The sequence below is a fragment of the Moraxella sp. E33BD genome, from assembly GCF_041807865.1.
Taxonomy (GTDB): Bacteria; Pseudomonadota; Gammaproteobacteria; order Pseudomonadales; family Moraxellaceae; genus Moraxella; species Moraxella haemolytica.
On the sequence record NZ_JBGTZD010000002.1, the window covers coordinates 115,343 to 173,013 of the forward strand.

A 57,671-nucleotide genomic window follows, 5' to 3' on the forward strand; every position below is an offset into this window, starting at 1 on the left:
CCACGAGTAGCAATGTTACCAAATAACACCGCCAAACCACCATCTTGACTGTATGCAAATTCTTTACTGCGGATACAGCCACTTTCACGATTGACATCAAGATTTGACCATTCTTTGTTTTGGCTAAATGCTTGTGTGGTGCGAATGCCGGCGGGGGCGGCAATGTAGAGATTCCGAGCATCTACATTGTCAGGGTTCATGATATCCCATTTGTTCAGTGCGTCTTTTAGCGTGGCACTATGCACCGTTGGCACATTCGTGCGTAACAACCCTGCACGGTCAAGCTCGGCTAAAATCGCCATAACACCCCCTGCACGATGCACATCTTCCATGTGGTATTTTTGTGTGGCTGGAGCAACTTTAGATAGGCAGGGTACTTGTCGGCTAAGATGGTCAATATCTGCCATTTTAAAGTTTACGCCTGCTTCGTGTGCTGCTGCCAGTAAGTGCAAAATCGTATTGGTACTACCACCCATAGCAATATCAAGACTCATCGCATTCATAAAGGCATCTTTGGTGGCGATAGAGCGTGGTAAAATGCTGTTATCGCCTTGTTCATAATGGCGTTGAGCGAGCTTGACTATCATTCTGCCAGCTTCCAAGAATAGCTCTTTTCTTTTGGCGTGTGTGGCAAGTAGTGAGCCATTACCTGGCAAGGATAGCCCCAATGCTTCGGTTAAGCAATTCATTGAATTGGCGGTAAACATACCAGAACAAGAGCCACAAGTAGGGCAGGCTGACCGTTCAACGCTCATCACATCTTCATCAGAAATTAAGTCATCGGCAGCGTCAATCATGGCGTCCACAAGGTCAAGTTTACGCACTTTTTTGCCGTCATCGGCGGTGATGGTTTCATGTGTGGTATGCCCATCTGCCAATTCACTTGCCAAGACTTTACCAGCTTCCATCGGGCCGCCAGAAACAAAGATGGTGGGTATGTTCAGACGCAAGGCTGCCATCAGCATACCAGGGGTGATTTTATCGCAGTTGGAGATACACACCAAAGCATCAGCACAATGAGCGTTGACCATATATTCTACACTGTCGGCAATCAAATCACGGCTAGGTAGGGAGTAGAGCATACCACTATGCCCCATCGCAATGCCATCATCAACAGCAATGGTGTTAAATTCTTTAGCAACACCGCCTGCCTTTTCTATTTCACGGGCGACCAGTTGCCCTAAGTCTTTTAGGTGAACATGTCCTGGTACAAACTGGGTGAATGAGTTGGCGATGGCGATGATTGGCTTATTAAAATCATCATCGGTCATGCCTGTGGCACGCCATAAGGCTCTCGCCCCTGCCATATTGCGACCAGATGTAGAAGTTTTTGAACGGTAGGTTGGCATCGTTTATTTTCCTTGTTGGCTTGGACTTGGTCTATAGAAGCACGCCAAGTTAGCTAAGTTTATTTGCTTTATTGTAACATTTTTTTAAGGGTTTGTGAGAGCAAAAAGAGTGTTTCTTTTATATGAAAAAGTATAAAAATGAATTATGATTATAAACAAAGTTGCACAATTTTGGCTAATATTTTTTGGTTAATTTTTGCAGAAAATTGTTTTTTTTGTACCCCTAGCTCTCACAAGGCGTATCTTAGGCTTGGTGAGATGACATAAGAGTGGTCGAAGTTTAACTCCTTGATGGATTATAAAGATTATCTTATAAAAAAAAGATGATAGATGGACGCGTGGACGGATTTGCTTATTTACCAAGGCGGATAAAAATGCTTTGGCGTTGCCTATTTTTTAAGCCTTGACATAAAGTTGTTAGATAAAATCTGGTGGTATTTTTGGCATTTTTCTTGAGAAAACTGGGTGGCTGTCTTGCCTGCAATTTGCAAATTATTGCTAAATCTGTTAAATTTGTAAGCAAGGCTAATTAATACAAACATGATGATTGAACTTGTTTGTATTAATTAACTGTTTTGATTGAAGTAATTTAGATATATTTTTAATTGATAAGGATAAGTATGACGACACCAGAACAACCTAAGTCCAGTGCTATGCCTCAAGTTGAGATAAAGCGACTGGGTATTTTTCCGCAGGTAAATGTGCCTGTATTTTTAATATCAGCATTACTGATTGTTGGTTTTATTATTTTTGGGGCGATGTTTAGTGAGTTGGCGGGTCAAATTTTTGGCAAGGCACAAACGCTCATCACTCGACATTTTGGCTTTATGTTCATTATCTTAATGAATGCAGCCTTAGTATTTTGTGTGTATATATCATTAAGTCGCTATGGCGATATTCGCCTTGGGGCTCAAACAGAAACACCTGAATATAGCTTTGGTTCATGGATTGGAATGCTGTTTTCAGCCGGTATTGGTATTGGGCTACTTTATTGGGGTACGGCTGAGCCTCTGTATCACTTTGTGAAGCCACCTATTGCCGACTCTAGTAGTGCAGAGAGTGCTAAGCAGGCGATGCAGTTGTCGTTTTTGCATTGGGGTTTGCACGCTTGGGCGGTGTACTCAGTGGTGGCGTTGAGTCTTGCTTATTTTCACTATCGGCGCGGCTTACCGCTGTCAATTCGTTCGGTGCTATTTCCATTGATTGGTAAGAATATCTATGGCAAATGGGGGCATGCGGTCGATATTTTGGCGGTGTTTGGTACGATGTTTGGTGTGGTAACCTCGCTCGGTCTTGGTGTGATGCAACTTGAAACAGGACTTGGGCAGATGTTTGGTATTGAACCAAGTCTTGTATTTAAAATCGCCCTAGTAGCAGGCATTACCGCTTGTGCGGCATTTTCTGTGATGGCAGGACTTGATAAGGGGGTGAAACGCCTAAGTGATATCACTATTATTGGTACGCTCATCATGCTTGCCTTTATGATTATAGCAGGTCCAACCCAGTTTATTTTAGATAGCTTTGTGGAGAATATAGGTAACTATGCAGGCAATATCATCACGCTAGGGCTTTGGAATGAAGCCTATATGGATAGCGATTGGCAGGGTGCTTGGACAATCTTTTATTGGGCATGGTGGGTAAGTTGGTCGCCATTTGTGGGTATTTTTATCGCTCGTATTTCTCGTGGTCGTACCATTCGTGAGTTTATTTTTGGTGTTCTATTTGTGCCGATGCTCTTGTTGTTTTTGTGGTTTACGGCCTTTGGTGGCGTGGCGATCAATATGGAGTTGTCTGGAGATTTTGGTTTATCAACGGCAGTGCTTGCTGATTCAGGTAGTGCGATTTTTAAATTTATTGAATATTACCCATTTACGCAAGGCTTGGTGGTAGTAACACTGGTTATGATTGTGCTGTGGTTTGTAACCAGTGCAGACAGTGCCAGTCTTGTGGTGGATATGCTAACTGCAGGTGGTAACACCAACCCACCAAAAATCCAAAGACTGTTTTGGGTAACATCAGAAGGCATCATTGCGGCAATCTTGCTGGCAGCAGGAGGTCTTTCGGCGTTGCAAGCAGCAGCGATTGTGGCAGGACTGCCCTTTGCTCTTGTTATCTTTGTGATGATGTACTGTCTGATTCGTGGACTTGGGCGAGATCGTTTGACCTTATACCGTAATAACCAATGGTATATTACCGAAGAGTCTGCCGAGCATAATAGTGCTAACGAGATGGTGGATGAGCATCTGTTACCAGGACCGCCCCCAACCACAGAAAAAGCAGACTAATAGCAATAAAAAAATCGGACCTAGTTGTCCGATTTTTTATTTTATTTTTTAGTTGCAATCCTAAAAAATTAAACAGTTGTTTGGCTATATTTGTATATGTTGATAGAAATTAAGGAAGGTCGTTAGACCGTTGTGATGACATAGCAGATATGGTAATCTACAATAGTAGAAATTAAGGAAGGTCGTTAGACAACAAAAATTTTTATTTTTCGCTTGACAAATCTACAATAGTAGAAATTAAGGAAGGTCGTTAGACCTTAAAAAATTAACAAATCGTAATAAATATCTACAATAGTAGAAATTAAGGAAGGTCGTTAGACCTTAAAAAATTAACAAATCGTAATAAATATCTACAATAGTAGAAATTAAGGAAGGTCGTTAGACATAAATGGTGTTTCTTTTATGGATTTTATCTACAATAGTAGAAATTAAGGAAGGTCGTTAGACAACCCATATGTAAGGGGAACTGTTATATCTACAATAGTAGAAATTAAGGAAGGTCGTTAGACTAGCAATGATCACTGAAGAGTTAATCTATCTACAATAGTAGAAATTAAGGAAGGTCGTTAGACATCGAGGTGAAAGTAACGGAATTCGTATCTACAATAGTAGAAATTAAGGAAGGTCGTTAGACATGATTGTGATTGGCGACAGCTCAACTATCTACAATAGTAGAAATTAAGGAAGGTCGTTAGACATTGGTATTTGGATTAGCCGATGGCATATCTACAATAGTAGAAATTAAGGAAGGTCGTTAGACGATGAATGGTGGGAAAATGCCGACCATATCTACAATAGTAGAAATTAAGGAAGGTCGTTAGACATTAGAAGCATGAGAAAAAAGAAAAAATCTACAATAGTAGAAATTAAGGAAGGTCGTTAGACTGGCATGGCGACAGACGGCTACATTCGCATCTACAATAGTAGAAATTAAGGAAGGTCGTTAGACCCGTTTTGGGGTATTTTTACTAATTTTTAGCGGATTTTGATTAAAATTTAAACAAATTTCACTCATTTTTACCCTAAAAACTCAAAATTTACAGCAGGAAGACTAAGGTTTGTAAGTTTTTAAATAACATTACAATACTAATAAATCCTGTGTGCGATGAACAGCATTGCCATAACGCAACACTTCTCGTTCTGTAAACCTAAATATTATAACACTGTCTGCTCCACAAAACAAGGGTTCAAACTCGTGTTTGATTCTTTGGGTAACAATATTTAAAATACGCTCGCTATTTTGGATTTCGTACACTGAATATTGCAAACGGTCGCCATATTCCATCAAAAACTTAGCAAATTTCGTTCGCACCTTATTGTTACTGATATCATAACTGACAATAATCATCAAATCTCCTTATCTTCAAATAAATCAAAACTTGGAAAATCATAATCTTGCTTTTCGTCATTGATTTTCATAAACAAGCGATAATAATCACGAATATAAATAAAAATTGCCTGTTTATGAGTGATGATTGCATTCATTAATATGGCATGATATTCTCGGCTGTGCTGGGTTTTTAAATGGTATTGCAGTTTATTTTGGCCAAAATGTTCTGCCTTAAATTGACCCAAATTAAAAGATATTAAAACTTGCCTATCAATAATACAGCGAAATGGCTCTACAAAATCACATACCAGTGATTTTCTTTTAAACCATAATTGGTGCAATACCCCTTGATAAACATCAAAACCAAACAATCTTAAATTACATTCAATATAATTAAAAAGTAGCGTATAACCCATATCCAAAACCACATTAACAGGATCTAGTTTTAATCTAGGTTTTCTGCCTTGCCACTTAAAATGTTTTGCTTGAATAAAATGATATTTAAAAAACAACTTTGCTGAATTACCCTCAATACCCATTAAAAAATCCAATTGGTCAGCGGTTAAGCAGCGTTCTTGATACTGTTTGAGTTCGTTGATTGCCGTTTTTAGTTCATCGCTTTTTTGACGCAGATTCTTTAATAAAACAATGTGTCCATGAATCTTGCTAAATACAAGCTGATTGGCAAGCGTTTGTTTTAATTTGGCAGTCATGAAATATTGCTTTTGGCGTAATAAGAAATTCGCTTCTGCTGCATGACTGATAAACATCATCGGTCGCAAGCGTTCGTTTAATAAAATGAGGGCTATGTTGTATTTTTGGCAGTAATCAATCGTAACACTTGTTAAGGTTAGATGACCAATGCTGACGATTGCGAGCACTTTATTTTTAGATAATCGTGTTAACACTTCACCATTGTCATCTTTAATGACGATATTGCCTTGTGAAATAACCAGATGTTTTAGTTCGGTATTGGTTAATAAAATTACTTGTCGATATTTTAGATCAGCTTGATTGAGCATCTGTCATCCCTGAAGTCATTTTAATGATAACGAAGTTTGGTCGCATAAAGCAGCATAAATACAATATTGGCATTTGTTTGGATTGATATTACTCAAAATGATACTGGGTTCATAATGACGAATCTTGTTTAAATATGCTTTGAACCATTGTGTTGTCTCATCATTAGGTAGAGCAAGTGGATAATGCTTATTGTCATCTTTAGAATAAAAGCCTAAATAATCCACCTTAAATCCCATTTCTATCAAGCAAAAATATTGTGCATAAAGTTGTAATTTATAACCATCATAAATGGTTTTAATCTTTTTCTTGCGTTCAATGAGTTTTTTACTTTGGGTAAAATATTGGTCAATTTTCCCCATTAAACCATACTCTTCTGAATACACAAATATGCCTGTTAAAATATCTTTTTTGGTGCTATAACTGCCGTTATCCACCGTTTCATGGGCTTGTTTGCCAGCGACTTGCGGTGTATCATGATACTGCTCTTCATCTAATCCTTGATAAACATTGTGCAGATAAATAGAATAAGGACAAAAAACAAAGTCGTTTAACTGACTGATATTTAATACATTATGTTCCATAATATCATTTAATTATCCATAAAAATTAGGCTCAATTTTTAAAATTGAGCCTAAAAACTATCTAATGGGTTTGAACAAATTTAAGCCATTCTTGATTGCTAATAGCCAGTTTCAATGAATCCAAATCATCACTTGCTTTAATTTGATTTAATACCCACAAGCCTTTTTTGGCAATATGATACGCACCATTGGCGTCAGCATCATTTGGTAAGCGGTTGTCAGCCTTGCGACTATCAAAAAACTCACCGTTTTTATTTGCTACAGGCGATAAAATAAAATCATCGCCTGTATTGGCGTTGCTATATCGCATAGATACCAGTACTTTTAGATAATAATAAAGACTGCTATACAGATTTTTACTATTATTATTGCAAATCGCATCAATTAAATCATTGCCAGTTTGATAATTGATTTGATGTTTATTAAATAATGCTTTTAGACAATCATTGATATTGATTTTGTCTATAGTTTTTTTAGTATTATTATAAGCATAACGCACATCGCCATGTGAACAAATCACCCAATGGGTTTTTGAGCCATTTGCTTTATCGGTAAAGTTATTATAATCCAATGCAAACTCAAAATAATCTTTGCTAGCGTTATAATAAATGCCATCAAAATTCTTAAAAAATGCTTTGGCTTTGTCTGTATTTTCATAGTTTAGTGGCAATAAATTAACAAAACCTGTAGTAGGGTCAATCTTACTGGTATTCCAAGCAGGCACATAAAACAAAAATCCTGTCTGCTTACCAATATCTTTAATATCTTCAAATTTATTGGTTAATTGCAGTGCATTTCTAATACCGCCTAATTCATTTGGTGGGTTATCTTTTGATACCAAGTAATTGAGTTTTTTAATAAGTGCATTTTCAAAGTTTTGATACACTTGCTTTTCAACCTTAAACCGTCCACGCTTAAAGCCAAAATTCAAATCTTCCAACACAACAATGGCATTGTATTTAAGCATCAGCTGGCTGATATAATGCACCACTTGACTTAAATAACCTTGCTTAATTTCTTTGATATTTTCAATCTCTCCCCAGTTTACACGAGCCTCCAAACGCTCTTTTTCTTTGTTATCCAAAAGAGCATGATAATTGACTGTTAATTTAATGCCGTTATGACCAGTATTAACAATCTCATTTAAAGACTTTTGTTCAACAATTTCACCTTGGCTATTGATGACACTGACATATAATAAATGGCGTTCACCACGGTCAATGCCAATGATATGGATATCTTCGTTACTATTTTTAAGTGTTTGATTGACATTTTTATTAAATTCTTTAAAGCCAGTGCCATGAACACCAAAATTCATCGTAATGGGAATATGTAATAAGAACTTATCCTCCGTATAGCGTTTATCTTTGATGATTGTGTGGGTGGCAATTTTATCCTGATTGGGGTTGTTGGGGTTTTTCATCGTCAGTTTTTCATAAGCAGGGTGCTTTGCCACATCATCAATATTTAATGATGCCTTGCGATAAAAAATCTCCGCTTCGCCATTTAGTTTATAAATCACATTTTGTAGATTTTCTGGGCTAAATAATTCCTTAAAATACAAAGTATGCAAATTCTTATTGCCGTAAGATTTTGCAGAAAAATCTTTATTGTAAATTTGGAATAGGTAGAGTTTTCCTTGTTCTACCAAGTTATCAATATAACTGCTGTCAATATCGGTAAAGAAAACTTTATACCCTTGTGGTTCAACTTCCTTATAAAAATCACTTAAATCTTGATAATTGCTGGTGTCAGAAAATTGAAAGCCAAACTCTCGCCATTCTGAGTGCTTATTGATGCTAGTTTTAAAGAAGTCGATCAGGCGATGACAATCAGATAGATTGAACAGTTCACCTTTTTTGTGTGTACCTTTTTCGTATTTCTCCAAAATGTCCTTAGAGGGCGAATAATAATCAATATTGCTTTTTGCGAAAAATACTTTTGGCAACATCTTGTTTGGACCAGGTAATAGTTTATAAACCATTTTTTGATAAACATCTTGGCTTGTGGCAACTGGGGCTTGGTCAAAGACTTTTTTATGTGATTTATCCAAAATCGCTAGATAATAGTTATCATTTTTTTGTAAAATAATGCCAAAGTTATCCTTTTCTTTATTTAAGTCCCAACCATTGAGTAAGGTGGCGTTATCAAAATTGAGTTTGTATTTTTCTGCAGTAAAGGCTTTTTGTGAAATATAATCACGCACTTTGTTATAAAGTGAGCTAAAATGCTTCAAATCATCATGCAAGGGCGTAAACTCACCATAAAATGTCTTATCCTCATTTAATCTGGTGTCGCTACCGATGGCTAATGGCTTAATAAAATGCACCAAAGCCATCACGCTATCTAAAAATAACTTTAAATTGACAATGTCATGAGATTTTTTGTGTTTATAAAAGTTACGCTCACCAGTAGGATATTCTTTTTCCAAAAATCCTTTGATGGTGCTAAATTTATTGTCAATGTTTTTGATTAAGGACAATTTTTGAGCATCAGCATTGATGGAGCATTGTGATAGATAATCTACTATGCTTACAAACGCAACATCCTCTTGTTTTTGACAATATTGACCTAATGCCTGCTCCAAAGTGGCAATGCTATGCTCGGATTTGATAAATGTTTCTCGTTCTTTATTGAGTTTATTTTTGGCATTATCCGTTTTGGCTTTGGTAAGTTTGTTGTTAAATTCGGTATTGATGGTGTTGGCATAATAATCAGATAATGCCTGATTAATGATATTAAAATTGCCATATAAAATGTGTGAAATATGCGTTAATTGACCATGATGGATGTATATACCATTTGGGTCGTAATCTTTAATATGATTTAATATGGTGTCAATTTTATTAAAATCATCGTGATAAGTACGATAAAAGTCATTAATTGCACTACAAACTTCGTTATCATCTTCAAATCTTGTTGGTAAAAAGGATAGGCTTTGTTTGTCGCTCAATAATTGTTTGTGCAGGGGTTTTAGTTTGGCAACTTTACATTTATTTTGTTGATTATATAGATTGATAAACTCATTAATACCCTGTAATTTTGTGCCATTATCCAAAACTTTACCACCCAATAACGCATTGTAAGCACTAATACCAGATTGGGATAATAGATGATTATAAAACTCAATATTCAATAAATCATCAATACCAAATTCATCAAAATAATCAGTAATTTGATTGTTGATATCAAAAAGCTGTTGATACAGTTTTGGGTGACTATTTTTGATATGATGCAAAATCTGAATATTATCCACAAATCTGGGTAGGTTTTCGTGAATTAAGCGATAAGCAATGGCGGTGTGTTTGGCTTCGTGGCTATATAGGTTTTTTCGGTTTTCATAAAAGCCACTAAAATAAGTACTAAAACCGATAAACTGCTCGATGAGTGCAATTTTTGGCGATTCTTCACCTTCTTTTTGAATGACCCACTTTGTCAAATCGCCTTGCTTTTTTTTACTACCGAACAATTCTTTGGCAAACAAACCTTTGAACCAGGCTTTGGTGGTATTGTCTTTTTCAAACTGCTTGACAATTTGTTTGCGTAATTGCTCTTGTGATTTTTCTAAATCTTTATGTAATTTGTCGTCTTTTTTACTGTTTTTTAGTGCCAGATAAGTATGCTGAAAATCAGACAGCTGTGCTAGATGAGTGTCTGTTAACGCCAACTCAATAAAATCACGATGATAGTCATCTAAAATCGGTTTTATTTTTTGATAACTTTCGGCAAGTGTAGCGTCTTGCTCCAAAAAGTTTTTGGCTTTGATGTGTTCAAGTGTTTTACCAATAGGCTTTAATTCAAAACGCAAGGTTTTGGAAAGAGGGTATTGGCGGGTGAAATTGGTGAATAGCATATGAATTCCTTTTATGTATTGAAGGGGTTGGATCAATCTTGGTGTTTGGCACGGATAATTTTATTATAGTGCGAATTTGATGCCATATCAACTAGTCTGTGTGTAACCACATCTGTTTTATGAGTGTGTTTTTAATACTTGAATAAACTGTCTGTACTCAAAAAGATGAGTGGTTAGTAGTATAAAAAAATCGGACCTAGTTGTCCGATTTTTTATTTTAAGAGTTACTCTTGATGGGTGGGTATGGGCTTTGAAAAACCTTTGGTCAACCATAAAAGATAGACAAATCCCAATAAGCCCCAAGATAGCCCAGCGTATAGCGAGGTGTTTTCGACATTAAGCCACATAATAAAGATGGTGATAAAGCCAAGCGTTGGCACGATGAGATTTAAAAAGACTTGTTTGGGACTGTGCAATCTGCGGTTTTTGAGAGCGTATTCAAAAATGACAGACAGATTGACAAAACTAAATGCCGTCAGTGCCCCAAAGCTGATCAAATGTACCACAAAATCCAAATCCACAAAACCACCCATTAATGCCACCAAACCTGCAATTAAGATATTAAAGACAGGTGTGCGTAATTTTGGATGAATATAACCAAAGACACGGCGACTAATCACACCATCACGACCCATCACATACATCAATCGTGAGACGCCTGCATGAGCTGAAATACCTGAGGCGACAACGGTTATGATGCCAAAAGTCAAGACAATGGATTGAAACAGCGAACCACCCACGAGTAATAAAATTTCGGGCTGAGTCTCGTCAATTTGGGTGAAGTATGTACTTGGATTGCCTGAAAAATAAAGCTGAATGAAGTAAGTACTGACGATAAAAATAAGACCCGTGATGAGCGAGGTTAAAAAAATCGCTTTTGGTAGTTTGTTTTTTGCATCTTTGGTTTCTTCAGCCAGTGTGGATAGAGAGTCAAAACCTGTAAAAGAAAAACACAAGATGGTTGCCCCAGCGATGAGTGGCATAATCTCGGTAGTGGCATTAAAAAATGGTGTCAAACTCCATAACTGGTAAGCATGAGCGGCGTCAATCACGCCATCGGCATTTAGCCCTTGGCTAAGTTTGGTATAGACTAGGTAGGTAAAAAAGGCAATGATGAGCAATTGACCTGCAACAATCCAACTATTAAAGTACGCTACGATTTTTGCTCCAAGTAGATTGACGATTGTCATGATGGAGGTGAATGCCACCACCCAAAACCAAGTGTTTACCTCAGGAAATAACGCACTAAAATAAATGACTGCTAATACGATATTGACCATTGGCATAAGCAGGTAATCTAGCCAGCTAGACCAGCCAACCATGAAGCCTACCGTAGGGTGAATCGCTTTTTGGGCGTAAGTATAGGCAGAGCCTGATGATGGGTAGGCACGAATCATCTGTCCATAACTGAGCGAGGTTAGCAAAATGGCAATGAGTGCTAAGACATAGGACATGGGTGTGTGCTGATGACTGGCTTTTGAAACCATACCGAAAGTATCAAAAAGAGTGGTGGGTTGAATGTATGATAGACCGATGATGATGACATGCCAAATGCCTAAATTGCGACTTAAAGTTACAGGCTTGGTAGCAGTAGAGGTGGAGATGGGTGTATTCAAAGGAAATCCTCCAAAAATTGCCGATCAGTCGCTAACATGGTGCAATCTGACCTAAGGAAAAAAGACACGATTGAGTGTGAACAATTTTTAAAGAGTAAGACAACAAGTCTGTTTTTTAGGCGAGACGGGTTTTTAGTGGGATACTCCAGTGGTTTTTTTGAGAATGATGGTGTGAGTCAGTGATTCTCAAGTGGATTGATGGCTTTGGCCAAGAATTTGGCAAATTATAAGGCAAAACCACCAAATTGTCATTAAAAATTTGGGGTAATATACATGAAAAAAAATAACAAGTTTAGCTATCGTACTTATACGGATATATCAGTCTAACAGGCAATATCAAGCACGGATTTTAATTTATGATTTATCCTAAGTCTGCCCATTTATCCTTATCTTTAAACATACATTCATCAAATACGACACATGAACCACATTTTGGGCTTCTTGCCATGCAAGTGTATCGTCCATGCAATATGAGATAGTGGTGAGCATCCACAAGAAATCGATTCGGAATGCGTTTCATTAGGGCTTTTTCTACAGCAAGTACAGTTTTGCCTGTGGCAAGCCCTGTGCGATTACCCACTCGGAAGATGTGCGTATCAACTGCCATGACAGGCTGACCAAAGGCGGTGTTTAAGACGACATTGGCTGTTTTTCTACCAACCCCTGCCAACGCTTCAAGTTCAGCTCTGGTATGTGGTACTTGTCCATCATGCTTATTGATTAGGTCTTGACAGGTTTTGATGATATTGGCGGCTTTGGAGTTGTATAATCCGATGCTATTGATATACGATTTTAAACCGTCTAGCCCTAATTGCAGTATCGCCTGCGGAGTGTTGGCGACCGGAAATAGTTTGCCTGTGGCGATATTGACGCCTTTATCGGTTGACTGGGCTGAGAGCATGACGGCGATGAGTAGCTCAAATTCGTTGCTATAATTAAGCTCGGTAACTGGCTCTTTGATGTGTTCAGAGAGTTTTTGAAAAAATGCCAAGCGTTTTTCTTCATTCATCGGACGAGATGCAGGCGTATCAGCAGTTTTAGCGATGGATAATTTGTCTTTTTGTGAGCCAGATTTTGCTTGGCTGATGGCTTTGGAAGTGGGTTTCTTTGTGGGTTTGGTTGTCATGGCGATATGCTAGATAAAAAGATTATTATAACATGGCTTATCTTAGTGTGAAAATAGGCACATCTGCCATCATCAACGCAAAGATTGCAAGAAAATCCTTGAAATTTGCTTGGATATCCAGTAATTTGATGGTTGATTAGTCAATGTGTGAATGGGCATAATATCATGATTTATCTACATCATCAGATTTTAGTCAATGGCGTAAACAACCAAGGCATCAGGCAGACGATGCCATCAAAAGCAGACTTGCGTCAATCTCGCCATCAGATATTAAGCCAGTTTTGTGGTCGGCATGGATTGCCTACGCCCAATTATGACAAACAAATAAATGGTAAGCCGATTATTACTAATAATCATTTGGTATTTAATCAGTCGCACCATGATACTGCCTATGTACTAGCGTGGTCGTTGAGTGTTGCTGAGCTTGGCGTGGATGTTGAGAGTGTGTGCCGTCAGGCTAATTTTGAGCAGTTGGCAAGACGGTATTTTCATGCTGATGAATATCGGTATTGGCAAGAGAATGACTGTGATGTGCGACTATGGTTTCGGCTCTGGACGATTAAAGAAGCAGTGATAAAAGCAAATGGCATAGGTATCCGCCTAGCCTTAAGAGAACTAAATGCTAAATTTATCAATAGGCATCAAGGCGAGATTTTTCATGATAAGATGGGTTGTTATCGTTTTGAATGTATTGACATGGGCGATGATGTCATTACCATAGCTTATACTGGCGATGTTTGGCAGGCGTGGACATTAAAATAAAAAGTCTGCATGGTAATAAGAATAAAAATACCGCTCAATAGAGCGGTATTTTGTGAGTATTGCTAAGCAATATCACCCATCAATCTTCATAATTATCAATAGAAGGGCAAGAGCAAATTAAGTTCTTATCGCCATAGACATCGTCCACACGACCAACGGTTGGCCAGAACTTGTGAGCCTTGACATATGGCAATGGGAATGCTCCCACTTCACGGCTATATGGTCTGTCCCAATCGCCTACGATGACATCTTGGGTGTGTGGTGCATTGATCAACGGATTGTTATCGGCTGTCCAACCATCAGCACCTGCTTTCACTTTTAAGGCTTCTTGCTTGATTTGCTTTAATGCACTAATAAAGCGGTCAAGCTCATCTTTGCTCTCAGATTCGGTTGGCTCAATCATCAGTGTGCCTGCCACAGGAAAGCTCATGGTTGGTGCATGAAAACCATAATCCATCAAACGCTTGGCGATATCGGTTTCGGTGATGCCAGTCTCTGCTTTTAATGGGCGAATATCAATAATGCACTCGTGTGCCACCCGTCCATTTTTGCCTGTATAAAGTACGGGGTAGTCATCTTTGAGGCTCTGGGCGATATAGTTGGCGTTCAATAGGGCTTGCTTGGTGGCAGCAAGCAGTCCATCACGCCCCATCATTGTGATATACATCCATGAAATAGGAAGGATGCTTGCCGAGCCATAAGGGGCAGCTGACACAGCCGATTGACCATTTTGGGCGTTAAACACAGGGTTTATGCTGTGACTTGGGATAAATGGTGCAAGGTGTGATTTTAGCCCAATCGGTCCCATGCCAGGACCGCCACCGCCGTGCGGAATGCAAAAGGTCTTGTGTAGATTCATGTGTAGCACATCAGCACCGACATCAGCAGGACGCATGAGTGCCACTTGGGCGTTCATATTAGCACCGTCCATGTACACTTGACCGCCATGCTGATGAATCAAGTCGCAGATATCACGAATACCTTCTTCAAATACACCGTGTGTGGACGGATAGGTAATCATTAATGCCCCTAGCTTATCGCTATGTTGTTCGCATTTGGCGACCAAGTCATCAAAGTCCACATTGCCATTATCATCGGTTGCAACCACGACCACTTGCATGCCCATCATTTGGGCAGTAGCAGGGTTGGTTCCGTGTGCTGAACGGGGAATTAGGCAGATATTACGGTCGTTTTGACCCAAGCTTTGGTGGTAACGGCGAATCGCCAAAAGTCCTGCATACTCGCCAGACGCCCCAGAATTGGGCTGCATTGAAATTTCATCAAAGCCGGTAATCGCCTTTAACTGTGTTTGCAGGCTATCAATCATCGCCACATAGCCTTTGGTGTCGTCCTGTGGGGCGAATGGGTGAACATTGGCAAATTCATTCCAAGTAATCGGCAACATCTCGCTAGTAGCATTTAATTTCATTGTACAAGAACCAAGAGAAATCATTGAGCGGTTCATTGCCAAGTCTTTATCTTCTAGCGATTTTAAATAACGCAGCATCTGATGTTCAGTGTGATAGCTGTTAAAGGTTGGGTGTGTGAGAATGTCATCTGTGCGGTTTAATGCACCAAGCACATTTTCTACCTTATCAAGATTACCAGTTACCCCAAAAATCTCACATAATTCAGCAAATTCTGCTTCATCGGTCAACTCATGAAAAGATACACCTACTAGATCATCTTTATGAAAAAGATTGTAGCCTTTTGATTTTGCTGTTTTGACAAGCTCGCTTGCTTTGTCAGTTTTGATGATGATGGTATCAAAAAACACATCGCTAACAGGCGTAAATTGGCTTTTAACCGCATTATAAAATGCCACTGCCAACGCATGAATACGACTGGCGATACGCTGCAAACCTGTCGCTCCGTGATACACAGCATACATACCTGCTAGATTGGCAAGTAGCACTTGGCTTGTGCAGATGTTTGAGTTGGCTTTTTCACGGCGGATATGCTGTTCACGAGTTTGTAGTGCCATGCGTAGGGCGGTGTTGCCTTGTGCATCTTTTGATACGCCAATAATACGACCAGGGGCAGAGCGTTTGTCTTTGTCTTTAAAGGCAAAATAGGCAGCGTGTGGACCACCAAAGCCCATCGGAATGCCAAAACGCTGAGTACTACCTAGAGCAATATCAGCTCCCATATCAGCAGGTGATTTGAGTAGTACAAGGCTCATGATATCGGCAGCCACGATGGCGTAAGCACCGTTATCTTTGACGGTTTTGATGATGTCGGTCAAATCAGCTACATCACCGTCTTTGCCAACATATTGGAAGTACGCTCCAAAAAAATCGCCCGTCTTAGCAACTTCAAAATCGCCAACCACCACCTCAAAGCCAAAATATTTGGCACGAGTATTGATGACATCAAGTGTTTGTGGATAAGTGCGCGCATCTACAAAAAATTGCTTTGATTTGGACTTGCTACAACGATTCGCCATAGCCATTGCCTCAGCGGCAGCTGTGGCTTCATCAAGCAAACTTGCCCCTGCCAAATCCATACCTGTTAAGTCAATACATACTTGCTGGAAGTTTAATAAAGCCTCTAGGCGACCTTGAGCGATTTCGGCTTGATAGGGGGTGTAGGCAGTGTACCAACCAGGATTTTCTAGTACATTTCTTTGAATAACCGCAGGTAAGCGAGTAGGTGAGTAGCCCTGACCGATGTAGCTTTTGGCAACCACAATGTCGTCTGCCATTGCACGAAGTTTGGCAAGGGCGTTGTGTTCACTCATTGCCACTGGCAAATCAAGAGCTTTACCTAAACGCACCGATTGTGGCACAACAGAGTCCACAAAACTATCCAAATCACTTGCACCGACTTTGGCTAGCATTGCGTCAGTGGCGGATTTATCATTGCCCAGATGACGATGCACAAAGGCATTTTCGTAAAAAAGTTCGGAAAAGTTGTTAAAAGCCATGATATGTCCTTATTTGGTTAAGGTTGGTTAAAATTTAATTAAAAATGGTATTTAAAAATGCAATTTTTAATTAAATTTATTATCAATGTAATAAGGTGGTAAGTATGGTTAATTAAATCTTGTGAATTGTAATTTTAATCATGCTATGCACCAATTTTGGGTGTGAAAACAGTAAATACACATATTTGCAAGCTGTAAAGCCAATAGCGTAAGCTCAAATTGAACTTACGCTATTTTTCTTATAGACTGCTCTCGTACTCGTCTGCACTCATTAGGCTGTCATAATCGGCAGGATTGGCAGGTTTGATTTTAAAGAACCATGCTTTACCATACGGGTCTTCATTAGCAAGCTCTGGGCTGTCCACAAGCTCATCGTTAATCTCAACGATTTCACCGCTAATAGGAGCGTAAACATCACTTGCCGCTTTAACAGATTCAACAACGGCAATCTCTTCGTCAGCCGAGACGGTGCGACCAACTTCTGGTAATTCTACAAATACCACATCGCCAAGCAAATCTTGGGCGTGGTCGGTAATGCCAACAGTGATGATACCGTCATCTTCAAGTTTTAGCCATTCGTGACTGGCAACATATTTTAAATCACTTGGGGTATTGCTCATAAAAGCTCTCCTAGTTAAGGTTAAAAAATTATAATAGGGTGATTGGTTGCTTATTTTTCACATTTTCCTGTAGCATCATTATAGTGTCCACCATAATCTAGGCAAGTATCTTTAGCACCACAACCCGCTAATAGCAAAGCTGTTGCCATAATACATATTTTCACACTCAGGCCTTTTTTAAAAAGATTACCTGTATATTTTAAATCACTTGGGGTATTGCTCATAAAAGCTCTCCTAGTTAAGGTTAAAAAATTATAATAGGGTGATTGGTTGCTTATTTTTCACATTTTCCTGTAGCATCATTATAGTGTCCACCATAATCTAGGCAAGTATCTTTAGCACCACAACCCGCTAATAGCAAAGCTGTTGCCATAATACATATTTTCACACTCAGGCCTTTTTTAAAAAAGATTACCCGTTGCTTGCACAGACTTTGCTAGCGTCATCTCTTGGATTGCTTTTGAGCATAACCTTTTGTGGCTGGCTGATCTTGATTTGTTTGGAATATGACTCATGAAAACTCCTAATTAGGTGTTGCTATTTAATGAATAAGCGATGTTGATGACATCATAATCATTAAGAATGTTAAGTATTGAACCACATAGATAATCATTTTCTATCATATTCTGTGCTTGACAAACTTATATTAGCGATGCCATCATTTTTTATTGTTTAGAGATGCAGTCAATCAAACTGTTTTTTGCCATTTCTAACAAAGGGTAGTTTTAATACTCGTACGCCAAACTCTTTGCCACGCATGATAATTTTGGCGTGCGTGCCATCAAAATCAGCAGGTACACGAGCGATGGCGATGGATTGATTGAGACTTGGGCTAAATACGCCACTGGTGGTAATGCCTTCACCTTTATCGGTAATGACGGTCATTCCTGAACGCATGACGCCTTTTTCTTCTAGTAATAAGCCCACTTGTTTGGCTTTTACACCATCGGCTTTTAGTTTGACTAGTGCTGTTTTGCCAATAAAATCACGGTTTTCGTCTTTTAAATCCACCGTCCATGCCATGCCTGCTTCCAATGGGCTGACTTCATCGGTCATATCATTACCGTATAGATTCATGCCTGCTTCCATACGCAAAGTGTCTCTTGCCCCAAGTCCACATGGAGCAACGCCAGCTTTTACTAGGTCATTAAAAAACTCTACCGATTGATCGGCAGGCATGATAATCTCAACGCCGTCTTCGCCTGTATAACCTGTACGAGCGACAAACCAATCACCACCCAAATCCACCCCAACGAATGGTTTTAGAGCGGTTACTTTATCCGCCCATTCAGGCTTGGTGGCAACTAATTTTTCTATTGCTTTTGGGCCTTGCACGGCAAGCATTGCCAGTTCGTAGCGGGGGGTGATGGTAACGCCAAATTCAGCACCCACCTTATTAAAGTGTGCCGAATCTTTTTCACGAGTAGCACCATTAGATACAATGCGATAGGTGGTTTCGTCCTCGCTTGTGCGATAGACAATTAAGTCATCAATTACGCCACCTTGTTCGTTTAGCATGCCTGAATACAAGGCCTTGCCAACAAAGGAAAGTTTGGCAACATCATTGGCAATTAATTTTTGAAAAAATGCTTTTGCGTTGTCGCCTGCTACATCGGTAACCAACATATGCGAGACATCAAACATGCCCGCATCTGTTCGTACAGCGTTGTGTTCTTCGATTTGAGAGCCATAATTGACGGGTAATTCCCAACCACCAAAATCCACTAATTTGCCATTGTGGGCGGTGTGGGCATGAAATAGGGGGGTGCGTTGTAGAGACATCTGTATTTCCTTAAAAAGTGCCTGAAAAATAATCATTTAAAAAATCATTGTTTCAAAATCATTGCGTTAAATTTAGATTACACCATAGCAAGAGCATTGATTTACCCATCGTGAAGCTAATATTTTAACTATTTTAAGCACCCCATCTGTCCTGTTACCTGAGATTTTCAATCATCAAACCAATGATATTGATTCATTGAGATTTAAAGATTTTCTTCCCTTCGGTAGGTACTAATTCCTATGTACCATTCTCCAGATTTTTTTGATAAAGCTGTGATTTATCTAAATTTTTCAGTCCATTTACCTGAGCGATTATGGGAGTGGTTTACGCCTTCGGTGTTGGTTTTAAATTGATCAAAAATATGGCTTGATCAAATAACAGTTAAAACCAATCTCTCCTGAAAAATTACGCCCTTATTATGAAAAATAATGCTACAATTTACAAGAGAAATTTTTAAATTTTACAAAATAAATGCCAATTATTGAGAAATTTTAAGTTGATAAGAGGAGATGATATGCATTGTGATGTGTATAAATTTGCAAAAAATGAAGATTGGTATGTTTATATCGCCCGACCAGATTATCCCAATGACACCGATGAGCTAAGAGATTGGCTAGGTATTTTACCATCTGAAATTCGCCAAAAATTAGGACTTGGTTCGTTTGTCATGCATTTAGATTTAAATGCTCGTGATAAGTTGGCAAGGGTGGATATTTGTGAGGTTAAAGCAAAACTTGCCGAGCAGGGCTATTATGTCCAACCGCCACCTGCGGACATTTTGGCGACACAAGCCATGGCTAAAGCTAAGGCATTGCAAGATAAGCAATATGATTAAATCAGACTACCAATAAACCTTATAATGATTGACAAGACTATTGGTCGTTTGGTGTTTTATCATTCTTAGCGAATTAACCCAATAAATTTTAGTAGCATTGCTAGATGTGTGCTAAAATACATCAATCTTAGTAAAATTAGATACATTATGGAATGGATTAAAAATCTACCCTTAGATGCCATCAGTGAGAGGTTGGCAGGCTTGATAGTTTGGTGGTCGAATCTGGTCTCGGATATTCCCGATCAGCAGTTGCCATTGATGGTCTATATCGGTGCTTCTATATTGGTGTTGCTACTTTGGCTTGTGGTTGTGCGTATTTTGCCGATTTCAGTGCGTGGGGTTAGTTGGGTATTTGTAGCGGCGGTATTATTTGCACCAAGTGCTGCCACTGGAGATTCTGGGGCGATTGCACCTGCTGTCATCAGATTATTCCACTCTTTGCTCATGAAAGATTTTGCTGGTATTGTTGGTGATTGCCTGCCGATTTTGGCGACATTTGCGGTATTTTTGGTTATTGGATCGATTTGGCAGATGTTGCGTAGTGTGATTGAGGGTAATACCGCCAAAGCAGAGGAATTTGCCCATATCCAAGAGCAAAAACGCCAGTTGCAAGAGCATCATCTTTAACTTTTTTATTTTTGTTATAATAGTGATTGTTGGCTTGAATTCTAAAAAAATCTGTGTATAATATACCGCTTGTGATTTTACCTAATTTCACATCTCCTTGCTACCATCATCAGATGGTGGCTGTTTTAATCCGTAGGGAGTCCATATGAGACATTATGAAGTGGTGCTACTGGTACACCCAGACCAAAGCAACCAAGTTGCCGATATGGTAACTAAATACCGTTCTATTGTAGAAGAAAATGGCGGTGCTAACCACCGTTTAGAAGACTGGGGTCGCCGTCAATTGGCATATCCAATCAACAAAATTCACAAAGCACACTATGTACTTTTGAACATCGAATGTAACGAAGCAACCCTAGCTCAGCTAGAAGAGCTATTCAAATACAATGATGCAATCATTCGTAGCCTAGTTATCCGTCGTGAAAGTGCGATTACTGAGCAATCTCCTTTGGCAAAAGAAGCTGAAGATAAACGCACCCGAAAAGCCAACCGCCGTAACGATGTTCGCACTCAAGAAGTTGAGAGCGAAGCTGACAGCGAATAATTTTAAGGAGATAACTCATGGCACGTTTCTATCGTCGTCGCAAATTCTGCCGTTTTACCGCTGAAGGCATTAGCCACATTGATTACAAAGATGTAGAACTTCTAAAGCAATACATCAGCGAAAATGGCAAAATCGTCCCTAGCCGTATCACTGGTACTTCTAATAAATATCAACGCCAATTGGCTGTTGCTATTAAACAAGCTCGCTATTTGGCTCTATTGCCATACACCGACAACCACAAGTAATTAACGGAGAGAAATCATGCAAGTTATTCTATTACAGCGTGTCGTTAATCTTGGTAAACTTGGCGAGACTGTTGATGTAAAAGCTGGTTACGGTCGTAACTATCTAATTCCACAAGGCAAGGCTTTGCCTGCAAACGAAGCAAACATTGCTAAGTTTGAAGCTCGTCGTGCTGAGCTAGAGGCACAAGAAGCCAAAGAGCTACAAGAAGCTCAAAAGCGTGCTGATGCACTTGCCGATGTTAATGTCATCATGCGTGCTAAATCTGGTGATGAAGGCAAGCTATTTGGTTCTATTGGTACTCGTGATATCGCAGATGCACTAACCAAATCAGGTCTAGAAGTTGACCGTGTTGAAGTAAAACTACCTGAAGGTCCATTCCGTCAAGTAGGTGAGTACAAAGTTACTATCCAGCTTCACCACGATATTTCTGCTGAAATCTTGGTAACCATTTTATCTGAAGATGCACCAGTTGCTGATGAAGATGATGAATAATTATTTTTCTAAATAATTATCTAAAAAAAGAGCCTTTTATGGGCTCTTTTTTAATGTTTAAGCCACACTGAGTAAGCTGATGATATTTTGTTGAAAGTAAGTTTTTGGTAGTAGATTTGTGATGGTCTGTATGGCGAGATATTGTAAATACCTAAAGGTCGGTTAAGTATAAATACTCATTGAGGACTGTTGTGATTGGGCTTGGTATTTAGGGACTTAAAAAACCGCAATTCATTTTAATCTGCGGTTTTTTATTGATGGTGTGCCTAGGTCAGTGGTGTATCTTTTGTAAGAATTGACGAACTCTTGGGTGTGTTGAATGATAAAAAAGCTGTTCTGGTGTGCCTTCTTCTACCACAATGCCGTCATCCATTAAAACAACTTTATCCGCCACATCACGAGCAAAATTGATTTCATGCGTTACCACAACCATGGTCCAGCCGTCATTGGCAAGCTGTTTCATGGTGGCAAGCACATCTTGCACAAGCTCTGGGTCAAGTGCTGATGTTGGCTCATCAAACAGCAATAATTCAGGCTTAATTGCTAAAGCTCGTGCAATGCCCACTCGCTGTTGTTGCCCACCTGATAATTGATAAGGGTATAAGTCCATCTTATCAGTCAAACCCACCTGAGTTAGTAGCTTCTTAGCTTCATCGATGACCTGTGCTTTAGGGCGATTTTGGGCAATTATGGGGGCAAGTGTTAAGTTTTCTAAAGCAGTTTTATGGGGAAATAAATTGTAGGATTGAAAAACCATGCCGGATTTGCGTTGCAGTTTTAGGCGAATGTCTTTTTTGATGGGTTTTGCAAAATTGATAGTAAGTGAGTCATCATCAAAGTGCATTGTGCCGCCATCAGGCATTTCAAGCCCATTTAAACAGCGTAAAAATGTGGTTTTGCCAGAGCCTGATGGTCCTAAGATAACCACTACTTGACCTTTATCAATGGTTAGGTCAATGCCTTTTAGGATATGATTTTCTCCAAAGGTTTTTTGGATATTTTTTATAGTAATCATAATAAAATCAATTATTTAGCAATATGTTTGTCAAAATGCACTTCAAGGCGTGATTGTAATAAACTTAAAATAAAGCAAATTACCCAATAAATAATTGCCGCTTCAATATATACAAGCATAAACTCATAAGTGCGTGCAGCGACATTTTGGGCTTCTTTGAATAGTTCGGTTACCAATACCAAAGATGCCAATGATGTCTCTTTAACTAAACTAATAAAGGTATTAGAGAGTGGCGGTATGGATACACGAAAGGCTTGGGGTAAAATGATGTAACGAAAAGTCTGTGCATAGGTGAGACCAACTGTCGTGCCTGCTTCCCATTGACCTTTAGGGATTGATAAAATAGCTGCTCGCACTGTCTCGGACGCATACGCACCAACATTGAGCGAAAATGCGATAATCGCTGTTGGGAACGGATCAAGTTTTATGCCGATGGCAGGCAGACCATAAAAAATAATAAACAACTGCACAAGCATGGGCGTGCCACGAATGGCAGAGACATAAGTTCTTGCAATAAAATAAAGTGCGTTATGCCATGCATTAGTGCGTGGCACAATGCGAATCATTGCAACCGCTAGGGCAATAATAAGTCCAAGAGTAAAGGAAATTATGGCAAGTGGGATAGAATAGATAAATGCACCTTTTAGCATGGGTAAAAAGGCGTCAATGACAATCTCGGCACGAGTGTCTGTCATAAAAGGCAGTTGGCTTAATAAAGATTGCATGGCATATATACATAAAGAAATAGAATAAAAGACCAAAACCACCAAAACGGTGGTTTTGAAAAAAGGCACTTGCTTTATTTTTGGCTAATGTCCGCCCCAAAAAACTCATTGGAAAGTTTGGTTAGAGTGCCATCTGCCTGTAAGGCTTTGGTTGCCTCGTTGAATTTTTCAACCGAAGCGGTCTCATCCTTACGGAAAATTACACCTGCCCCTCGTTTTTCGCTGTCATCGGCAGACAGTTTGATTTCAAGATCGCTATCAGATTTGGTTTTTAAGTAATCAAGCACCGCCAGATGGTCGTTGATGGTCATATCAGCACGACCTGTTTTGACCAGCTCTACTGCCTGAGCAAGTCCGTCTACGGCGACAATTTGAGCACCGTATTTTTGTGCCATCTCGCTATAATTGCTGGTTAAAGATTGGGCGGATTTTTTGCCTTTAATTTCTTCCCATGAGCCAAAATGAATGTTTTTTGGTGCAACCAATACGGCATTTGACCAACTGTATGGCTCGGATTTGTTATATTTTGCTTGGCGTTCTGGAGTGGTAAGGCTTACTTGATTGGCAACGACATCAAAACGACCTGCGTCCAGTCCTGATAGCATTCCGTCCCATTGGGTTTCTTTAAATTCTACCTTCATGCCAAGTTTGTCAGCGATGGCTCGCACCACTTCCACATCATAGCCTGTCAGCTTTCCTGTTTCGTCATGATAGGTAAAAGGAGGGTAGGTGCCTTCTGTACCTACCACCAAAACGCCACCGTTTGCTATACGCTTGTACAGATCGGTTTCATCTGCTAGAGTGGTGGTATCAGTAGTTTGGTTGGTTGCTTCTTTTGTCTGTGGCTGACTTTGATTACCGCAGGCAGCAAGCATGGTTGCAACCATCAAAAAGGGTAGGGTTTTTAATAAAGTCATGTTGATATTCCGTTTTAAATTATCTTATTTATTATATAGTAATTTTTTAGGTTTAGATATGATTTTTTGGAATATACAAAATCCTTAAATGCATGAATGTTCTTTATTAAAGAGGCGAAGGTTAGGCTCTGCAATAAAAATCAAGGCGATAAAGAATTTGATATATCCAATATGCTTATGGCAATATGAAAAAATCCAAATAACAAATCCGAACTACAAATACCTGTAAGAGTGGGGATTTAATCCGAGGTAATTATTAGGCCTTTTTCCAGACTACCCCCAACTTAAAATTATAAATAGCAGAAAAAGATTTACTCTTAATATAAATCTTTTTCTGTGATTACAATAATGACATGATAAGATTTTAAAACGCTTGTGTTTTTCAAGGATATACTCAATCAGTTGCTCGCTTGAATGGTAATTGATGGTTTGCTTTTTATTTAATTGCTTTACAAACAGTACTTTTAGTAATACCAAAGTCTTGGGCTATGTGAAATTGACTGTGGTATTCTTTGTAGTATTTTAAGGTTATCATTATCAAGGTAAAAAAACCAGCGGTGCTTGGGTAGATGTCGTGTAATACATGGCGTTATTCAGCTTTTTCAAAGCTTAAGGCTGCTGAATTGATGCAATATCTTAGACCTGTTGTGTCCTGAGGACCGTCTGGGAATACATGCCCTAAATGACCACCACAATGATGACAGGTAATCTCAATGCGTCTCATGCCATGCGACAAATCAAGTGTTTCATCTAAGGCATTACTACTAATGCTTCTGTCAAAACTTGGCCAGCCGCAACCTGAATGAAATTTATGCTCACTGCTAAATAGCTTGGCATGACAGCCTTGACAATGATAAACGCCTTTATCTTCTAAATCAGTATAAATGCCTGTGAATGCACGCTCAGTACCTTTTTGTCTTAAAACATAGTACGCTTGCGGACTTAGGCGTTCTTGCCAGTCTGATTCGCTCATTTGACGAATGTCATCTTGGGTTAGTTGTTCCGTCATAATCACTCCTTATAAATCATACGGGCTTGCTAGATTGTATTTTTCAGATATAGATGGGCATGATGGCACAAAATACAAGTATTGAATGGGTTTGGGCGTTATATTTTTAATAAAAAAGACAATGTGCAAGTAAATCTTGCAATTTTTAAAAATCTTATTGATTTATGTGAAATTTTAAGTAAATTTTAAGTCAAAAAGAAAGAAAATACTTGCAAAAATCATCAAAATGACTTTAAATAGGTTGGATATTTGATTATTATTTAGAGTTTTTTAAAAATGCAAGTTGGCATCTCATGACAAACCCAAATCTTATTGAAAATCATCAAAAAATGCAAGGCGAAAGATTAAAGCGACTTCGTAAGCAGATGGGTTTATCTGCCCAACAGCTCGCCCACAGACTAAGCGAGAGCGGTACGCCGGTTAGTCGTGGGGCAATTGCTAATTGGGAGTGTGGCAAAAACGGTATTGCCAGTAGCAAACTTGCTTCTTTAGCCAGTATCTTAAATACCACAGAAAGCTTTTTATTGACAGGTCGCACGCAGATGGATGAAGACGCCCAATCTGACGACGATCAAATCCATCATCAACACTTTTCATCACAGGTGATGACCATGAATACAGCAAACACGCCTTTAAAAAAATCTGCTAAACTTGCCAATGTGTGCTACGACATTCGTGGCGAGCTACTACAAACAGCCAACCGCATGGAGGCGGAAGGGCATCGCATCATTAAACTAAACATTGGCAATCCTGAGCCTTTTGGTTTGTTGCCACCTGACGAGATTGTACAAGATGTGGCGATGAATCTTCACAATGCGTCTGGTTATTCAGATTCTAAGGGGATTTTTGCGGCACGCAAGGCGATTTTGCAGTACTATCAAGGTAAGGGGCTGTTATCTGCTACTGATGTCAATGATGTATTCATCGGTAATGGAGTGAGTGAGCTTATTGTGATGGTCATGCAGGCACTCTTAGATGATGGTGATGAAGTGCTGATTCCGATGCCAGATTATCCGTTGTGGACGGCGGCAGCAAATTTGGCAGGTGGCAAGGCGGTGCATTATCGTTGTGTTGAAGAGAATAACTGGCAACCTGATTTGGCAGATATTGAAAATAAAATCACCCCAAAAACCAAAGGCATTGTGGTAATCAATCCTAATAACCCAACAGGGGCGTTGTATTCTGATGAGATTTTGCAAGCAATTGCAGATTTGGCGGTTAAATACGGATTGGTGTTGATGGCAGATGAGATTTATGACCGTATTTTATATGATGATGCGGTGCACACACCGATGTGTACCATAACGGATAAGGCGTTGGTGCTGACTTTTAATGGTTTGTCAAAATCACATCGTATCGCAGGTTATCGCTCAGGTTGGGTGATGATTTCAGGTAAAAAAGACCATGCTGACGACTTTATTGAAGGCTTGACCATGCTTGCTAGTATGCGACTGTGTGCCAATGTGCCTGCACAGTATGCCATACAGACAGCAATGGGTGGCTATCAGTCTATGCAGGCTTTAACTGCACCATCTGGCAGATTATATAAGCAAAGGCAGTTGGCGGTTGATAGACTAAATGCCATCAAAGGCATCAGTTGCACCATGCCACAAGGGGCGTTTTACTGCTTTGCTAAGATTGACCGCAAGGTATATCCGATTGATAATGACATGAAGTTCATGATGGACTTGTTAATTCAAGAAAAAGTACTGATGGTACAAGGCACAGGCTTTAATTGGGATAAGCCAGATCATTTTCGTGTGGTTTTTTTGCCAAATCTGATTGACTTAGAAGATGCGATGGATAGGCTTGATAGATTTTTTGCCAACAAGCGTAAAGAGTTTGGTACAGAATGATGTCTTAACCGCCAACTCTTATGTGTATAAAATCTCATACATGGCTATTGCGATGGTATGGGGTGTAATGAATAACAAAAATCAACAAAGGCCTGTAGTTTTAGGCTTTTGTTGATTTTTTTGATGGATAAATTGGTCAAATCAAGAAGTTGTTAAGTGCACTAATGTAACTTAAGACTGTGATTGGTCAATGCTAATTATGCTAAAAACCCCTATCTATATGCCATTTTTGCATTTTAATTTTTGCCCTAAAATACTTAATATGGCAAGCCTATATAAATTCAGTGTTTAAGCGATAAATTTTTGTGGTTTACGCCAAGCACTCTATCAACAACTTTCAAAGCCTACCGCCAAAGGAAAGAAGTCCATGTATCAATATTCTTATACTGACCAAAAAATCGTTGATGAGCGAGTTGAGCAGTTTCGTGATCAAACCCAGCGTTTTTTGGCAGGTGAGTTGCCAGAGGAACAGTTTTTACCACTTCGTCTGCAAAATGGACTGTATATTCAGCGTCATGCACCAATGTTGCGTATCGCCATTCCTTATGGCTTGATGGCAAGTCATCAGTTGCGTGTTTTGGCTGAGATTGCTCGTGATTACGATAAGGGCTATGCACATTTTACCACTCGCACCAACTTGCAATTAAATTGGGTGAAGCTGGAGGAAGTGCCAGATATTTTGGCAAAACTGGCAAGTCATCAGATGCACGCGATTCAGACATCAGGGAACTGTATTCGTAATACCACCACCGACCCTTATGCAGGTATTCATAGCGAGGAAGTGGTGGACCCCCGTCCTTACTGTGAAATCATTCGTCAGTGGAGTACTTTTCATCCAGAGTTTGCTTATTTGCCACGCAAATTTAAGATTGCAGTGATTGGCACTAAAGCGGACCGTGCCGCCACTCAAGTACACGATATTGGTCTGCATGTGGTCAAAAAAGATGGTCAAATAGGTTTTGAGGTCATCGTAGGCGGTGGTCTGGGTCGCACCCCTATTATCGGCAAGATGATTAATGAATTTTTGCCACGAGAGCATCTGTTAAGTTATCTTGATGCGATTTTAAGGGTGTATAATCTAGAGGGTCGTCGTGATAATAAATACAAAGCTCGTATTAAAATCTTGGTAGAGAGTTTGGGTAAAGAGGTGTTTGCCCAAAAAGTTATGGAAGAATGGCAACACCTAAAAGATGGTGATTTGACCCTAACCGATGCACATTTTGCGAAGGCAGAAAGTTATTTTACCACGCCTAATTATGAACACATGGATTCTCTTTTGGCTCAAGATCAACTGCAAACATACTTAGCTAATGATGAGTTTAGCAGATGGTATGAGCATAATACCGTTGCCCATAAGGTCGCAGGCTATCGTGCGGTGGTTATTTCATTAAAAGCGGGTATTGTCAATGGCAAATATATCCCATCGGGTGATATGACAGATGGTCAAATGTTTGCTTTAGCGGACTTGGCGGATAAATACAGTTTGGGTGAAATTCGTGCAACTCATCATCAAAACTTGGTACTGGGTGATGTTAAGATGACTGATTTATATGCTTTATGGCAAAAACTATCAGCACTTAATTTGGCTCGTGCTAATATCGGTACGCTAACAGACATGACAGTATGTCCTGGTTTTGACTATTGTGCGTTGGCAAATGCTACCACGCATAATATTGCTGCTAGCATTGAAGAAAAATTCCAAGACTTAGATTACTTATACGATTTGGGCGATATTCGTTTGAATATGTCAGGTTGTATGAATGCCTGTGCTCATCATCATGTGGGAGATATTGGTATCTTGGGTGTGGATAAAAAGGGCGAACACTGGTATCAAATCAGTTTGGGTGGTAGTTCTGGCGAAAATGCTCGTTTGGGTCAGATTCTAGGTCGTGCTGTGGCGGCTGACGAGGTGGCAGATACCATTGATACTATTGCTAAAGTTTATCAAAAGGAAAGGGTGGTTACAGGTGAGTATGTTGAGAGCTTTGCTCAGGTGGTTGAGCGTGTCGGTGTTGCACCATTTAAAGCGGCGGTTTACTCATAATTGATGGATAAGGAGAGTGTTATGAGCATGCAAATCATTAGTCTAGACAGTAAAGCAAATATTCATGAAAGTGTGGGTGAATTTTTTTTAATTTCATCTGCTGATGAAGCCCCTGCTTATGCCGGTTTTGATATTGGTATCATCAAGGAGAGAGCTTATGGTGATAGTACGCTACTAAGCACGCCAAACGATTTTCATGAGACTCGTGGACTGCTATTGACAGCGGACAATGCCATTGATGAGGTGAAAGAAGTGCTAGAAGAGGCACTGGTGAATTTATTTGTTGTGTATGTCTCTGATTTTAAAGATGGGCGTGTATTTAGTTTGGTGCGTCAATTAAGACAGTTAAGCGAACAGGCAGAAATCGTCATTGCAGGCGAATTTGGTCTTGATCAGGCGGCGTATTTTTATAAGTCGGGTGCTAATGCCTTTGCGGTGGCATCAGAGCGTATCAGCACCCTAAAAAATACCCTAAATGACCTAAAAACTGCACATGACGGCATATCTGCTGGTGCTTTGCCGATGTTTCGCTAAGTATTGTTGCCAGTATTGGATTGGCAGCAGATAAAACTGACTGACAAATCCAAGCCTAATAATCATGGTTATTGTGCTTGATGACCTTATCGGCTTGGTTTATTTTTACTTTATAGATACAGCTGACCGAACACAAGGCCATCTCTTTTGTTGGGATTTTTAACCATCAAGTTTTGCCAAATGCTTGCTTACCAAGTTTTTGTGTGAAATGACAATGTGATGAGTGCATGATGAATACTTTGCCTTTATTTTTTAATTTAACCCATCAAAGTGTGCTGATTATTGGTGGTGGCGATGTTGCCAAGCGTAAGGCGGACTTGTTGCATAAGGCGGGGGCAAGTTTGGTTGTGTTGGCAAAGCACTTTGATGAATCGTTCTTGGCTTTTTTAAAGATGCATCAGCATACCATCATTCACAAAAGCTATGAAAGTGCAGATTTGCACACCTTGCCAAGACCTGCTGTTATCATCTGTGCCACTGACGATGACAGGCTTAACCATACGGTATATCATGATGCCAAAAGTCTGGGTATTGCCATCAATGTGGTGGACTGCCCAGCTTTATGTGATTTTATTTTTCCTGCCATTGTGGATAGAAGCCCAATTGTCGTTGGTGTCTCTAGCAATGGCAAAGCTCCTGTGTTGGCACGGCTGATTCGAGCTAAGATTGAAAGTCAGTTGCCATCAAACATTGGTAAATTGGCTAAGCTAGCAGGCGAGTTTCGCCAAATCGTCAAAGAAAAACTACCTACCATTACTGAGCGTCGGTATTTTTGGGAAGGAGTGTTTGACCGTGCTTTGTCGGATAAGCAGGTGGGGGTGTTGTCTGATGAACTTGATGATTTTATGAATCATCAACAAAAATCAGGTGAGGTATATATCGTGGGTGCAGGGGCTGGAGATCCAGATTTATTGACCTTTAAAGCACTCCGCCTAATGCAACAAGCAGATGTGGTGCTGTACGATGCACTGGTGTCTGATGAAATTTTGGATTTATGCCGAAGAGATAGCGACAAGATTTTTGTTGGTAAAAAACGCCAAAACCATGCTAAAGCACAAGATGAAATTAATGAGCTGCTTGTATATTATGCCAAAAAAGGTAAGCGAGTGTTACGCCTAAAAGGTGGCGATCCCTTTGTTTTTGGTCGTGGGGGCGAGGAGGTTCAGGCTTGCCAGACAGCGGGCATCCCTTATCAAGTGGTGAGTGGGATTACGGCAGCATTGGCTGCTAGTAGTTATGCCGGCATTCCTTTGACGCATCGTGGCGTGGCGACTTCGGTACGCTTTTTGACAGGATGTTATCAAACCAATGAGCATTTTGGTGGCTTAAAGAGCTTGTATCAAGATGATGAAACGCTAGTATTTTATATGGGGCTTCATGCACTTGAGAAGGTGGTAGGTGGGTTAAGAGCATCAGGCGTATCTTCTGATATGTCAATAGCAATCATCTCAAATGCCAGTTTGCCCACTCAGCAGGTGCTTATTGGCACGCTTGATGATATTATTCAAAAAAATGCACAAGCCAAGATGGCTGCACCTGCCATTATCATCGTAGGGCGTGTGGTGGAGCTGTATCAGCCTAAATAAGACGCTCGTTGCTATGAATTGCCATTAAGCGTGGTTGGTATGGGTGCTCATGATACTTTGGTACTTTGCGGTTGTTGTTATTTTTAAATATCCTAAAGTTGTTGAGATGACTTTTTACAAAAATTAGGCTAAAATAAAAAGTTCAATTATTAATTAGTGTTTAAAATATGACAGATTCTATTGATCGCAACGCTTCTTCTGAGTTGGTTTCACAGACTGCCGAAGAAATTAAAAATGTTGCTGAGACAACCAAAGAGGTAACAACAGCCACCGTTAAAGGGTTGGAAAATAGCACTAATCATGCACTAGAATTTCTAGGTATGCCAATTGATGTCAATACTTTAATAAAAAATAGCATTGATTTGGGCATCAATCTTGTTTTGGCATTATTGATATTCTTTATTGGTAAATGGATTGGTAAGCGTATCTTGGCGGTGATTAACCGTATGTTAAGCAGGACACATCTTGACCAAACGGTACTGAATTTTTTAAATAATTTGCTATATGGCGTGATGATTGTAGCCATCATGTTGGCTGCACTAAATAAATTGGGTATTAATACCAACTCATTCGTGGCAGTACTTGGTGCAGCGGCGGTTGCAATTGGTATGTCCTTAAAGGATCAACTGTCCAACCTAGCAGCCGGTGTGATGATTGTGATTTTTCGTCCTTTTGGGCGTGGCGATGTTGTTGAGGTGGGAGGTAAGTTGGGTACGGTGATTGATATTACCCTAGTTAATACCAGAATCCGAACAGCCAGCAACCATGAGATTATTATCCCAAATGGCGACATCATGACGACTTCTAGTACCAATTTTTCATCATTGCCCAATCGCCGTATTGAGGTATTGGTTGGTATTGGTTATCAAAGCAATATTAAAAAAGCCAAAGAGCTTATGCTACTGACGGCATCAAAGCATGATTTGGTGCTAGGTAATCCAGAACCGTTGGTGCGTGTTACTGCACTTTCTGAAAGTTCGGTGGATTTGACTTTGTATGCATGGACGGAAAATGGCGATTGGTTTGGTGTGCAGTGCGATCTATTGGAGGAAATTAAATATGCCTTTGATGAAGCGGGTGTAGATATTCCATTCCCGAATCGTACATTGCATATTGAAGGATTGCAGGACTTGTCAGAGCTGATTAAACAGCAAGGAATTACTGATGCCAACAATGACAAAACGCCATAATCAGGGTTGTTTTTATTCGTTAAATGTGGCAAGTGATTAGAATCAAGCAAAGTTTTGATTGTAAACCATAAAAAATACCGCAAAGGCATATTTGCGGTATTTTTTATCATAAATAGCACCAATGAGGTAATGCCTATTGGCAAGTAGTTTTTAAGGGCTTGGTATGAATGACTCATACCAAGCCTATGAATTAAAAAATGCGATTCATGCCATTTAATGCTGCCACACGGTAGGCTTCTGCCATTGTTGGGTAGTTGAAGGTGGTACTAAGGAAGTATTCCAAAGTGTGATGGCACTTCATCACCGCCTGACCGATGTGGATAATCTCAGAGGCGTGGTTGCCATAGCAATGAATGCCGAGAATTTCCAAGGTTTCACGATGGAATAGAATTTTTAACACGCCTGAGCGTTCACCGATGATTTGAGCTCTAGCCAAATGCTTAAAGAATGCTTGTCCGACTTCGTACGGTACTTGATCTCGGGTAAGGTCTTCTTCGGTTGCTCCAATACTTGAAATCTCAGGAATGGTATAAATACCTGTCGGTACGCTATCGATGAACTCGGCATATTTATCGCCCACCATAAAACCTGCAGCATTACGCCCTTGGTCGTAGGCGGCAGAGGCCAAAGATGGCCAACCGATGACATCACCTACCGCATAGATGTGCGGTACACTGGTACGATAAGTTTTATCAACTTCTAGCTGACCTCGGTTATTGGCGGTCAGTCCTACAGCTTCTAGGTTTAGGCTATCGGTGTTGCCTGAGCGACCGTTGCACCATAAAATGGCGTCCGACTTAATTTTTTTGCCACTTTTTAGGTGTAGAACAACGCAATCGTCATGTGTTTCTAGGCGATTAATTTCCTCATTATTACGAATGCGTACACCAAATTGACGAAAGTCATGAGAGAGGGCGTCGGAGATTTCGTTGTCAAGATAGCTTAGTAATTGATCTTTATTGTTGATGAGGTCAACCACATAGCCAAGACCTGTAAAGATGGAAGCATACTCACAACCGATGACACCTGCACCATAAATGATGATTTTGCGGGCAACATAATCCATTTGCAAAATCTTATCAGAATCAAAGACGCGTGGGTGGTCAAAGTCTAAAAAGTCAGGACGATAAGGACGAGATCCGACCGCAATTACCGCCTGATTGAAGGTTAGCGTTTTTTTCGCACCATCTTCAGCGTCTTCAACCTGCAGAGTGTGTGGGTCTAGAAAACTGCCCCAACCTTGAATAATTTCAATGCGATTGCGTTCATAAAATAGGCGATGAGTATTCACTTGACTTAAAATCACTCGGCGAGCTTTGCTAAGCACCTTATTCAATGGGACTTGAAAGTTATCCGTAAATGAGCTAAAGATAGGGTCTCGTCTCATGGAGATGATATTAAAGACGGATTGACGCAGTGCCTTACTAGGAATGGTGCCAACATGAGCACAGTTGCCACCCACTTGTTCACGAGGGTCGATGACAGCAACTTTTAGCCCTGATTTGGCAAGTTTCATTGCTGCTGCTTCACCTGCAGGACCAGCACCTAGTACGATGGCATCGTATTCATAATTGTGTTTTTTATGCTCTTTGATACTTTTTTCTTGATGAAGTTCGATGCGTTGTCCGTCTAGGGGGCTGATGAGTGTTTGATGAATGAGATCAATATCAGTTTGTTCATACATCTGAGTGGTGATATCCTCGGGGGTAATTTTAGGTTCTGTACTGACATTGGATTGGTTTTTTTTACTCATGGGATTCCTTATTGGTTGATTGTCATGTTAATCTTGTGCTAATACAATTAGCCAATGCGTCTTGCCAGACCTGATACCTGTAAAATCCTTGTGGCAATCTCTTCAACGCTCATTTCAGAGACATTAAGATTGGGGATTTTTTGGGCGGTGTAGATGGCTTGAATGGCTCGTTGTTCTTCTTGGCATTGAGCAAGTGACGCATAGCGAGAGCCTGCCTTTCTTTCTTGGCGGATACGCACGAGTCTTTCAGTATCGATGGTAAGTCCAAAGAGCTTATGGCGATATGGCTGTAAAACTTTGGGTAGATTGCTACTGTCCAAATCATCTTCGGTTAAAGGGTAATTAGCGGCACGAATGCCAAATTGTAAGGCGAGATATAGGCTAGTTGGTGTCTTACCAGAACGAGACAGCCCCACCAAGATAATGTCTGCTCCATCGTAGTGAGTGGTTCTTGCTCCATCATCATTATCTAGGGCGAAATGTACCGCATCAATACGAGCTTTATAATCCTCACTGTCTACCTGTCCATGTGCAATGCCTGCGTGTGGGTCAGGATTTTCGCCAATCTCATTGGCAATACGAGTAATCAGTCCTTCATAGATATCAAGGTTTGTGGCGTCTGCCCCATTGATGACGCTACGAATATCATCGCTGACGATGGTGTCAAAGACCAGTGGTTTTAGTCCTGATAGGCGGTGCGATTCATTGATGCGTTTGACTGCATCGTGTGCAAGTTCGGTGCTATTAACATAAGGAATGATTTTGATGTCAAATTTGATATTGCCAAACTGGCTTAATAAAGAACGCCCAAGTGTTTCGGCGGTAATGGCGGTGCCATCAGAGATAAAAAATGCACTGCGAAGTGGTGTATAATCCTTGGTTTCTTTGGTCTGATGGTCTAACTGGCTAGGTGTGGGGGTGTGAATGTACATGGCTATCCTTATTGTCGTGCCACAGATAAACGCTTGAAATTATAACATAAAAACAGATGTTTTTGTAGGATAAAATTCTGCTAAGTAAACCGACTTGCCAATCACTGTCTTTGAAATTTTTATTGAGACCTAACACACTCACAAGAATATTTCATAAATAAATATCTATATTTTTTTGTAAAATATATTGTATTTTTTATTGAGTATTGGGTCATTTATCGTTATAATTTGGGAAATTCTTAGTATAGTATTAGGGTGTTTTTATGGCACAAGTTATTCCATTTAGCCAACTTGGCAAGGATGATGTTGAGATTGTTGGTGGTAAGAATGCATCGCTTGGTGAGATGATCAGTAATTTGGCAAATGTTGGTGTATCTGTACCAAATGGCTTTGCTACGACCGCTGACGCATTTAACCGTTTTTTAAACGAAACAGGTCTTTTGGATAAAATTAATGCTGAATTAAAAGGCTTGGATGTTGATGATGTTGAAAAACTGGCTGAAGTCGGTGCTAGGGTGCGTGATTGGGTCATCGCTCAAGACTTGCCAAAAGATCTAGAAGATGAGATTCGCCGTGCCTATGATGAGCTGACAGGTGGTCAAGATGTTGCGGTGGCGGTGCGTTCATCAGCCACAGCAGAAGATTTGCCTGACGCATCTTTTGCAGGACAGCAAGAGACTTTCTTGAATATTCGTGGCATTGATAATGTATTGATTGCCATCAAAGAAGTTTTTGCTAGCTTGTATAATGACCGTGCCATCGCCTATCGTGTACATAAAGGCTTTGAGCATGCAGGCGTGGCATTATCAGCAGGGGTTCAGCGAATGGTACGCTCGGAAACTGGCACTTCTGGCGTGATGTTCACTCTAGACACCGAGAGCGGCTTTAATGAAGTGGTGTTTATTACAGCAAGCTATGGTCTTGGTGAGATGGTTGTCCAAGGGGCGGTAAACCCTGATGAATTTTATCTATCAAAAGCACTACTTGCTCAAAACCGCCCTGCGGTGGTTCGTCGTAATTTAGGCTCAAAACACATCAAGATGGTCTATGGTGATGAGGGTAGTACCAAGCGTTCAACTAAGATTGTTGATGTAGAAAAGGCAGACCGTCAGCAGTTTGCTTTATCAACCGATGAACTGTCCGCTCTTGCCAAGCAAGCACTGATTATTGAGAAGCACTACGGCTGTCCTATGGATATTGAATGGGCAAAAGATGGTGATACAGGCGAGCTATTTATCGTGCAGGCACGCCCAGAGACAGTGAAATCTCGCCAAGACAAAACAAGCATGGAGCGTTATGTCATCAACTCCAAAGGGGCAAAAGTGCTGTGTGAGGGTCGCTCTATCGGTCAGCGTATCGGTTCTGGAAAAGTGCGTATCGTTAGCAATCTCAATGAGATGAGTAAGGTTGAAGAAGGTGATGTGCTGGTGTCTGACATGACCGACCCAGATTGGGAGCCGGTGATGAAGCGAGCGTCTGCCATCATTACCAATCGTGGTGGCCGTACTTGTCATGCCGCCATCATCGCTCGTGAGCTTGGCGTACCTGCCATTGTTGGCTGTGGTAATGCCACCGAGCTTTTAACAGATGGTCAGGCGGTTACTGTATCATGTGCTGAGGGCGATACAGGATTTATTTATGATGGCAGGCTTGATTTTGAAGTGCAAAAAAACTCCATCGCTACCATGCCAGAGCTTGCCTTTAAAGTCATGATGAATGTCGGCAATCCAGACCGTGCGTTTGATTTTGCTCAGATTCCTAATGAGGGCGTGGGCTTGGCACGACTAGAATTCATCATCAACCGCATGATTGGTGTGCACCCAAAAGCCTTATTAAATGTAGATAGCTTGCCCCAAGAAACTCAATTGCAAGTCTTTGAGCGTATGGCAGGCTATAACTCGCCTGTGGAATTTTATATCAATAAGCTGATTGAGGGTATTTCTACTCTTGCGGTAGCGTTTTATGATAAGCCTGTGATTGTGCGTATGAGTGATTTTAAATCCAATGAATACGCCAACTTGATCGGTGGTAAACTCTACGAGCCACACGAAGAAAATCCAATGCTTGGTTTCCGTGGGGCAAGTCGCTATATTTCGGATAATTTCCGTGATTGCTTTGAGCTTGAATGCCGTGCGTTAAAATATGTGCGTGAGGAGATGGGCTTGACGAATGTCAAAATCATGATTCCGTTTGTACGCACCACCACAGAAGCAGCCCAAGTGATTGAGCTACTAGAAAAAAATGGCTTAAAGCGTGGTCAAAACGGTCTTGAGATTATCATGATGTGCGAGTTGCCGACCAATGCTTTGCTTGCTGATGAGTTTTTGGAGTATTTTGATGGTTTTTCCATCGGTTCAAATGACTTAACTCAGCTTACACTTGGTCTTGATCGTGATAGTGGCATTGTTTCGCACTTGTTTGATGAGCGAGATCTTGCGGTCAAAAAACTGCTTAGTATGGCGATTGAAGCGTGTCGCAAACAAGGCAAATATGTCGGCATTTGCGGTCAAGGACCTTCAGATCACCCAGATCTTGCTCGCTGGTTGATGGAGCAGGGCATTGATTCGGTATCCCTAAACCCTGATAGCGTACTTGATACTTGGTTATTTTTAGCAAAGGATAAGTAATTAAAAATTTGTTGTTTTCCTGCAAGTCTTGTTTTTGTTGCAAAAATAGGGCTTGCAGGATTTTTTATACAATACAATAAATTTTTGTTGACTTTATAACTATGTTATGATATAGGTATTGGAACCATTCTTAGCTTAATGGAGTTTTTTATGGTTGAAGTTAAAAAATTGGAATTGGTTGTTCATCACGATACTAGAAATGTCATTGCTTTCTCTTCTGTAAAAGATTTGTTTAGAAAACTGGGTCTGAATGAACAAAACCTTGATCCAAGTCTATCTAAAAATCTATATCTGTTTTATCCCACTGATATGGTTGTAAAATCTAATTTTTATCAGTGCAATCTTAGTTTGACAGAAAAAATTCCTTTGGAGCAAAGAATTCGTTATAGAACCAAAAATGTTTTGGATGCGGTATACGCTAAGATTATTGACTATATCAACAAAAACATTGATGGAGAAAAATTATCTGTCTATGTTGTATGCAACTCTTAGTTGGATGAATTTAGCCAGAGGTTTTTTGAGATGGCTCAAAAATTTGGCGGTTGGGAGGTTTCCTATAAAATTCAGCATAATTACTCTTTAAATTCAGATAAAAATCAAAATGATGAAAATTTATATAATAAATTAAGTACACTAAAATCCAATGGAAAAAGTGATTTTGATAAGGGTTTGTATGATGATTTAATTAATATCTCACTTGAATATTTAAATGCTGGCGATGCTTTGACTGCAAAAAATATCTGTAATTTTGTTAAGAATTTTTATAGCGATTCTGATTTATGGAATACTCTTTCTATATCTGAACAAATGCTAAGAAATCCAATAATGTCTGAATATTATTTAGATTTAATATTAAATAACAATAATATTGAAAATACAAAAATGGTTCTAGATATTCTAAGGCTATGCTATATGCTAGAGTACACAGTAAAGAACTTCAAAGTATAGAAAAGTCAGAGTCTTTATTGAATCAAGCCTATAATGAAATTACAAGCTCTGATGAGTATCTAAATAATGTTCCAAATGCAATTTTTTCAGCTTTATTTAATTGTAATGGGTATGCTTTGATTTTATTTCGAAATAATAAAATAGAAGAGGTAAAAAATTTAATGATAGATTGTATTGCTCAAATTGACAATATATCGATCATTGATGGAGAAGAAAAATTAGAATTGTATCGTTCTGTTTTGGTGTACAATTTGGCTCAATGTTATGAAAGGCTTGGCGATTATAATAATGCCATCATCTCTTTAAATAGACTTTTGGATAAAGATAAGTTAATGGATACTTATTATTTGGATTTGGCAAGAGTTTATGGTTATTTAAATGATATAGATTCTGCGATTTTTAGTTGCAGACAGACAACATTAATCAACCCTTACAGTCATCAAAACTGGGCAACCCTTGCTTATTGGCAATTACAAAAAACATTGTATTTAGATTCAGCATTTAACTATTATTATGCTTATAAATTGTGTCTTGATCCTAAAAAGTCTTTAATGTATCTAAATGATGCTCTCTACTCAAAAATTTTATCCAAAGAACAAGATTGTTGTCCTGATTTAGAAGCGGTGTTAAAGAATTTTGTAACAAATAAAGAATTATTTGGCTTTGATGAAAGTGAGGTTGTAAAGTCTTTTAGTTTATTAGCGGAAACAGAGTTGTGTAAAGGTAATCAGAAGCAAGCCCTTGATTATTTATCATTAGCACTGGTTAAATTTCCCAATAATAACATTTTAAAACAAAACTATGAATTTTTAAGTTCTTTATATTTTGAATAAAACACGGCTAAATGTCGATTTAGCCGTGTTTCTACATCTTTTGCTAAAGCTTACTTCATATGATAAAGTAGATCATGATTGACTTTTTTCATTTCTGGCACTTGAATTGCTAGTTGCATAGCAGTCTCCTTTTCAAGTGAGTTGAAATTTTTCAAAATGTCAGATTTTTTCTGACATTTCTTAACATACAATATATTTTTTAAAAAGTCAAGAGTTTTTTATGATTAAAGAAATTTTTTTTGCTAACCCAAATGTAAAGCGGTATGCTTTTTTTATGCTCTTTTTTCAGATGGGTATGGCAATATCACTGGCTTCTATGCCAATTTATTTTAAAAATGAAAACGCCATCTCCGCCTACGGAATGGCATATTCGGTTATGGCGGTAACAGGGGTGTTTTCTTTTGTTTATGGAATGTTTGTAGATAAAATTGGTTTTGCCAAAGCCTTGTTATTTGCTTTATTATTATACGCCCTTGCTTTATCTATGCGGGTATTTACGCACCCAGTCATTGCGGTTATGACGGCAATAATCGTAGGTGTTGGTGCATCTACTGCCATTCTCGCCAATCGCTCTTGGGTTCTACAAATTTCTGAAGACAGTACCCAGAATACCACCAAATTAACCGCAATGCGTTCTATGATTGTCAATATTGCTATGTTGGTTGGGACGGGTCTTGTATCGTTGGCGGTGTATGTATTTGGTTCTATTTATTTTTGGTTATTGTTAATGGCAGGCGGTTTTGTTTTTATGTCAAGTGTGTTTGCCTATCAGAATATTAAGTTTGATAAATTGAAAAAGGTAGCAATTAAGCCGAAAGAAAAAATATCCATAAAAAATATTTTAACCTTATCTACTATTTTGTTTATTTTATCTAATTTTGTTGTTGGTTTTTATGTTGGTTTATTTAAGCCTTACTTGATTTTGATGTTTGTGGAGTATGGTGTTTCCGAATCTAAGTCGGTATTTATTTATCTGATGACGACCGTTATGTCTATTTTGGTAAATATGCTATTATTGAAATATAATAACAAATTTAAAAATATGCCTTTTATTGGATTTTTTGTTGCAATGATGGGTTATATTTTGTCTTTTTTGCTAATGTCTTTTGGCTTGTATTATGGTTTGGCTCTTTGGGTGCTGGTGTTAGCAACTTTGGCGAGAAGTGCATTTACTGGATTATCTTCATCTTTTGAAGAAGTATTAGAATATGAATTTCTTGATAAAGCAACTTTGGCGATGGCTTTGGGTTTTACCCAAACTGCTTTTTTGGCAGGAGATGCTGTTGGTTCATTGGTTACAAGTTTATGGATTGTACCAAAAAATATAGCAGATTATGCCCAGATTTGTTTATATTGTGCAGTATTGGCAGCTGTTCATATGGCGATTATTTTTTTGTTAAAGTTATTGATAAAAAGATAGTATTGGTGTAAGGTGTGTGATGCACCATCATGGCGGAAGGTCATTTCAACTGTTTTTTTGGATTGTCATCACCAAATCAATGTGTGATGAAACAGCATCAATGTTGTTTAAATATGTCATGATGGGTAGGGGTGCAATACATCATTCAAGTCATATCAGCAATCAATTTAACTTGTTATGTTTCATTAATCCTGCACTCATGACATTAAATGAAAAACTCAGAAAACAAATCATCATCAGACGAAATTTGTTCATTGAGAAAATTCACATTCAATTATTGTAACTTGCCACATTTTCGTTTAAAATAAAAAAATTTCATCATGACGACAGTAAAATGAAAATTTTTTTAGCTAGAAATAAAGTTCAAGCAGGTCCATACACTCTCGAAGAGGTCAATATCATGCTTTCATCAGGAGCGGTGGTTCTTGATGATTTGATGTGGCATGCGGGAATGAATGGTTGGCAAAAAATTGGCGATGTTACTGGTGGTCAACTAAGTTACCAGCCAAACACCACCAATTTGCAGTCAGCCAATCAGTCAGCCCAGCCATCAAGTCAGCGTGGTTTTGGCGATAATGTTGAGTTCAAAACACACGCAGATAAGCGTGTGAGTGTTGATGAGTTGTATGGTCGTCAGCCAATCAACCCAGCCAAACCAAACCCATCAAATTCATTGAATGGTAAAGTTCATCATCCCTCTGAAACTGTGTACGCATCTATCGGCAGTCGTTTTTTGGCATTGGCAATTAACATGACTTTATTTCTTGTTGCATTCATGCCGTTTATTTCAGGATTGATGAAGTTGAATCCTGATCGTCAGCTGATGACCACCGGCAACTTTGAATCACGCATGGCATATGCCCAGACACTTGCTGAGCAGATTCCAACTCAAGTAGCAACCATGACGCTCCTTATGCTTGGCGGATATTTTTTGATTCAGTTGCTACTTATCATCATGCGTGGGCAATCGTTTGGCAAACTGGTTACCGGCATTCGTGCTGTTGATGAAAAGACTGGCAAACTACCGTCATTTGGTGCTTTGATAGGTGTTCGCACCATTTTATTGCTGGTAATTTATTGGCTTGCGATGGCACTGCCTTTTAATTTAGCATTAGTACTGGTTGCGGTGAATTACTTTTTGGCAGCTAAGAGTGATAAAAAGCAAGGCTGGCATGATAGATTGGCAAAAACTGTTATTGTCAAGGCACATTCTGATCAGCTTAATAAAACCAAAACGCACAACAAATAATCCAAAATCATGGTTGGACGGCATAAAAAATTAAAAACAGTCGTCCAATTTTCAATATGGTTAGTCATGAATACTCAATACACCTCCGACCAACTCACCGCCTTACAAAAAGTCCAGTTGCCCGATGATTGGAAAATGGCGTTATGCGATGTTCTGCTGTCTGCCACTATGGACAATCTGCGTGCATTTTTGCAACATGAATATGCACAGAACAAGACCATCTATCCTTCTAAATCATTGATTTTTAATGCGTTAAATACCACACCTTTATCAAGTGTAAAGGTCGTCATACTGGGGCAAGATCCTTATCATGGGGCGGGGCAGGCGATGGGATTATCATTTAGTGTTCCCAGAATCATCTCCAAGCCACCAAGCCTGCAAAATATCCTAAAAGAATTGGCGATGGATTTAAATATTCCTGTATCGGCTCATGGCGATCTGACGCACTGGGCAAATCAAGGCGTATTACTGCTTAATGCTACGCTCACCGTTGAAAATGGGCAGGCAGGTTCTCATCAAGGTAGGGGCTGGGAAGAGTTCACCGATGCAGTGATTGATGTCATCAATAAAAAAACCGACCATACGGTATTTATCCTTTGGGGCAGTTATGCCAAGAAAAAGGGGCGGTTTATTGACACATCTCGCCACTTGATTTTAACCGCAAATCACCCATCCCCCTTATCGGCAAATCGTGGTGGATTTTTTGGTTCTCGTCCGTTTTCGCAGACCAATGATTATCTTATCAGACACGGCAAAGGGGCGATTGATTGGATGCTACCACAGTAATGGCGTATCGTGGCATTGCATATGACCTTGTGTCTAAAATGGCGTGTGTTTTGCCAAATTTTAGCTCCTTGAAATTTTGGTCGCCTACCGATGTTATCATGATGAATCAAGCCTTAACCCTTGCCAGACATGGGGCGGAGCGTGGCGAGATACCTGTGGGGGCTGTGGTGGTGCATGACGGGCAGATTTTGGGTGAAGGCTTTAATTGCCCGATTGGCACGCACGACCCAACGCACCATGCCGAAATTGTTGCCTTGCGTCAGGCGTGCAGGTGGGTGCAAAATTATCGCCTGCCGATTGGCAGTACGCTGTATGTTACATTAGAGCCGTGTACCATGTGTTTTGGTTCGCTCATTCATGCCCGTGTGAGCCGTGTGGTGTTTGGGGCGTATGAACCAAAAGCAGGGGCGGTGGCAAGCCAGTTAAATCTTGCCAAAGAGCCTTTTTATAATCACACCATCGCCATTCAAGGTGGGCTGTTGGCAAATGAAAGTTCAATGATGTTAAGCCAATTTTTTAAACAAAGACGAGCTGATAAGAAAAAGGCGAGAATTGAAAGCCAAATCAATGAAGGGTGTAAAGTCTAATGACGGATTTTCATCTTACCAGTCATTTTGTAAAAATATTAAAGAGAACTTTTATGACAACCCCAAAAATCATCACCATTGACGGCCCTTCGGGGGCAGGTAAAGGCACGGTGGCATATCGTCTTGCCGAGCATTTTGGTTTTGAGTTGTTAGATAGTGGGGCGTTGTATCGCATCATTGGTCTGATGGCATTTAAAAACGGTTTGCTTGACGATACAGAGATTGACGAGCAAAAAGTTGCCAAATTAACCCAGTCTTTAAACCTATCTTTTCGCCCCAATACCACCACAAAAACAGTGGAAATCCTAGTGGATAATACGCCCTTAACGGACGACATTCGCAATGAAATCGTGGGCGGATATGCATCTAGGGTAGCTGTATTGCCAAGCGTGCGAACGGCTTTATTTGACTTACAAAAAAACATGGCAAAAGACAAGGCGGGGCTTGTGGCAGATGGGCGAGACATGGGGACGGTGATTTTCCCCGATGCCCCTGTTAAGGTATTTTTGACCGCAAGTGCTAAGGCTCGTGCTGACAGACGGGTGCTACAATTACAAACAGCAGGCAAAGTGTTGGATTATCATGCGATTTTGGCAGACATCATCGCCCGAGATGAGCGAGATGAGAATCGTGCCGTTGCCCCAAGTCGCCCTGCCATAGATGCCCTTGTGATTGATAGCTCAGACAAATCGGCAGATGTGGTGTTTGATGAGATTTTGGCGTTTGCACAGGGTAAATTATGATAATGCTTACTCCACTTAGCACCACACACCAAGATGAACTGTCTTATGAGTTAAACGATGAACAAATGCAGTTCACCACCCTGCCAAAAGACTGGTTTGATGATGAGCTTGTGGATGCTTATAGGGTGGTGATTTTGGACGATGGCTTGCATCGGGCAGTGGGGTTTTTGTGCTAGATTTTGGATAGGACAAATACCGCTACACCGATAATTCTAATGCCGTCCTGCTTCGCTCGATGTCAATAAACATATCCCCCTTTGTAATGAGATTGTACTTGGGGTAAATCACGCCAATGCGTCCGCCCAAAGACTTTATGAAAAGGTGGGTTTTATAAGGCAAGTGCGAACCGTTATGGGGCAAAAGGGCAGCAGTGGGTGTATTATCTTAAAATAAATCGCTATCTATTTTAATAAATATCTGATATAATTATTGGGTTTATCATATTTTTGTGTTGCTATTTGAGTCAAAACCAGCACCTCTCAATAGCACACATCACTTGAACCGTACTGTGCTGGACAGGCTACGGCTAATTTTAAGGTATTACTAATGAGTTTATCATTTGCTGAACTGTTTGAACAAAGCAACGCCAACGAAATCAAAGTTGAGATCGGTGCTGTAATTTCTGGTACAGTCGTTGCCATTGACAACGAGCGTATCACTGTTGACACTGGTCTGAAATCAGAAGGCTTTATTGTGCGTTCAGAATTCTTGAACGAAGCTGGCGAACTAGAAGTTGCCATTGGCGATAAAGTTGATGTTGTTGTTGAAAAAGTTGACAACGGTATGGGCGAAACTGTTCTTTCTCGTGAAAAAGCGAAGCGTGAAGAAAGTTGGCGTGCTCTTGAGCAGCTTCATGAAAATGACGAAATCGTTACTGGTCTTATCTCTTCTAAAGTTAAAGGTGGCTTTACTGTTGAGATTGGTTCTGTGCGTGCGTTCCTACCAGGTTCATTGGTAGATGTTCGTCCTGTTCGTGAAACCACTCATCTAGAAGGCAAAGAGCTAGAGTTTAAAGTCATCAAGATTGACAAGCAACGCAACAACATTGTTGTATCTCGTCGTGCTGTTATGGAAGCTGAAAACTCAGCTGAGCGTGATGAGCTACTAGCTAAGCTAGAAGAAGGTATGGAAGTTCAAGGTATCGTTAAGAACCTAACTGACTACGGTGCATTCGTTGATCTAGGTGGCATTGATGGTCTACTGCACATCACTGATATGGCATGGAAACGCATCAAGCATCCATCAGAAGCGGTAGAAGTTGGTCAAGACCTTAAAGTAAAAGTATTGAAGTTTGACCGTGAGCGTAACCGTGTATCTCTAGGTCTAAAACAACTTGGCTCTGATCCTTGGGGAGAAGTTGAGCAAACTTACCCAGTAGGTACCATCACTAAAGCTTGTGTAACTAACCTAACTGACTACGGTTGCTTTGCAGAAATCGCAGAAGGTATTGAAGGTTTGGTGCATGTGTCTGAAATGGATCATACTAATAAAAACATCCACCCATCAAAAGTTGTTCAAGTGGGCGATGAAGTTGATGTTATGGTTCTTGAAATTGATGGTGAGCGTCGTCGCATCAGCTTGGGCATCAAGCAAACCATGCCAAACCCATGGGAAGAGTTTGACAAAAACCATGCCAAAGGTGACAAAATCTCTGGTACCATCAAGTCAATCACTGACTTTGGCTTGTTCATCGGTCTAGAAGGCGGTATTGATGGTCTGGTTCATCTATCAGACATCTCTTGGACTGAGTCTGGCGAAGAAGCTATCCGCAACTATACCAAAGGCGATACTGTAGAAGCTGTTGTTCTACAAGTGGATGCAGAAGCTAACCGTATCAGTCTAGGCATCAAACAGCTTAACTCTGACCCATTCAACGAGTATCTATTGGCTAACGACCGTGGTGCTATCGTAAAAGGTTCGGTTAAAGAAGTAGATGCTAAAGGTGCTGTTATTACTCTAGCTGATGAAGTAGAAGGCTACCTAGCTGCTGCTGACATCGCTCGTGAGCGTACCGAAGATGCTTCTAAAGTACTAAGCGTTGGTGATGAAGTAGAAGCAAAAATCGTTCGTATTGATCGTAAATCTCGTGGTATCACTCTATCTGTGAAAGCCAAAGATGAAGCTGATGAGCGTCAAGCCATCAGAGAGTTATCAAACACTGCAGCGGAGAATCAGCCTAAAACCCTAGGAGATATCTTTGCTAATCAGCTAAAAGGCTAATTTTAGTCCTAGCAATAAAAAAGGGTGACAGTCGTTGCCCTTTTTTATTGCTAATTTTTAGTCATGTACTGTAAATGCTAATTACATATGATGACAGTATGGTGGATTGCCAACTAATTACATAGTTGGGATATTAACGGATTTTTAGTTATGATAAAATATCTAACAAAATAATGAAAACTAACAAAAAATTCATTCACATTTGCCAATTTTTCCGTTATTATTAGCATCTGACGAAAATCTTACTAAAGATTGCATGTTTGTTAAGTAAATTGATGGATAATCCATCAACCAAGGTGGGGTATATGCAACAAGCTCAGCAAGTGATCAATAAATCTGACCTAATCTCAAATTTAGCATCCGCATGCGATGGCATAGAAGAATCAATTGTTGATGAAGCGGTGCGTGAAATTATCGGTCTGATGGTTGATAGCTTATCACATGATGGTCGCATAGAAGTTCGTGGCTTTGGTAGTTTTTGTCTGCATCATCGAGATGCTCGTAATGCCCGAAATCCTCGTACCGGTGAGACGGTCGCTGTTAAGGCGAAAGCCGTGCCATATTTTAAGCCGGGCAAGGCATTAAGAGAAGCGGTGGATGCAATTAACGACTGATTTCATGCATATCATTTTATTTTAAATAGAGAAGTTCCATGCATATTATTTTGATTATTCTTTTGGTAGCAGTCTGTGCTTATGCCATTGGCTTGGTGCTGATGAACAATAGTGAAGTTGCGGTGAATTTGATGTTCTCGCATGTACCGACAATGAATCTTGGTTTGTTGTTGGTTGTTACGATTGCACTTGGTATTGTTTTGGGAATGTTGCTTGCTTTGCTTGTTTTCCGTGTACTTCAAAATAAATGGGAAATTAGCCGTCTAAGAAAAGAGCTGAAACTTGCCCAATCACAGCTGACTGAAGCAAATATTAAACTTGCCCAGCAAGCTGAAATTCGTCCTGTGGATACTGTGATTGTAGAGAATGCAGCACCAAGTACCACACCAGCGTCCAATCTATAAGTTAAGCTCATGGTTAAATCTCCTATTATTGTCGCTGTTGATAAACACGACTTGTCTGGGGCGTTGATGTTGGCAGATGCCTTAGATCCAACGCTATGTCGCCTAAAGGTGGGCAAAGAACTTTTTACGGCTTGTGGTCCAAAGGTGGTGCAAGAATTCCATCAGCGTGGCTTTGAGATTTTTTTGGATTTAAAATTCCATGATATTCCCAATACCATCGCTCAGGCGGTGCTATCAGCTGCCGACTTGGGTGTGTGGATGGTCAATGTACACGCCATGTCAGGTTCAAGGGCAATGACGCTTGCTAAATCACGCCTACAAGCAGGCGACTATCAGACGCTACTGATTGCTGTTACGGTCTTAACCTCAATGGCGAATGAAGAATTGGCAGAGCTTGGCATCGCAGAGGATATGACCTCACAGGTGTTACGATTAGCAACCTTAACCAAAAATGCCGGTTTAGATGGTGTGGTGTGTTCCGCTCAAGAAGCTCGCCTATTAAAGCAGCATTTGGGTGATGATTTTAAACTCATCACCCCTGGTATTCGCCTAGCTAGCGATGCTAAAGACGACCAGCAGCGTATCTGCACACCAAAAGAAGCCTTGAGCTATGGATCGGATTATTTGGTAATTGGTCGTTCTATCACAGGTGCGGATTGTCCTAATGATAAATTACAATTGATTGTAGATGAGTTGTCGGTTATTTAAGCCGTGCCTTATTCAAATAAAAAAGCAATCCGACAAGATTGCTTTTTTGGTTTCGTGTTTAATTAATGACTAAACAGCAACTTAAGAAGCTAGGCGTAGGGGTTACTAATACCCAATCCTTGCAAAATCTCAATCTCAAAACCCTCCATCTCGTCTGCATCCATATCGCTGATTTCATGATCAAAACCTAATAAATGCAAAATACCATGCACAATGAGATGGGTGAGGTGGAATTTAAAAGTTTTATTTTGTTCATTTGCTTCACGCACCACAACATCATGGCAGATGATGAGTTCGCCTAGTGGTATCTCACCCATCATCTCAAAAACATCAGGCGGTAGTTCGCTTGGATAAGACAAGATATTCGTGGCGTAATCTTTGCCACGAGCCTCCAAGTTTAGCATTTTACCTTCAATAGCGTTAGTAATGTAGATGTCTAGCGTCTTGGATTGACGCCAGTAATCCATCGCATCCTCAAAGTAAGCAAAACAAACGCCTTTATTGAGTTTATCGCTCATGATAGATAGTGTGTGGTCTATGACTTGACTTATATATTTCTCATCATAGCGTTGACTGTCGATTTCATCGTGATAATCAATATAGAACAGGGTTTTAGCCATTATTAGGTTCCGCATCATTTTGGTTTTGTACTTCTTGGGTTTTGGCAAGCTCTTTGGTGAGTTGTGCAGCCTTACGCTCAGCTTTAAGCCTTTCTTGTTCATCATCAAAGGCGTCATAGGCCTGAACGATTTTTTGTACCAAATGATGACGCACCACATCTTTGCTGTCAAAGCGAGTGATGTGAATCTCATCAATCTTGGATAAAATATCCAAAGCTTGGGAGAGACCCGACTTGTGCCCACGGGGCAAATCCACCTGTGTCATGTCGCCTGTAATTACCGCACGAGAGCCAAAACCTAGTCGGGTAAGAAACATCTTCATCTGCTCTGGTGTGGTATTTTGTGCTTCATCAAGAATCACAAAGCTATTATTCAGTGTGCGACCACGCATATAAGCAAGGGGGGCTACCTCAATGATTTGTCGCTCAAGTAGCTTGCCTACTTTTTCAAACCCAAGCATTTCATATAAGGCATCATATAGCGGACGCAAATAAGGATCAATCTTTTGGGTTAAATCGCCTGGTAAAAAACCTAATTTTTCGCCCGCTTCAACAGCAGGTCGTACAAGTAAGATTCGCTCAATCTCCCCACGCTCTAGCATATCTACGGCACAAGCCACCGCCAGATAAGTCTTACCTGTGCCAGCAGGACCTACGCCAAATGAGATATCGGAGATAAGGATTTTTTTGACATATTCTTGTTGATTGTAGCCTCTAGGGGTAATTTTACCTTTGCGAGTTCTTAGGCTAATGTCGGCATAAAGAGGCTTTTTGTTTTGGGTGTCTGATTTAACAGCATCTCGTGCCAGACTTGATTGGATAATGAGATGCAACTCTTCACCATCGATGTCATTGTTGGCAATCTTAGCAAGTTTGTTAATAATGAACTCACCACGCTCAACCATGTTAATATCACCTGTTAAGATGAAATTGTTTTGTCGTTGTATGATTTGGATTTCTAGGCGTTCTTGTAGGTATTTTAGATGCTTGTTGTATTCGCCAGCTAAATTGCGTAGCTCGTTAGTATCTAGTGCTAGGGTAAGCGTACGGGTAATGCTCAAGAATTTTTCCTTAATTTTGTCATAAAATATAAAAAGCGATGATGGTCATCTGTGGTTATAATAAGGATTTGTATAGAGATTTTCAAGCTAAAAAACAAAAAAGCCTTTCGTATTGAAAGGCTTTTTTGTTGCTGTTTCTAGCAGAAAATGGCTCCCCAACCTGGGCTCGAACCAGGGACACACGGATTAACAGTCCGATGCTCTACCGACTGAGCTATTGGGGAATATCTAGCAAGTCGCTTAAGATGGTGCGTATTATAACAGGTTTTTTATGCTTGTCAATAAAAAAATGAAATTTTTATCAATTTTTTGGTATTTTTATTAAAAATAAGCAATAAAATACCAAAGTGTCGCTGCAAAGGGGTTACCATGAACCGTGAAGTTCAAGGCGGAAGGCATCACTATTTATTATGGCTTCCTGATACATCGCAAAGATGCAGGCCTGCTCAACAAAATAGTAGTCATGCGTTCCTAAAGTAAGATTATCGGCTCAGGAATACGCTCTGCTGGCGAACACTTCAGTGAGGGTCATTATAACATCTTTTGGTTAATTTTCAAGTTGGCTTTGGCTTATTTGGTGGTTAAGTTGTTGGTTTTTTGGGATAAAAAACCCATAAGAGTGTCTCTTATGGGTAAATGAAGTGATGGTTGGATTAACCAAAAGCAGGACTTCGTCTTGGAATGGCATCCAAAAATTCACCACGAGCTTGGTTGTTGGTGGTGAATTCGCCCAGCATGCTGACCGTGCGAGTAGTGGATTGTTGCTTGCCGACACCACGCATCATCATGCACATATGACTGGCATCCATCACGACTGCCACGCCACGACACCCTGTTAATTCTTCAATGGCAATGGCAACTTGCTTGGTGAGATTTTCTTGAATTTGTAAGCGACGAGCATACATATCAACGATGCGTGCTACTTTGGATAGACCAAGTACCTTGCCATTAGGCAGATAGCCGACATGAGCTACACCATAAAAAGGTAGTAGATGATGCTCGCACAAAGAATAAAATTCAATATTTTGTACCAACACTAACTCAGGATTGTCTGATGCAAAGATGGCATCATTAGCAACAACCTTAAGCGATTGATGGTAACCACGAGTTAGGTGGCCAAAAGCCTTGGCTGCACGCATGGGCGTATCTAAGAGTCCTTCTCTGCTTAGGTCTTCGCCGCTACCTTTGATGATATTGGCGTAGTGGTGAGCGATCTGCTCATAATCGGGGATAAAGTTGGTGTTATCGGATTTTGACATGGTCATATGTGGTTTAAGAGAGCTTGAGAAAATTATTAACAATATAGCTTAACTTAAAATCAGATTTTATCAAGTCAAAATAGCAAAAAATAGTAAAAATTTTTAAAAATTAGCAAAAGGTTTGGTTGTAGTTGATGGTGAATGTTAAAAAGCGGTTTTAAATTCGCTAAAAATGTGGTTGTGTTGGTTTGTAAATTGCTTATTTTGTGATAATGACTGGCACAGTTAAGGGGATTGGTGGTACAATTTGTGGTGTTTTTGTATTTTAATATCTAATTTTGGCGTGGAGAGGTGTATGTCAGAGCAACAAAAGCAGATTAAAGTGGGTATTGTCGGTGGTACGGGTTATACAGGCGTGGAGCTGATCCGTCTGCTGTCTTGTCATCCGCTAATAATGATTGTCATGCTAACTTCTCGCACAGAGGTAGGTAGGCAGGTAAGCGAACTATTTCCGAATTTGCGTGGTATTTGTGATATCGCCTTTAGCGATGCTGATGATGAGAAGCTAACTGAATGTGATGTGGTGTTTTTTGCGACACCGCATGGGGTTGCGATGAAGTCGGCACCGTTATTAACAAGTCGTGGGGTAAAAATCATTGATTTGGCAGCGGATTTTCGTTTGCAAGATTTGACCGCTTTTCAGCGGTGGTATGACATGACGCACGACTGTGAAGAGATTTTGAGACAATCGGCTTATGGACTGCCTGAGATTAACCGTCATTTAATTAAAGACGCTCAAGTTGTCGGTAATCCTGGTTGTTATCCGACTACTGCCATCTTGGGTTTGGCTGCCATTATTGCAGAACAAAACCGTCAAAGTACGCCACTGATTGATGAGCATATCATCATTGATGCTAAATCTGGCATCTCTGGTGCAGGGCGTAGTGCTAAGCTGAACTTGATATTTAGTGAGACTTCGGATAATTTTAGTGCGTATGGCGTGTCAGGTCATCGTCATTTGCCAGAGATTGAACAAGGGGTTCATGGGTTGCTTGGTTCAATATTTAACCATAAAATTCGCTTTGTACCGCACTTAGTGCCGATGATTCGTGGTATGTTTAGCACCATTCATCTGACCTTAACCAAGGCAGGACAGCAAGTCGATTGGCAGGCGGTGTTTGAATCAAGATTTAAAGATGAGTTTTTTGTTGATGTATTGCCAAAACAGGTGCTTCCACAGACTCACCATACTCGTGCATCTAATTTTTTAAAAATTGGCATTCATCAAGATGGAGATATCTTGACAATTATGGTGGTACAGGACAATCTGGTTAAGGGTGCAGCAGGGCAAGCAGTACAAAACATGAATATCATGTTTGGGCTAGATGAAAAACTGGGTTTGGAAGTTGTGCCTGTAACACCATAAAGTAATTTAAGCTGTATTTGAAAATATAAAGTACTATTTTGGAGAGAAAAAGTGAGTATTGAAACTTTGACCTTAAAGGTTTTTGGAATGACTTGTGGTGGCTGTAAAACTTCGGTCAATAATGCATTGGTTGAGCTTGCAGGTGTGCAGGCAGTCGAGGTAAGTTTGCCACTTGAACAGGCGGTTGTTACTTATGATGATGAGCTGATTGATGAGAGTCAAATCATAGAGACCATTGAAGAGATGGGATTTAGCACCACTTAGTGTGTAAGACCTTCAGGCGTCGTGGAGACTCAATCACTGTTTTTGCATGACAAATAAATAAAACATATTTTTCATATCCCTTTTATTAAAAAAGTGCTAGTCAAATAACCATAAATCCTGCTAGCTTCATTGAAAAATATATGACTTTTTATTTTTGTACAAATGCAGAAGTTGGTCACACTTGATGAAATGGATAAAAAAACCGAAAAAAGTGATTTTTTCGGTTTTTTTATTGGGTGGTTTGGGTTTATTGGGATATACAATGCGATCATCTAAAGAGCATTAAGATTACTTAAAGTATGTATGATGCTAGAACGGCTGTGCCTAAATTCGGTATCTATCTAAAAGTATCGTTGAATATTCTTTATTTGTACCCATGTAAGATTAATATGGCAGACAAAAAGATAATAGGTAAAAGCATGAGTACACCCACCCAAGATCCCATTAAGCAAAGATACGCCATCTTAGGCATGACTTGCCAAGCCTGTGCCAACCGCCTAGAGAAGGTATTGCATAAAAATCCTGCTGTGGTGTCAGCACAGGTGAATTTTGCCACTGAGACACTCAGTATCACCCATCATCAGGCAGATGCTCAAGAAGTGTTGTCATGGATTAAGAAAGGGGGGTTTGAGGGTAAGCTGATTGATAATGAGCATAACCGAGCAAGTAAACAGGCTGACAATGCGTCAGATTTTCCTTGGTACTTGGTGTTATTGTGGGGGCTGTCTTTGCCTTTTTGGGTGGGTATGGTCGGCATGATGGTGGGCAGTCATTCGCTGATGATACCTGTATGGATGCAGTTTTTGTTGGCAAGTGTGGTGCAGTTTGGCTTTGGTTGGCGGTTTTATATGGGGGCGTGGGCGTCACTTCGTGGTGGTCTTGCCAATATGGATACGCTAGTAGCCTTAGGCACGACAGCGATTTGGGCGTATTCAACCTATCTATGGCTAAGTATGGGGCAACAGTCTCATCATCAAGTTTATTTTGAGGCATCGGTGATGGTGATGGCGTTTGTCAGTCTGGGTAAATACCTAGAGCTACGCACCAAGCAACAAAGCCTAGATAGCATCTCTATGCTGATGAGCTTGGTGCCAACTACCGTCCCTGTGCGACAAGGTGAGCGATGGGTTACGACCAAGATGGCACTTGTCAATGAGAATGATATTCTGCTAGCTCGTATGGGTGATCGTATCGCTGCTGATGGCGAGATGATACTGGGCGAGGGCCTGGTGGATGTGGCACACTTGACAGGGGAGAGTCAGCCCATCTTTAAAAAAGTGGGTGATACAGTGCTAGCAGGAAGTATTGTGCTAGATGGTGGTTTTGAATACCGAGTATCAAAGTTGGGTGAACATACCGCTTTGGGTGATACCATCTTGGCACTTGGTGAAGCTCAAGGAACAAAAGCCAGTATTGCTAGAATGACCGATCGTGTAACAGCGGTGTTTGTGCCTGTCGTGGTGGTGATTGCCATATTGGTCTTTATGATCAATTGGTTGATGTTGGGTGTGTTTGATGAAGCATTGATGCGAGCGGTGGCGGTGTTGGTGATTGCTTGTCCTTGTGCTTTGGGGCTTGCCACGCCTGCTGCCATCATGGCAGGCATGGGAACAGCAGCACGGCATGGGGTGCGTTTTAAGGACGCAGTAAGTTTGGAGGCGGCAGGAGCAGTTGATACAGTTGTCTTTGATAAGACAGGTACGCTGACGGTGGGCGTGCCTAGCATTGCAGCGGTTTATTTGGCTGATGGTGCAAGTTACGATGAGGTATTGATGTTAACAGCAAGCCTTGAGCAATACGCCAATCATCCGCTAGCAAATACACTAGTGAACACTGCTTTACAGCAAAACTTAAGTCTAAAAGAGATTGATAATCCTACCACCATTGTCGGACAGGGCATGATGGGAGAAATGGCGGGCGTGGGTGTGATTAAAGTTGGAGCGCGGGGTTTTGTGGGCTTTGATGGCGATTTTAAGGAGCTAAGTCGGTCGCAAAAAGCGAACATCATCTATCCACACGCTACCTTAATGGATGATGAGCCATCCTTATCCGTCTCTAACCATCATCTCTTTGATAACATTTGGCAAATCGCCACGCAGGTTGCTTTATCGGTTGATGGGCGTGTTTTGGCTGTATTTGCTTTGCTTGATAAACCAAAAGATCATGCCAAAACTGTCATCAATCATCTACAACAAGATGGCATCAATGTCATCATGATGAGTGGCGATCACGATGGTGTGGTGGCACATATCGCAGGTGAGCTTGGTATTGATAACCACTATGGCAAAATGTCACCACGAGACAAGGCAGATGAAATCATCAAATTGCAACAACAAGGCAAACAGGTGGCGATGGTGGGTGATGGTGTGAATGATGCACCAGCGATGGCAGCTGCTCGAGCGAGCTTCTCGGTGCATGATGCGGCAAGTATCGCCAAGCACACGGCTACCGCTGAGATTATTGGTGACTCAGTAACGCACGCCCATCATGCGGTTGTCATCGCAAAAGCTACGCTTGCCATTATTAAGCAAAACTTATTTTTTGCTTTTATTTATAATGCCATTGGTATCGTATTGGCAGGTGTGGGATTGCTTAACCCAATTATTGCAGCGGCGACAATGGCGTTGAGCTCTATCTCGGTGCTTGCCAATGCGTTGCGTCTAAAGCGATTGAAATTAAATAAGGCTTAGAAATCAAGTCTGGTTTGGGCTGTATGAGAGCGAAGTGTTTTTGTGCACTTTTAGATTTTTTGATAAAATAGTTAAAAGTCTAATGAGATATTTGCTATAATAACTAAATTTTGTTTGGTTTATTGTAAAGATTATGTCAAAAACATTACAATCACAACATAGAGCGATTCACTCAAAGAGTCAAGCGGGCTCTACCGCACAAATCTTAGCACTCTTTTTGGTGGCATTGGTGTTTACATCGCTGGTTGTGGCGTTTGTTGGTTATCGGTTTGGTCATCGTCAAGGGCTATACACCGCTAAATACGCTGCTATTGAGACAGGAAAATCTACAGATGTAAGTGCATTGTCTGCTGAAAATATCCGCCTAAAACAGCAGATTGATGCCATCACCAAAGAGCGAGACATTAGCCTTAACAATATCGAACGCTTAAATACAGGGCAAAACAATCTGGAAATTAAAAATCTACAGCTTACTCAAGTCAATGATTTGTTAAAATCATCGGTGGCAGCACAAGGTGGTGTGGCGTTAAAAGTGATTGGGTCTGAGATTGTTGCTTTGCCTGAAAATATATTTGAATATCGCTTTGATGTTGCCATGATTGATGTATCAGGTAGGGCGGTGAGTATGATACCACGCCTAACACTGCTTAATGCTACCAGTATGGTGGAGATTCCGCTAGAGCCATCAAATTATCAGATTGATGGTGTGGCAAATATTCGTGGGCGTTTTGTGATGCCAAAAGGTTTTGTGCCACACCAGATGAAACTTGAGCTGATTGCAGGTGAACAAAAAATTCAGCAGTTGTATAATTGGCGGGTTGGTAAAATCATCGGTGATGCACCGACTTCATTATCAGAGGTGGGGAGCATAAACAAAAAAACCAATCAAAAGCAATTAACCAAAGGTCGGGCGTAGGCTCGGCTTTTTGTTAGGTATGTATAAGACTATTATTAATAACCACTTAATTATGAATAATGATTTACTTATGAGTATATTCTCCCATCAAAATCATCAAATGAAGCCATCAGGCATATCCTCTGATATGGACTCTGATGTCGCCTTAGATGAGATAACGGATGTGGCGACCGAACGCCTAGAGCCACTGCTGTATTCGGTCGTTTTACATAATGATGATTATACGACAATGGATTTTGTGGTTCATGTCTTGGTTAATGTCTTTGGGCATACGCTGGATAAAGCGGTGGAACTGATGTATTGTGTTCATGAGAAGGGTCGTGCGGTGGTGGCAGTTTTGCCATACGATATCGCTGAAATGCGAGTCGCTCAAGTAACCGAATTGGCTGAAGCGTTGGAGTATCCGCTTTTAGCTACGCTTGAAAAAAATTAAGATGGAAGTTTGAGTTTTAATAATCCATTGATAACAAAAACCTTTGGTAATATCCGAACAGCAATAATCAGGCTTACTAACTTTGCCTAATTGTGCAGCTTGGGGTAAAAAATTAGATATGGCAGGAGAGTGATGTTTAGTACGGATTTTCAATTGGTGCGTCAAGAGATTGAGCGTTATACCAAAAATCATCGCCATGAGTTTATCACGGTGGAGCATTTGTTGCTTGGTTTGTTAAGCAGTCCTAATATTCAGGAGATGTTTGGTGATTTTGGTGTGGATATTGATAAGCTCGGCGATGCTCTAAAGATTTATTTGGCGGACTATATTCCAAAAACAGCTGATGATAGGCTGACTGCCAAGCC

53 protein-coding genes, 1 tRNA gene, 1 other RNA gene, 1 CRISPR repeat array and 2 riboswitches (2 of these 58 running past the window's edge) are annotated in these 57,671 nt (G+C 40.2%); of the genes, 32 read left to right on the forward strand and 23 right to left on the reverse strand.

The window, feature by feature from the left end:
- Window positions 1-1,349, reverse strand: partial view of a dihydroxy-acid dehydratase gene (ilvD, locus tag ACERC6_RS01735; RefSeq protein ID WP_373627513.1) — the 5' portion only. Its footprint begins 550 nt before the window's first position; only the first 1,349 of its 1,899 coding nucleotides appear in the window; its start codon is at window positions 1,347-1,349; the stop codon falls past the left edge of the window.
- Between the two features lie 653 nt (window positions 1,350-2,002).
- On the opposite strand from ilvD, the gene ACERC6_RS01740 reads away from it, so the two are divergent.
- Window positions 2,003-3,634: a BCCT family transporter gene (locus ACERC6_RS01740; RefSeq protein WP_373627603.1), complete on the forward strand. Its 1,632-nt coding sequence runs from the start codon at window positions 2,003-2,005 to the stop codon at window positions 3,632-3,634.
- Between the two features lie 92 nt (window positions 3,635-3,726).
- A CRISPR array of direct repeats spans window positions 3,727-4,583; the repeat unit is 36 nt; unit sequence ATCTACAATAGTAGAAATTAAGGAAGGTCGTTAGAC.
- Window positions 4,584-4,712: 129 nt separating this feature from the next.
- On the opposite strand, the gene cas2 is transcribed toward ACERC6_RS01740, so the two are convergent.
- The 6 genes from cas2 to nth form a co-directional block, all read right to left on the reverse strand.
- Window positions 4,713-4,982 carry a CRISPR-associated endonuclease Cas2 gene (gene cas2 / locus ACERC6_RS01745; protein ID WP_284674246.1) on the reverse strand — a complete coding sequence of 90 codons (270 nt, stop codon included), beginning with the start codon at window positions 4,980-4,982 and terminating at the stop codon, window positions 4,713-4,715.
- Entirely contained in the window at window positions 4,982-5,986 is a 1,005-nt protein-coding gene (gene cas1, locus ACERC6_RS01750) for a type V CRISPR-associated endonuclease Cas1 (protein WP_373627515.1), read from the reverse strand. The genes cas2 and cas1 overlap by 1 nt, the downstream gene beginning before the upstream one ends.
- 15 nt (window positions 5,987-6,001) lie before the next feature.
- Entirely contained in the window at window positions 6,002-6,568 is a 567-nt protein-coding gene (gene cas4, locus ACERC6_RS01755; protein ID WP_284674248.1) for a type V CRISPR-associated protein Cas4, read from the reverse strand.
- 61 nt (window positions 6,569-6,629) lie between these two features.
- Window positions 6,630-10,421, reverse strand: coding sequence for a type V CRISPR-associated protein Cas12a/Cpf1 (cas12a, locus tag ACERC6_RS01760; protein ID WP_373627516.1), 3,792 nt, complete (start codon window positions 10,419-10,421; stop codon window positions 6,630-6,632).
- 224 nt (window positions 10,422-10,645) lie between these two features.
- A complete protein-coding gene (locus ACERC6_RS01765; RefSeq protein WP_284674569.1) occupies window positions 10,646-12,025 on the reverse strand; it encodes an APC family permease in 1,380 nt (459 codons plus the stop codon).
- Window positions 12,026-12,398: 373 nt separating this feature from the next.
- Complete coding sequence (gene nth, locus ACERC6_RS01770) at window positions 12,399-13,046, reverse strand: endonuclease III (protein WP_284674570.1); 648 nt, start codon at window positions 13,044-13,046, stop codon at window positions 12,399-12,401.
- Window positions 13,047-13,328: 282 nt separating this feature from the next.
- Between nth and ACERC6_RS01775 the strand changes: the two genes are divergently transcribed.
- Window positions 13,329-13,925, forward strand: coding sequence for a 4'-phosphopantetheinyl transferase superfamily protein (locus tag ACERC6_RS01775; protein ID WP_373627518.1), 597 nt, complete (start codon window positions 13,329-13,331; stop codon window positions 13,923-13,925).
- A 79-nt stretch (window positions 13,926-14,004) separates the two neighbouring features.
- On the opposite strand, the gene gcvP is transcribed toward ACERC6_RS01775, so the two are convergent.
- The 4 genes from gcvP to gcvT all read right to left on the reverse strand — a co-directional run bounded on the left by gcvP (window position 14,005) and on the right by gcvT (window position 19,253).
- Window positions 14,005-16,851, reverse strand: a complete 2,847-nt coding sequence (gene gcvP / locus ACERC6_RS01780) for an aminomethyl-transferring glycine dehydrogenase (RefSeq protein WP_373627519.1) — start codon at window positions 16,849-16,851, stop codon at window positions 14,005-14,007.
- Between the two features lie 239 nt (window positions 16,852-17,090).
- Entirely contained in the window at window positions 17,091-17,471 is a 381-nt protein-coding gene (gcvH, locus tag ACERC6_RS01785) for a glycine cleavage system protein GcvH (RefSeq protein WP_373627521.1), read from the reverse strand.
- A 50-nt stretch (window positions 17,472-17,521) separates the two neighbouring features.
- Window positions 17,522-17,695, reverse strand: coding sequence for a hypothetical protein (locus tag ACERC6_RS01790; protein WP_373627523.1), 174 nt, complete (start codon window positions 17,693-17,695; stop codon window positions 17,522-17,524).
- A 460-nt stretch (window positions 17,696-18,155) separates the two neighbouring features.
- On the reverse strand, window positions 18,156-19,253 hold the full coding sequence (gcvT, locus tag ACERC6_RS01795) for a glycine cleavage system aminomethyltransferase GcvT (RefSeq protein WP_373627525.1): 1,098 nt from the start codon (window positions 19,251-19,253) through the stop codon (window positions 18,156-18,158).
- Between the two features lie 136 nt (window positions 19,254-19,389).
- Window positions 19,390-19,519, reverse strand: a riboswitch (glycine riboswitch).
- Window positions 19,520-19,535: 16 nt separating this feature from the next.
- Window positions 19,536-19,664, reverse strand: a riboswitch (glycine riboswitch).
- Between the two features lie 104 nt (window positions 19,665-19,768).
- On the opposite strand from gcvT, the gene ACERC6_RS01800 reads away from it, so the two are divergent.
- The 5 genes from ACERC6_RS01800 to rplI all read left to right on the forward strand — a co-directional run bounded on the left by ACERC6_RS01800 (window position 19,769) and on the right by rplI (window position 21,998).
- Entirely contained in the window at window positions 19,769-20,089 is a 321-nt protein-coding gene (locus ACERC6_RS01800; protein WP_284674255.1) for a YcgL domain-containing protein, read from the forward strand.
- 147 nt (window positions 20,090-20,236) lie between these two features.
- Window positions 20,237-20,716, forward strand: coding sequence for a hypothetical protein (locus ACERC6_RS01805; RefSeq protein WP_373627527.1), 480 nt, complete (start codon window positions 20,237-20,239; stop codon window positions 20,714-20,716).
- A gap of 145 nt (window positions 20,717-20,861) precedes the next feature.
- Window positions 20,862-21,260, forward strand: a complete 399-nt coding sequence (rpsF, locus tag ACERC6_RS01810) for a 30S ribosomal protein S6 (RefSeq protein ID WP_373627528.1) — start codon at window positions 20,862-20,864, stop codon at window positions 21,258-21,260.
- Window positions 21,261-21,277: 17 nt separating this feature from the next.
- Window positions 21,278-21,505 carry a 30S ribosomal protein S18 gene (rpsR, locus tag ACERC6_RS01815; protein WP_076556033.1) on the forward strand — a complete coding sequence of 76 codons (228 nt, stop codon included), beginning with the start codon at window positions 21,278-21,280 and terminating at the stop codon, window positions 21,503-21,505.
- Between the two features lie 16 nt (window positions 21,506-21,521).
- A complete protein-coding gene (gene rplI, locus ACERC6_RS01820; RefSeq protein WP_277809231.1) occupies window positions 21,522-21,998 on the forward strand; it encodes a 50S ribosomal protein L9 in 477 nt (158 codons plus the stop codon).
- A gap of 271 nt (window positions 21,999-22,269) precedes the next feature.
- Here the strand turns inward: rplI and ACERC6_RS01825 are convergent, their stop codons facing one another.
- From ACERC6_RS01825 to msrB, 5 genes are all read right to left on the reverse strand, one after another.
- Window positions 22,270-23,013, reverse strand: coding sequence for an amino acid ABC transporter ATP-binding protein (locus tag ACERC6_RS01825; RefSeq protein ID WP_373627529.1), 744 nt, complete (start codon window positions 23,011-23,013; stop codon window positions 22,270-22,272).
- Between the two features lie 11 nt (window positions 23,014-23,024).
- A complete protein-coding gene (locus tag ACERC6_RS01830) occupies window positions 23,025-23,708 on the reverse strand; it encodes an amino acid ABC transporter permease (RefSeq protein WP_373627604.1) in 684 nt (227 codons plus the stop codon).
- Between the two features lie 104 nt (window positions 23,709-23,812).
- Window positions 23,813-24,655 (reverse strand): amino acid ABC transporter substrate-binding protein, encoded by an 843-nt coding sequence (locus tag ACERC6_RS01835; protein ID WP_373627530.1) that lies wholly within the window; start codon window positions 24,653-24,655, stop codon window positions 23,813-23,815.
- 436 nt (window positions 24,656-25,091) lie between these two features.
- Entirely contained in the window at window positions 25,092-25,190 is a 99-nt protein-coding gene (locus ACERC6_RS01840; protein WP_373627531.1) for a transposase family protein, read from the reverse strand.
- Window positions 25,191-25,244: 54 nt separating this feature from the next.
- On the reverse strand, window positions 25,245-25,664 hold the full coding sequence (msrB, locus tag ACERC6_RS01845; RefSeq protein WP_284674260.1) for a peptide-methionine (R)-S-oxide reductase MsrB: 420 nt from the start codon (window positions 25,662-25,664) through the stop codon (window positions 25,245-25,247).
- A 293-nt stretch (window positions 25,665-25,957) separates the two neighbouring features.
- Between msrB and ACERC6_RS01850 the strand changes: the two genes are divergently transcribed.
- From ACERC6_RS01850 to ACERC6_RS01870, 5 genes are all read left to right on the forward strand, one after another.
- On the forward strand, window positions 25,958-27,520 hold the full coding sequence (locus ACERC6_RS01850) for an aminotransferase class I/II-fold pyridoxal phosphate-dependent enzyme (RefSeq protein WP_373627532.1): 1,563 nt from the start codon (window positions 25,958-25,960) through the stop codon (window positions 27,518-27,520).
- A 367-nt stretch (window positions 27,521-27,887) separates the two neighbouring features.
- Window positions 27,888-29,564, forward strand: a complete 1,677-nt coding sequence (locus ACERC6_RS01855; RefSeq protein WP_373627534.1) for a nitrite/sulfite reductase — start codon at window positions 27,888-27,890, stop codon at window positions 29,562-29,564.
- A gap of 21 nt (window positions 29,565-29,585) precedes the next feature.
- Window positions 29,586-30,098 (forward strand): DUF934 domain-containing protein, encoded by a 513-nt coding sequence (locus tag ACERC6_RS01860; RefSeq protein WP_284674263.1) that lies wholly within the window; start codon window positions 29,586-29,588, stop codon window positions 30,096-30,098.
- Between the two features lie 230 nt (window positions 30,099-30,328).
- Entirely contained in the window at window positions 30,329-31,684 is a 1,356-nt protein-coding gene (gene cysG / locus ACERC6_RS01865; RefSeq protein ID WP_373627535.1) for a siroheme synthase CysG, read from the forward strand.
- A 167-nt stretch (window positions 31,685-31,851) separates the two neighbouring features.
- Window positions 31,852-32,874: a mechanosensitive ion channel family protein gene (locus tag ACERC6_RS01870; protein WP_373627537.1), complete on the forward strand. Its 1,023-nt coding sequence runs from the start codon at window positions 31,852-31,854 to the stop codon at window positions 32,872-32,874.
- A 190-nt stretch (window positions 32,875-33,064) separates the two neighbouring features.
- Here the strand turns inward: ACERC6_RS01870 and sthA are convergent, their stop codons facing one another.
- Complete coding sequence (sthA, locus tag ACERC6_RS01875; protein ID WP_373627606.1) at window positions 33,065-34,558, reverse strand: Si-specific NAD(P)(+) transhydrogenase; 1,494 nt, start codon at window positions 34,556-34,558, stop codon at window positions 33,065-33,067.
- Between the two features lie 116 nt (window positions 34,559-34,674).
- On the reverse strand, window positions 34,675-35,559 hold the full coding sequence (locus tag ACERC6_RS01880) for a pyruvate, water dikinase regulatory protein (protein ID WP_373627538.1): 885 nt from the start codon (window positions 35,557-35,559) through the stop codon (window positions 34,675-34,677).
- 263 nt (window positions 35,560-35,822) lie between these two features.
- On the opposite strand from ACERC6_RS01880, the gene ppsA reads away from it, so the two are divergent.
- The 14 genes from ppsA to pyrF all read left to right on the forward strand — a co-directional run bounded on the left by ppsA (window position 35,823) and on the right by pyrF (window position 48,698).
- Window positions 35,823-38,186, forward strand: a complete 2,364-nt coding sequence (gene ppsA, locus ACERC6_RS01885; RefSeq protein WP_373627540.1) for a phosphoenolpyruvate synthase — start codon at window positions 35,823-35,825, stop codon at window positions 38,184-38,186.
- Window positions 38,187-38,336: 150 nt separating this feature from the next.
- The gene (locus ACERC6_RS01890) at window positions 38,337-38,678 is read left to right on the forward strand and encodes a hypothetical protein (RefSeq protein ID WP_373627541.1); all 342 of its coding nucleotides are present in this window, start codon (window positions 38,337-38,339) and stop codon (window positions 38,676-38,678) included.
- The gene (locus ACERC6_RS01895; RefSeq protein WP_373627543.1) at window positions 38,679-39,134 is read left to right on the forward strand and encodes a hypothetical protein; all 456 of its coding nucleotides are present in this window, start codon (window positions 38,679-38,681) and stop codon (window positions 39,132-39,134) included.
- Window positions 39,092-39,967, forward strand: a complete 876-nt coding sequence (locus tag ACERC6_RS01900) for a tetratricopeptide repeat protein (RefSeq protein WP_373627545.1) — start codon at window positions 39,092-39,094, stop codon at window positions 39,965-39,967. Before ACERC6_RS01895 ends, ACERC6_RS01900 begins: the two co-directional genes overlap by 43 nt.
- A gap of 274 nt (window positions 39,968-40,241) precedes the next feature.
- Window positions 40,242-41,387, forward strand: coding sequence for an MFS transporter (locus ACERC6_RS01905; RefSeq protein ID WP_373627546.1), 1,146 nt, complete (start codon window positions 40,242-40,244; stop codon window positions 41,385-41,387).
- A 334-nt stretch (window positions 41,388-41,721) separates the two neighbouring features.
- Entirely contained in the window at window positions 41,722-42,636 is a 915-nt protein-coding gene (locus ACERC6_RS01910; RefSeq protein ID WP_373627548.1) for an RDD family protein, read from the forward strand.
- A gap of 66 nt (window positions 42,637-42,702) precedes the next feature.
- On the forward strand, window positions 42,703-43,422 hold the full coding sequence (gene ung, locus ACERC6_RS01915; RefSeq protein WP_373627550.1) for a uracil-DNA glycosylase: 720 nt from the start codon (window positions 42,703-42,705) through the stop codon (window positions 43,420-43,422).
- Window positions 43,404-44,009, forward strand: a complete 606-nt coding sequence (gene tadA, locus ACERC6_RS01920; RefSeq protein ID WP_373627552.1) for a tRNA adenosine(34) deaminase TadA — start codon at window positions 43,404-43,406, stop codon at window positions 44,007-44,009. Before ung ends, tadA begins: the two co-directional genes overlap by 19 nt.
- 53 nt (window positions 44,010-44,062) lie before the next feature.
- Window positions 44,063-44,752, forward strand: coding sequence for a (d)CMP kinase (cmk, locus tag ACERC6_RS01925; protein WP_373627553.1), 690 nt, complete (start codon window positions 44,063-44,065; stop codon window positions 44,750-44,752).
- Window positions 44,749-44,928: a hypothetical protein gene (locus ACERC6_RS01930; protein WP_284674277.1), complete on the forward strand. Its 180-nt coding sequence runs from the start codon at window positions 44,749-44,751 to the stop codon at window positions 44,926-44,928. The genes cmk and ACERC6_RS01930 overlap by 4 nt, the downstream gene beginning before the upstream one ends.
- 370 nt (window positions 44,929-45,298) lie before the next feature.
- On the forward strand, window positions 45,299-46,972 hold the full coding sequence (rpsA, locus tag ACERC6_RS01935) for a 30S ribosomal protein S1 (protein WP_373627555.1): 1,674 nt from the start codon (window positions 45,299-45,301) through the stop codon (window positions 46,970-46,972).
- Window positions 46,973-47,277: 305 nt separating this feature from the next.
- The gene (locus tag ACERC6_RS01940) at window positions 47,278-47,586 is read left to right on the forward strand and encodes an HU family DNA-binding protein (protein WP_284674279.1); all 309 of its coding nucleotides are present in this window, start codon (window positions 47,278-47,280) and stop codon (window positions 47,584-47,586) included.
- Window positions 47,587-47,624: 38 nt separating this feature from the next.
- Window positions 47,625-47,990 carry a LapA family protein gene (locus ACERC6_RS01945; protein ID WP_284674280.1) on the forward strand — a complete coding sequence of 122 codons (366 nt, stop codon included), beginning with the start codon at window positions 47,625-47,627 and terminating at the stop codon, window positions 47,988-47,990.
- Between the two features lie 9 nt (window positions 47,991-47,999).
- On the forward strand, window positions 48,000-48,698 hold the full coding sequence (gene pyrF / locus ACERC6_RS01950) for an orotidine-5'-phosphate decarboxylase (RefSeq protein ID WP_373627558.1): 699 nt from the start codon (window positions 48,000-48,002) through the stop codon (window positions 48,696-48,698).
- An 89-nt stretch (window positions 48,699-48,787) separates the two neighbouring features.
- Here the strand turns inward: pyrF and ybeY are convergent, their stop codons facing one another.
- The 5 genes from ybeY to folE all read right to left on the reverse strand — a co-directional run bounded on the left by ybeY (window position 48,788) and on the right by folE (window position 51,637).
- Window positions 48,788-49,216 (reverse strand): rRNA maturation RNase YbeY, encoded by a 429-nt coding sequence (ybeY, locus tag ACERC6_RS01955; RefSeq protein WP_373627608.1) that lies wholly within the window; start codon window positions 49,214-49,216, stop codon window positions 48,788-48,790.
- 94 nt (window positions 49,217-49,310) lie between these two features.
- The gene (locus ACERC6_RS01960; RefSeq protein WP_373627559.1) at window positions 49,311-50,378 is read right to left on the reverse strand and encodes a PhoH family protein; all 1,068 of its coding nucleotides are present in this window, start codon (window positions 50,376-50,378) and stop codon (window positions 49,311-49,313) included.
- 148 nt (window positions 50,379-50,526) lie between these two features.
- Window positions 50,527-50,602: transfer RNA gene (locus ACERC6_RS01965), tRNA-Asn, on the reverse strand.
- A 111-nt stretch (window positions 50,603-50,713) separates the two neighbouring features.
- Window positions 50,714-50,906: non-coding RNA, 6S RNA (gene ssrS / locus ACERC6_RS01970), on the reverse strand.
- A 125-nt stretch (window positions 50,907-51,031) separates the two neighbouring features.
- Window positions 51,032-51,637, reverse strand: coding sequence for a GTP cyclohydrolase I FolE (gene folE / locus ACERC6_RS01975; protein ID WP_284674572.1), 606 nt, complete (start codon window positions 51,635-51,637; stop codon window positions 51,032-51,034).
- A gap of 295 nt (window positions 51,638-51,932) precedes the next feature.
- Here folE and argC point away from each other — a divergent pair, with 295 nt between their 5' ends.
- The 6 genes from argC to clpA form a co-directional block, all read left to right on the forward strand.
- On the forward strand, window positions 51,933-53,003 hold the full coding sequence (gene argC, locus ACERC6_RS01980; protein ID WP_373627561.1) for an N-acetyl-gamma-glutamyl-phosphate reductase: 1,071 nt from the start codon (window positions 51,933-51,935) through the stop codon (window positions 53,001-53,003).
- A 51-nt stretch (window positions 53,004-53,054) separates the two neighbouring features.
- Window positions 53,055-53,267 (forward strand): heavy-metal-associated domain-containing protein, encoded by a 213-nt coding sequence (locus tag ACERC6_RS01985; RefSeq protein WP_284674285.1) that lies wholly within the window; start codon window positions 53,055-53,057, stop codon window positions 53,265-53,267.
- A gap of 419 nt (window positions 53,268-53,686) precedes the next feature.
- Complete coding sequence (locus ACERC6_RS01990) at window positions 53,687-55,957, forward strand: heavy metal translocating P-type ATPase (protein WP_373627564.1); 2,271 nt, start codon at window positions 53,687-53,689, stop codon at window positions 55,955-55,957.
- A 133-nt stretch (window positions 55,958-56,090) separates the two neighbouring features.
- Window positions 56,091-56,873 carry a hypothetical protein gene (locus tag ACERC6_RS01995; protein WP_373627566.1) on the forward strand — a complete coding sequence of 261 codons (783 nt, stop codon included), beginning with the start codon at window positions 56,091-56,093 and terminating at the stop codon, window positions 56,871-56,873.
- 70 nt (window positions 56,874-56,943) lie between these two features.
- On the forward strand, window positions 56,944-57,306 hold the full coding sequence (locus ACERC6_RS02000) for an ATP-dependent Clp protease adaptor ClpS (protein WP_373627568.1): 363 nt from the start codon (window positions 56,944-56,946) through the stop codon (window positions 57,304-57,306).
- Window positions 57,307-57,438: 132 nt separating this feature from the next.
- On the forward strand, window positions 57,439-57,671 hold the start of the coding sequence (gene clpA / locus ACERC6_RS02005) for an ATP-dependent Clp protease ATP-binding subunit ClpA (protein WP_373627569.1). 2,092 nt of this gene lie beyond the right edge of the window; only the first 233 of its 2,325 coding nucleotides appear in the window; it begins with the start codon at window positions 57,439-57,441; the stop codon falls past the right edge of the window.

What these genes read in the sequence shown, in the direction of transcription:
- folE (WP_284674572.1), bottom strand. Translation starts at nt 51,637, where the DNA reads ATGTCAAAATCCGATAACACCAACTTTATCCCCGATTATGAGCAGATC.
- cas12a (WP_373627516.1), bottom strand. Translation starts at nt 10,421, where the DNA reads ATGCTATTCACCAATTTCACCCGCCAATACCCTCTTTCCAAAACCTTG.
- ACERC6_RS01890 (WP_373627541.1), top strand. Translation starts at nt 38,337, where the DNA reads ATGGTTGAAGTTAAAAAATTGGAATTGGTTGTTCATCACGATACTAGA.
- pyrF (WP_373627558.1), top strand. Translation starts at nt 48,000, where the DNA reads ATGGTTAAATCTCCTATTATTGTCGCTGTTGATAAACACGACTTGTCT.
- cmk (WP_373627553.1), top strand. Translation starts at nt 44,063, where the DNA reads ATGACAACCCCAAAAATCATCACCATTGACGGCCCTTCGGGGGCAGGT.
- msrB (WP_284674260.1), bottom strand. Translation starts at nt 25,664, where the DNA reads ATGACGGAACAACTAACCCAAGATGACATTCGTCAAATGAGCGAATCA.
- argC (WP_373627561.1), top strand. Translation starts at nt 51,933, where the DNA reads ATGTCAGAGCAACAAAAGCAGATTAAAGTGGGTATTGTCGGTGGTACG.
- rpsA (WP_373627555.1), top strand. Translation starts at nt 45,299, where the DNA reads ATGAGTTTATCATTTGCTGAACTGTTTGAACAAAGCAACGCCAACGAA.
- ACERC6_RS01910 (WP_373627548.1), top strand. Translation starts at nt 41,722, where the DNA reads ATGAAAATTTTTTTAGCTAGAAATAAAGTTCAAGCAGGTCCATACACT.
- nth (WP_284674570.1), bottom strand. Translation starts at nt 13,046, where the DNA reads ATGAATGAAGAAAAACGCTTGGCATTTTTTCAAAAACTCTCTGAACAC.
- ACERC6_RS01825 (WP_373627529.1), bottom strand. Translation starts at nt 23,013, where the DNA reads ATGATTACTATAAAAAATATCCAAAAAACCTTTGGAGAAAATCATATC.
- ACERC6_RS01835 (WP_373627530.1), bottom strand. Translation starts at nt 24,655, where the DNA reads ATGACTTTATTAAAAACCCTACCCTTTTTGATGGTTGCAACCATGCTT.
- rpsR (WP_076556033.1), top strand. Translation starts at nt 21,278, where the DNA reads ATGGCACGTTTCTATCGTCGTCGCAAATTCTGCCGTTTTACCGCTGAA.
- ACERC6_RS01740 (WP_373627603.1), top strand. Translation starts at nt 2,003, where the DNA reads ATGCCTCAAGTTGAGATAAAGCGACTGGGTATTTTTCCGCAGGTAAAT.
- cas1 (WP_373627515.1), bottom strand. Translation starts at nt 5,986, where the DNA reads ATGCTCAATCAAGCTGATCTAAAATATCGACAAGTAATTTTATTAACC.
- ACERC6_RS02000 (WP_373627568.1), top strand. Translation starts at nt 56,944, where the DNA reads ATGAGTATATTCTCCCATCAAAATCATCAAATGAAGCCATCAGGCATA.
- ybeY (WP_373627608.1), bottom strand. Translation starts at nt 49,216, where the DNA reads ATGAGCGATAAACTCAATAAAGGCGTTTGTTTTGCTTACTTTGAGGAT.
- gcvT (WP_373627525.1), bottom strand. Translation starts at nt 19,253, where the DNA reads ATGTCTCTACAACGCACCCCCCTATTTCATGCCCACACCGCCCACAAT.
- rpsF (WP_373627528.1), top strand. Translation starts at nt 20,862, where the DNA reads ATGAGACATTATGAAGTGGTGCTACTGGTACACCCAGACCAAAGCAAC.
- ACERC6_RS01905 (WP_373627546.1), top strand. Translation starts at nt 40,242, where the DNA reads ATGCTCTTTTTTCAGATGGGTATGGCAATATCACTGGCTTCTATGCCA.
- ACERC6_RS01870 (WP_373627537.1), top strand. Translation starts at nt 31,852, where the DNA reads ATGACAGATTCTATTGATCGCAACGCTTCTTCTGAGTTGGTTTCACAG.
- cysG (WP_373627535.1), top strand. Translation starts at nt 30,329, where the DNA reads ATGAATACTTTGCCTTTATTTTTTAATTTAACCCATCAAAGTGTGCTG.
- ACERC6_RS01940 (WP_284674279.1), top strand. Translation starts at nt 47,278, where the DNA reads ATGCAACAAGCTCAGCAAGTGATCAATAAATCTGACCTAATCTCAAAT.
- ACERC6_RS01900 (WP_373627545.1), top strand. Translation starts at nt 39,092, where the DNA reads ATGCTATATGCTAGAGTACACAGTAAAGAACTTCAAAGTATAGAAAAG.
- ppsA (WP_373627540.1), top strand. Translation starts at nt 35,823, where the DNA reads ATGGCACAAGTTATTCCATTTAGCCAACTTGGCAAGGATGATGTTGAG.
- ACERC6_RS01805 (WP_373627527.1), top strand. Translation starts at nt 20,237, where the DNA reads ATGGAATGGATTAAAAATCTACCCTTAGATGCCATCAGTGAGAGGTTG.
- sthA (WP_373627606.1), bottom strand. Translation starts at nt 34,558, where the DNA reads ATGTATGAACAAACTGATATTGATCTCATTCATCAAACACTCATCAGC.
- ACERC6_RS01880 (WP_373627538.1), bottom strand. Translation starts at nt 35,559, where the DNA reads ATGTACATTCACACCCCCACACCTAGCCAGTTAGACCATCAGACCAAA.
- ACERC6_RS01990 (WP_373627564.1), top strand. Translation starts at nt 53,687, where the DNA reads ATGAGTACACCCACCCAAGATCCCATTAAGCAAAGATACGCCATCTTA.
- ACERC6_RS01830 (WP_373627604.1), bottom strand. Translation starts at nt 23,708, where the DNA reads ATGACAGACACTCGTGCCGAGATTGTCATTGACGCCTTTTTACCCATG.
- ACERC6_RS01840 (WP_373627531.1), bottom strand. Translation starts at nt 25,190, where the DNA reads ATGATAACCTTAAAATACTACAAAGAATACCACAGTCAATTTCACATA.
- ACERC6_RS01860 (WP_284674263.1), top strand. Translation starts at nt 29,586, where the DNA reads ATGAGCATGCAAATCATTAGTCTAGACAGTAAAGCAAATATTCATGAA.
- ACERC6_RS01775 (WP_373627518.1), top strand. Translation starts at nt 13,329, where the DNA reads ATGATTTATCTACATCATCAGATTTTAGTCAATGGCGTAAACAACCAA.
- cas4 (WP_284674248.1), bottom strand. Translation starts at nt 6,568, where the DNA reads ATGGAACATAATGTATTAAATATCAGTCAGTTAAACGACTTTGTTTTT.
- rplI (WP_277809231.1), top strand. Translation starts at nt 21,522, where the DNA reads ATGCAAGTTATTCTATTACAGCGTGTCGTTAATCTTGGTAAACTTGGC.
- ACERC6_RS01930 (WP_284674277.1), top strand. Translation starts at nt 44,749, where the DNA reads ATGATAATGCTTACTCCACTTAGCACCACACACCAAGATGAACTGTCT.
- gcvP (WP_373627519.1), bottom strand. Translation starts at nt 16,851, where the DNA reads ATGGCTTTTAACAACTTTTCCGAACTTTTTTACGAAAATGCCTTTGTG.
- ACERC6_RS01850 (WP_373627532.1), top strand. Translation starts at nt 25,958, where the DNA reads ATGACAAACCCAAATCTTATTGAAAATCATCAAAAAATGCAAGGCGAA.
- gcvH (WP_373627521.1), bottom strand. Translation starts at nt 17,471, where the DNA reads ATGAGCAATACCCCAAGTGATTTAAAATATGTTGCCAGTCACGAATGG.
- ung (WP_373627550.1), top strand. Translation starts at nt 42,703, where the DNA reads ATGAATACTCAATACACCTCCGACCAACTCACCGCCTTACAAAAAGTC.
- ACERC6_RS01945 (WP_284674280.1), top strand. Translation starts at nt 47,625, where the DNA reads ATGCATATTATTTTGATTATTCTTTTGGTAGCAGTCTGTGCTTATGCC.
- cas2 (WP_284674246.1), bottom strand. Translation starts at nt 4,982, where the DNA reads ATGATTATTGTCAGTTATGATATCAGTAACAATAAGGTGCGAACGAAA.
- ACERC6_RS01790 (WP_373627523.1), bottom strand. Translation starts at nt 17,695, where the DNA reads ATGAGCAATACCCCAAGTGATTTAAAATATACAGGTAATCTTTTTAAA.
- ACERC6_RS01800 (WP_284674255.1), top strand. Translation starts at nt 19,769, where the DNA reads ATGCATTGTGATGTGTATAAATTTGCAAAAAATGAAGATTGGTATGTT.
- ACERC6_RS01995 (WP_373627566.1), top strand. Translation starts at nt 56,091, where the DNA reads ATGTCAAAAACATTACAATCACAACATAGAGCGATTCACTCAAAGAGT.
- ACERC6_RS01855 (WP_373627534.1), top strand. Translation starts at nt 27,888, where the DNA reads ATGTATCAATATTCTTATACTGACCAAAAAATCGTTGATGAGCGAGTT.